The sequence below is a fragment of the uncultured Winogradskyella sp. genome (genome assembly GCF_947495255.1).
Classification (GTDB): domain Bacteria; phylum Bacteroidota; class Bacteroidia; order Flavobacteriales; family Flavobacteriaceae; genus Winogradskyella.
Genome location: NZ_CANLYI010000003.1, coordinates 115,344 through 173,014 on the forward strand (window position 1 = coordinate 115,344; position 57,671 = coordinate 173,014).

The window sequence follows — 57,671 nt, forward strand, 5'->3', positions numbered from 1 at the left end:
AATGCTAGATATAAAGCATATGACTGAAGAAGGTTATATCGCTTTAACTGGTAAACCTAATAAAGAGATTGCTTTCAATTTTGCAAAACATAGAGAAGATTCAGGTAAAAAAATGTGGCTACGTTACGTATTGATTCCGGGTATTACTAATAAACCAGAATTACTGCATGCGCTTGGTAAACATTTTAAAGACTATAAAACTATAGAGCAAATAGAGTTGCAACCTTATCATAAATTAGGTATCCACAAATGGGAAGCTTTAGGTTGGGATTATGAATTGAAAGATGCAAGAGAAAATACAGAAGAGGAGTTAATAGAAGCATCAAATATTCTCAGTAACTATTTCAAAAAAGTTAAAGTTAACTAACACGTTCAAAAAAATAAATTACTTGTAATATAGGTCTTTAAGAGATGTGATATCTTTTTAGGAGTGTAATTTGTTGTTTGTTATTTAAGAGTTAACATATAAAATAAAGAGCTTGTACATACTATTTTAAAAGTGTAAAACACTTCAGAATAAGTATAGTTAAAACACAATTTCACGCAGAAAATACAATCGCATGAAAACTTATAAAGAAGAACATAAAAAGGCGTCAGAATTTGAAACTCGATCAGAATATTTAGATCATGAGTTACAAATAATGAAACCTAGAAGGTATAAACTGAATTTACCAGGAAGAGACTTTAGATTTGAATGGGAAGATTTAGTGCCTGCATTTGCCGGAACTCTTGGGATTGTAGCCATGTATTCTTCAGTAATGATGGCTTGGGCAGAAGGCTTAACCGAAGCATGGGACCATGTTACATTAGGAAAAGAATTTGCAATAGAAGTATCACGAGTTGAGATGTTAATTCCTGCTCTGTTATTTGTGATTTTGGCTTCAGGATTTTTTAATCCAAGAGCAAATTTAGCAGGAAATCATGGTCCTATGATTCCGCTTATAGCAAGTATTGCTTTAGCTGGTGCACATCCATTAGCCTTAGCAATCTTAATTGGTGTATTTGGACTTCTTCTAAGTTTTTTTAAAGGAGGATCTCGCTTGGTAAACTTAACAAGTAAAGGAGTTGCAGGTGGATTATTAATATTTCTGGGGTTTTCCGGAGCATTAGTTCAGATTAAAACCATTCAAACATGGAGTTTGGGACTAGAGTCCACATCTGTTGAAGCAGGATCAATGGGATATCTTGGGTTAATTATTTTGGCTGTTACTGTGATATTATATAGTTATCTTGCTAGAGTAGAGAAGCGTTGGTTGGCAATTCCCGCTTGTGCAATTACAGCATTAGTAGTTGCATTAATTGGAGGTGCTAGTTTTGATCTTCAGTTTACAACGCAAATGGGATTACCAAATCTTAATCCGGTTTATTGGTGGGGAAATACAGAGGAAGGTTGGATGCTTGGTCTGCCAAATACACAACACTTTTTAGCCTCTTTACCTTTTGCAATTTTAGCAGTTGCTATGTGGTCTCCTGATTTTTTAGGACACCGTATTTTTCAAGAAATGAATTATCCTAAGAAATCTGAAAAAGTGCTAATGGACGTTGATGATACGATGACTATGTGTTCTATAAGGCAAATGGTTGGTACTGCAGTTGGTGGTGGTAATATTACATCATCTTGGGGAACGTATATGATACCTGCTGCTATTGCTAAAAGACCAATTCCGGCAGGAGCAATTTTATTAGGGCTAATGGTTATTATTGTAGCTATTTTAGGAGCTCCAATGGACGTCGCTGTTTGGCCTCCTGTAAGAGCAATTGCACTTTTAGTTGGTGTATTTTTACCTATGATAGAGGCAGGAATTCAGATGGTTAAAAAAAGTGCTTGTTCGCAAGCTGCAGGTATCTGTATTTTCACAGCTATGGTGACTAATCCTGTATTAGCTTGGGCATTAGCTATGTTTTTAGACAATAATGGATTAATAGGAGACAAAGAAAGACCAAAAAATCTATCGTTGGTAGATCGATGGGTTATTCCATTAGGAATTCTAATCATTTGTATTTTAGCGATGCTTGCTGTAGGAATGTTAGAATCGAGTTACGGGATTCTGCCTTATTTGTAGTTTCAAAATACCAAGTATTTTTAAAATTTAATCGAAGTTTAAGAAAAGTAAAAAGCACTTTCAATTTTTTGAAAGTGCTTTTTACATAGTAAGAAAATTATTTGTTTTCCATCAGAAAGTAGAACTAAGAATCTACTTTTCTAACCATAGTCTAGCATTAACAAAAGCTTCTAGCCAAGGTGACACCTCATCGTTTCTATCTTGTGGATAATTAGCCCAATTCCATTGAAAAATAGAACGCTCAATGTGTGGCATTGTAACTAAATGTCTACCCGTTTTATCACTTAGCATAGCTGTATTAAAATATGAACCATTTGGATTTGCAGGATATTCAGCATAACCATATTTAGCAACAATATTGTATTTGTCTTCAGCATATGGAAGGCTAAATTTACCTTCTCCATGAGAAATCCAAACACCTAAAGTACTGCCAGCTAAACTAGATAGCATTACAGAATTGTTTTCTTGAATTTTAACAGAAGTGAAACCACTTTCATGTTTATGAGAATCATTATAGGTCATTTTTCCATGAACCTCGTGCTCTGGATTTACTAAATCTAATTCCATCATTAATTGACATCCATTACAGATTCCAACAGAAAGCGTGTCTTCACGATTAAAGAAATTGTTAATCACTTTGTTCGCTTTCTCGTTATATTTTATAGCGCCAGCCCAACCTTTAGCAGAACCTAAAACATCAGAATTACTGAAACCACCAACAGCACCTAAAAACTGAATATCTTCAAGTGTTTCTCTACCAGAAATTAAATCCGTCATATGAACATCCTTAACATCAAAACCAGCTAAATACATGGCATTTGCCATTTCTCTTTCTGAATTACTTCCTTTTTCTCTTAAAATTGCAGCTTTTGGTCTTGGTTTGTTAGAGTCGATTTGGTTCATTTTACCTGTAAAATGCGATGGCAATTTAAAGTCTAAGGCTTGATTTTTATAGTTATCAAATCTATCTTTAGCTAAGCTGTTTGCAGTTTGTTTTTGGTCGAGTAAGTAAGAGGTTTTAAACCATATATCTCTTAATCTCGAAATAGTCATGGTAAATACTTCGTTACCATTTATAATTCCTAAAACATCATTTTCAGTAACGTCACCAATTTTATGAAATTCAATATTTGCTTTAGATAATTCTACTTCAATTGAATCATCTGCAGATTGAAACACGAGTCCTGCGTTTTCTGCAAACAAGACTTTAAACGAATCTTTTTCACCAAGACTTGTTAAATCTAACTCAGCACCTAAGTTGTTGTCAGCAAAACAAAGTTCTAATAAAGTTGTAATTAATCCACCAGAAGCCACATCATGACCTGCAGCAATTTGATCTTTCTTTATTAAATCTTGAATGGTGTTAAATACAGTTTTTACGTAAGCTGCACTTTTAATATTAGGTGTTGTATTACCTATTTTATTATTGATTTGTGCAAAAGAACTTCCACCTAACTCGTAAGAATCTTGAGAAAGATTAATATAATAAATAGAACCTTTTCCTTTTTGTAAAACAGGCTCAACAACTTTAGTTATATCATTACAATTAGCCGCTGCAGAAATAATCACTGTACCAGGAGAAATAACATCACCATCAGGATATTTTTGCTTCATTGAAAGCGAATCTTTTCCTGTTGGTACATTAATACCTAAGTCTATTGAAAATTCTGAAATCGCTTTAACAGCTTCATACAAACGTGCATCTTCACCCTCGTTTTTACAAGGCCACATCCAATTTGCAGAAAGCGAAACACTTTTTAAACCTTCTTTTAAAGGTGCCCAAATAATATTGGTTAAAGCTTCTGCAATAGAATTACGACTTCCCGATTCAGGATTAATTAAACCAGAAATAGGAGAGTGCCCAATTGAAGTTGCAATACCTTCCTTTCCTTTAAAATCTAATGCCATTACACCAACATTGTTTAGTGGTATTTGTAAAGGGCCAACACATTGTTGTTTAGCAACTTTTCCACCAACGCAACGGTCAACTTTATTTGTTAACCAATCTTTTGAAGCCACAGCTTCAAGTTGTAAGACTTGATCTAAATAATCGTAGAAATTTTTAGTGTTATATGAAATACCACTATATTCTTTTTCTACAGTAACATCATTCATTATGGTTTTAGGAGAACTTCCAAACATATCTTCTAATGCCAAATCCATTGGTTTTTCACCAGTCGTTTTAGATTCAAAAGTAAATCTGTGTTTTCCTGTCACTTCACCAACATCATAAATAGGAGAACGTTCTCTATCTGCAATCTTATGTAAAATGTCTAAATGTTTATCTGCAATAACTAATCCCATTCGTTCTTGAGATTCGTTACCAATTTTTTCTTTAGCAGATAATGTAGGGTCTCCAACAGGCAATTTATCTAAATCGATATGTCCACCTGTATCTTCAACTAATTCTGATAAACAATTTAAATGTCCACCTGCACCATGATCGTGAATAGAAACAATAAAATTCTCTTCACTTTCTACCATACCACGTACGGCATTTGCTGCACGTTTTTGCATTTCTGGATTAGAACGTTGTACAGCATTTAATTCTATCCCAGAAGCTAAGGCACCTGTGTCAGCTGAAGAAACTGCCGCTCCACCCATTCCGATTCTGTAATTATCTCCACCAAGAATAACAATTTTATCACCTTCTTTTGGGATGTCTTTTAAGGCTTGATCTGCTTTACCATATCCAATTCCACCAGCTTGCATAATTACTTTGTCGTAACCGATTTTACCATTAGTATCGCTATGCTCAAAGGTTAATACCGAACCACATATTAAAGGTTGACCAAATTTGTTTCCAAAATCAGAAGCACCATTACTAGCTTTAATTAAAATGTCCATTGGAGTTTGGTACAACCATTTACGTTCTGGAAATGCTTTTTCCCAAGGACGTTCATCATTTAATCTTGAATAAGAGGTCATGTAAACTGCTGTTCCAGCTAAAGGCAATGAGCCCTTTCCTCCAGCAAGTCTATCTCTAATTTCTCCACCAGAACCAGTTGCTGCGCCATTAAATGGTTCAACGGTTGTTGGGAAATTGTGAGTTTCTGCTTTTAATGATATTACAGATTCGTAATCTTTTGTTGTATAATAATCAGGAATATCAGCACGTTGAGGTGCAAATTGCTCAACAACAGGTCCCTTTATAAAAGCAACGTTATCCTTGTATGCTGAAACAATATCGTTTGGATTTTGTTTTGATGTTTCTTTAATAAGTTTGAATAAAGAGGTTTCTTTTTCTTCTCCATCAATAACAAATGTACCATTGAATATTTTATGACGACAGTGCTCTGAGTTGACCTGAGAAAAACCGAAAACTTCAGAATCCGTTAGAGGTCTGCCAATTTTTTTAGCAACACCTTCTAAATATGCAACTTCTTCTTCACTAAGCGATAAACCTTCTTGCTCGTTATAGGCTGAAATATCTTCAATGTTTAAAATCGCTTCAGGTTGAATATTGATATCAAAAATTTCTTGATTCAAACTTTGATATTTTTCAGAAATCATTGGGTCAAAATCCTTGAAATCATTTGTGACTGAAGTGAATTCTTCAATTCTAATAATATCAGAAATTCCCATGTTCTGAGTAATTTCAACAGCATTTGTACTCCATGGTGTTATCATTGCTGCTCTTGGTCCAACAAAAAAAGCATCTAGAGATGCTTGTTCTATTTTAGGTTGGTTGGCAAATAACCATGTCAATTTTGAGATGGTTGCAGTTGATAATTCTTTTGTGGCTTGAACAGCGAATACTTTACTGTTTTGGTTTCCGAAGAAATGAATCATTTATTTGAGATATTTGACGTGAAAATTAAAACGCAAAGTTAATCCATTTTGTGATAATCTATATATGATTTGAATTTCAAATAATGAAGTATTCAACAAGTTTTAAACAAAAAAAAGCAGCTCTAAAAGCTGCTTTTATAAATTGTAAGATAAGTTTACTGTTTCACTAATTTCTTAGTAATTGTAGAATTACCTTGAGTAATTTTTATAATATAAATTCCTGTTTTTAAAGCTTGAAGATTTAAGGTACTCGTTTTGTTGATAGCCTTTTTTATCACTTGCTTTCCGAGAATATCAAAGATTTCTATGTCTGTATCAATATTAGATTTTAAATCTACAGTGAGATTGTTATTAACAGGGTTTGGATGTAGTTTTACAGAATTGATGTTATATTCTCCTGTACTTAAGCCAGAATAACAAGTGTACGTAAGGTCATCAAACATAACTCTATTACTTGTGCCACTGTTACCATTAATAACTATTGTAACATTGTTTTCTACGTTGATATTAGGAATTGTAATAGTTTGTTCAGTGTCTCCGTAGGCGATAGTGCCAACGGTTGTACCGTTAACGTTAAGATTAAATGTGCCGCTACCACCACTAAAAACACGTTGTGTAGTTACAGTTAAAGAACCAATTCCTCCAGAAGTTGTTGGTAATGTTAATGAGCCATTTCTAACCGTAATTGCTCTTGTGTTTAATGTTTGGTCTGTTCTTGCATCGGTAGCATTCCATGTACCTCCATCATCGCCCGTCCAAGTTACATCAGAATAAGAACCAGAAGAAGTTCCTAAATTATCAAAAGTTTCAGCAAGACATTCTGAACCTCCACCAACAGTTCCATTATTGGTTGTTGTTTCACAAGATTGATTGCTAAATCCTGAATTGTTTCCAGCAGCATCTTTAGCTTTAACTGTAAAACAGTAATTAGTATCTGGTAATAACCCAGTAACTATTGCAGTGTTAGAAACCACATTGAATGAGTAAGTACCATTCATGTAAACATCATAAGAATCCACTGCAATATTATCAGTAGAAGCCGTCCAATTTAAATCAATTGTATTATCAGTAGGATTAGAAGCTACTAAATTAATTGGATCTGTTGGTGCTTCTGTATCTGTTGTAGGGTTCCAAATCATGTTTGCATATTCTGGATGGTCTACAAACGGGTTTGCGTTACCTTGGTAATTGTAAGCAGCGTTATTTCTATCTATTTCCTGTTGGTCAACAGGATCAACATTATAGTGCCAATCTAATAGCATAGTAATAGCCCAATCTTCTAAAGCTTGGTTTTTTGTACCATTAAACATGTCAAATCCTCCATAGTTATCCATAGTATCTTCATAACGTACAGCAAAATAAAGTACAGCTCTAGCAATATCACCTTTAAATTCATCTATTGGTTCAAATACAGTACCTGAATAACCAGAAACACTACTTGATCCTTTTTTTGAACCATTTAGAGATGTCCAACTGGCAGAACTTACAGTTCCGAAAGGAAAGCTTCCTCGTTGTCCATTTGCATAACCATCACTTGGTATAACGTGGTGAATGTCATTTTTCATTGGTGAAGCACTACCAAAAGCAGATTGAGGAACTAAATGCTCACGATTATAACAATCGCCTTCAGCACCATAATTACCACAATTATTAGAACCATGATTAAAAATGTATGGATCAGTTCCGCTAGGGTTTTCTGTATAGTACAATAATATAGTACCATCGTTTTCATATTCTGTATCTGTAAACGTTGTTACATAGCCTGAGTATAAACTACCGTAACCTTGATCAGAATGACCATTGGTGATTATGTTTTTTAATTGTGTTTTTAATGTATATTCGGTTAAACCAGCTGCACTATCATAATAATTAGATGGAATTTGTGCAAACCCTATAGTTGTAATGAATAAGAAAAATAAGTAAAGGTGTTTCATATGTAATAATTGTTAGCTATTAATTTATGCTATTTTTTTTCTAAAAGTGCCATATAAAATCCGTCGAATCCAGATTTATGAGCTAATACTTTTTTGTCTTTAACAAAAGTAAAATCTTTTCCGGCTTCAGATTTTAAGAATATGTCAACTTGTTTCTGATTCTCAGATGGTAAAACAGAACAGGTTGCATATACCATTTTCCCTCCAGTCTTCACCATTTTAGAATATTGTTCTAAAACTTCAAGTTGAGTTTTCTTAATGTTCTCAATAAACTCTGGTTGTAATTTCCATTTAGCATCAGGATTTCTTCGTAACACACCTAAACCAGAACATGGTGCATCTATTAATAAGCGATCTACTTTATCATGCAATTTCTTAATTGGTTTAGTAGAATCTATAACTTTCATTTCAATATTGTGAACGCCATTTCTACGTGCTCTAACCTTTAGTTTTCTTAATTTACTTTCGTAAATATCCATAGCAATTAACTGACCTTTGTTCTCCATTAAAGAAGCTAAATGCAAAGTTTTACCACCTGCACCTGCACAAACATCAACAACTTTCATGCCTGGCTTTACATCTAAATAGTCTGCAACGAGTTGTGAGGAAGCATCTTGCACTTCAAACCAACCATTTTTAAAAGCCTCTGTTCTAAAAACATTAGCACGTTCTTTTAGTTTTAAAGCCGAAGGATGATTAGGTAAAAATTCAGTTTCTATATCCTCAGACTGTAGCTTAAGTTGTAAATCTTCTTTAGTCGTTTTTAAGGTGTTAACTCTAAGAATAACATCAGCTTGCTCATTCTGCATCGCTATTTCTTTTGTCCACTCAGCTTCACCTAATTCTTTTACTCCTAATTCATCTATCCAATCTGGTATAGATTCTTTAAACTTTCTAATTTTAGACAATTCATCAAAACGCCCTTTTATTTTTCTAGTTGGTGTGTCTGTAAAGTATTTCCAATCTGGTAATTTTATACCTTTAAGCGTTGCCCAAACTGCAAACATTCTCCATAAATCATCTCTATGGAAAGGAGCTTTTACATTAGCAATTTCTGCATAAAGTCTTTGGTAACGTACAATAGTGTAAACTGTTTCTGCAACAAAACTTCTATCTCTACTTCCCCAACGTTTATCGCGTTTTAGTAATTGTTGAATTACTTTATCTGCGTATTCACCTTCATTAAAAATAAGGTGTAATCCGTCAATTACTGCAAAGCATAAATTTCTATGTAATCTCATAACTTGTTTTCAATTTTTTGTCCTCAATTTTTAGTCTTATTTGCCTGAAAAAAGAACGCACAAAGGTAAGTTAAAAGTTTAAAAAGTATGTGACTTTATTGAAAAGTGTTATTTTTAAAAATAATTAAGATGAGCGCAAGTTTTTAGGATAAATAGCATCTAAATATAATTAAGAACAAACCAATCTTTTGACAGACACTCAATTTATAGAAGAATTAAAACTGAAAAGCATCAAGGCTTATAGTAAGCTTTTGGACGATTTTCAGCAAAAGGTGTTTAGTACATGTATTTCTTTTGTACCAAATAAAGAGGATGCAGAAGATATTGCTCAAGAAGTGTTTGTGGAAGTTTTTAACTCTATTAGTAAATTTAAAGGTGATTCTAAATTGTCTACTTGGATATATAGAATTACAACTAATAAATGTTTAGAATTTATTAGAAAAAAGAATACAAAAAAACGTTTTGCTTTTTTGCAGTCTATAACAGGAAATGCAATTCCTATGGATAAAACAAATTATTTCACTGAAATGAATCATCCAGGGATTTTACTGGAAAACAAAGAACTAAGCGCAACATTGTTTAAAGCGATTAATAGTTTACCAGAAAGTCAATGTGTTGTTTTTACACTTCATAAAATTGATGGAAAGAGTTATCAAGAAGTCGCGGAAATTACTAAACGGAGCTTATCTTCGGTTGAGTCTATTATGTTTAGAGCGAAAAAGAATTTACAAAGTGTTTTAGAAAATTACTATAAAAATGAACATTAGCACAAGTTTTTTAAAACTTATGCATCTAAAGTTATATATATGAAAACTAATGTTGAAATGAATAAGAAAATTAATGACGTATTTGATTCTGTTGAGTCAATTCAAGAAGTCAAGGTTTCGCCTTTTTTTAAAGAAAATGTGATGCATCAAATTCGTACTGCATCAGAAGATATACAAGACGCTACTTGGTCTTGGTTTACTCCAAAATTACAATTAGCAACTTTGGTTTGTGTTGTCGTTTTAAATGTTTTAGCTTTTAATAATTTAAAAGAGTCTACATATGATGAAAATGTAAATAGTTTCGCTGAATCCTACGGATTATCAACAAGTACAGAATCCTCTTTATTTAATTAATCATGAAGAAAAATACATTCTTATATATATTAGTTGTGTTTCTAATTATAGTTAATGGTTTTTTTCTTTTTAACTATATGGGAAACCACAATGATAATGACTCTAGAGAACCTGAAAGAAACAAAGGTTTTATTGTAAAAGAGCTTGGGTTTAATGCCTCTCAATTAGAAGAGTTTAATAAAAAAAGTGAAGGGCATCATCATAGAATGATGGGTTTGGCTGACGAGATTAAAGAATTGAAGGATAAACTGTTTAGTTCCTTATCTGATGATACTATAAAGCAAGAAACAATGGATTCTATTTCTTCTTTAATTTGTGAGAAAGAAAGAGCAAAAGATAAAGAGATTTTTAATCATTTTAAGATGATTCAAAATATTGCAACGGATAAACAGAAGGAAAAGTTTAAAACGATATTAATGGATGCTTTAAGACAAGGCGACCAAGGTAATAGACCTCCTCCAAATGGAGAAGATGGTCGCAGACCACCACCACGAGGTGGAAGCGAAGGACATAGACCTCCTCCACGAAAAGATTAAGGAAATATAGAAAAGACTCTCAAATTATTGAGGGTCTTTTTTTTGTGTTTTTTTTAACAAGGTTCTACACAAGTTTAAAGAAAGAACAACATCTAAAGCTATATAACATTAAACTTAATAAGATGAAAAGTAACACATTAAAAGTAGTATTAGTATTTGGCATTGCATTGTTTATGTCATCAAGTGCGTTTGCACAATCTAAAGACAGACAAGAAAGAAAAGAACCACCAACATACGCTCAACTATTAAAGGAGATGGATAAGAACGAAGATGGTAAACTTTCAGAAGATGAAATTAAAGGACCTTTAAAAGACGATTTTGCAAAGATTGATACAGATGAAGATGGATTTATTTCTGAAGAGGAATTTAAAAATGCACCAAAGCCAGAACGTAAAGAGCGCAAAAGAGATTAATAGAGATTGTTTAGATTGATTGGTTGTAAAGGCTTCATAAGAAATTATGAAGCTTTTAAAACATTAAGTTATTAAAAACGTAAAATTAAAAATCTAAGAAAAATGAATAATGTAAAAAAGAGTATAAATATTGTTTTTATAGTCACAATTTTTAGTGCGGCATTGTTGATGTTTAACGCTTGTAGTGACGATGATAGTAATGAAAGTTCTTGTATAACAACTACATGGTATCAAGATTTAGATGGTGATGGTTTAGGTGATCCAGATATTAGCGAAGAAGCATGTGATCAACCAGACGGGTATGTTACAGATAATACAGATACTGATGATTCAGACGATTCAGACTTTGAAGCTACAGATTGGACAGAAGCCACGCATAGTAAAGATGCTGATCCAGATTTTGATGAAGTATTTGAAGATAATACCGTAAAACGAATAGATTTTGTAATCAGTGAAACGCGTTGGCAAAGTATGCTAGATGATATGACAAGTCTTTATGGAACTTTTGGAAGTGGAAATGGCTCATTCTCAGGAGATGAAGAAGATCCAATTTTTGTACCAGCTGAAGTTTTTTATAATGGAATAGAATGGTATCGTGTAGGTGTTCGATTTAAGGGGAATTCTAGTTTAGCGAGTTCTTGGGCTAATGGAATTCTAAAACTGTCGTTTAAGTTAGATTTTGATGAGTTTGAAGATGATTATCCACAAATTGATAATCAACGTTTTTATGGATTTAAAAAGTTAAGTCTTAAAAACAATTATAACGATAAATCTATGATGAGAGAAAAAGTAGCAGGTGATGTTTTTAGAAATGCTGGTTTAGTAGGTTCACATACGGCATTTTATGTACTCTATGTGGATCATGGAGATGGTCCAGAATATTTTGGAGTTTATACATTGGTAGAAGAAGTTGATGATACGGTTTTAGATACCCAATTTTCTGATGATGATGGTAATTTATATAAGCCAGATGGTGATGCAGCTACTTTTGCAGCAGGAACTTATGATGAAGATGAATATGTGAAGAAAACGAATGAAGACGATGTTGATTTTTCAGATGTTCAAAGTTTATTGTCCATTGTTAATGATGCTTCAAGAACGACAGATGCAGCAACTTGGAGAACAAATTTAGATGCTGTTTTTGATACGGATGTATTTTTAAAGTATTTGGCGGCTAATACCGTTATTCAAAATTGGGATACTTATGGTAAAATGTCGCACAACTACTTTTTGTACAATGATCCAGATACCAGTAAATTAACTTGGATTCCTTGGGATAATAATGAAGCACTAGAAGATGGTAACCAAGGAGGAGCATTAGCTCTTAATTTCTCAGATTTAGGCAGTAGCTCATCATGGCCACTCATTGGTTACCTATATGCGGATGATGTTTATAAAGCCAAATATGATAGCTATGTACAAGAAATTGTGGATGATGCTTTTAGTGTAAGCAATATACAAGCACAGTATGCAACGTATTCTACGTTGATTGAGCCTTATGCGACTTCAGAGGTTGATGGCTATTCATTTTTAAATAGTAGTTCAGATTTTCAAGCAGCAGTGAGCGAGTTAAACTCGCATGTAGTTTCACGTGCTTCGGCTGTAAGTGCATATTTAAATTAATAAATAATTGAGTTTTTTAGATTGATTGATAGTTTGGTTGTAAGAGCTTCGTGAGAAATTGCGGAGCTTTTATTTTAAGTTTTAGTTATTAAGGCTAATTAGAAAATTTTGATATGAGATTATTTAGAAAAATCAGAAAAAAATTACTGATTTCAGGCAAAGTAAAGAGTTACCTTATTTATGCTCTTGGCGAAATATTACTAATTGTTATTGGTGTTTTAATTGCATGGAAGATCAATAATTTAAATGAATTGAGAAAAAATAGAATTGTAGAATTAAAAATTTACAAGTCTTTAAATGAAGAATTAAATGCAAATATGATTCTTCTAGACGCATCTATTGCGAGCTACTCTAAAAATAGAAACGCTATTGAAAATACAATTGAAATTATTATGGAGAATCAACGACAAGAGTTGGTGTTAGCCGAAAAGAAAAGTATTATTAATGTAGATTTTAAGCAAACTCAATTGCATAATGGTGCTGTAAACTCCATTAATACAACGAATAAATTTGAGTTTATAGAAAGTGATTTGTTAAAAGATTTAATTGCAGCCTATCCTAATGAATTAGATAATTTTCAAAATCAAGAAACAAAAATTGAAAATATAATTATCAATAGGTTGCAACCTGTAATAGAAAAACATATTTCTTTAATTGATATTCTTACAAAACGAGAATTAAAAATTAATAGGCTAGAATCATTTTCTGTAGCGTCTAATTATTCTAAATTACTTAAAAGTAGAGAGTATCAAAACTGTTTAGTAGATCGATTATTACAAACCGAAATTCAATTAACAAATGCTATAAACTTAAGAGATAAAACTCAAACTATTGCCTATAATCTAACTAAGGAATTAGAAAATTAAGGAGCTTAACATAGTACTCTAAAAAAAAGAGAAAAGGAGCACAAGTTTTATTTATTATTAGCATCTAAAGATGAATAACTGATATAATTTCAAAATTAAAAGTATGAATAAAACAATTACTCACTTATTAATATTATTAATTTCAATGAATGCTTTTGCGCAAGATTTGTATGATATTAATACCATTCAGACCATAGAAATCCAGTTCGCAGAAAGCAATTGGGATGCGTTGCTAGATGCAGAAAAATCTGGCGATAATAATTATACGGAAGCCACTTCTGTTACTATAAATGGAACGGTTTATAACCAAGTTGGTGTAAAATATAAGGGTAATAGTTCTTATAATGCTAATCAAATAAAGAATCCATTTCATATAGAACTAGATACTTATGTAGATCAAGATCATCAAGGTTATACGGATATAAAGTTGGCTAATGTTATGTTTGATCCTTCTTTTGTAAGAGAAACAGTAGCTTATAATATTGTTAATCAATACATGGATGCACCAGAAGCGAATTACGCAAATGTGTATGTAAATGGTACTTTAATCGGTTTGTACACTAATACAGAGTCTATTTCAAAGAAATTTGTAAACAAGCATTTCGACTCTAACGATAATGCTTTTTTTAGTTGTAGCCCTCCAGATGGTGCAGGACCGCAAACAACTACATTACCTAATTTACAATATTTAGGTACTAGTTATACAAGTTATGACGATGCTTATGAAATTAAATCTGATGATGAAGATAATCCTTCTGTGGCTCTTGAAGATTGGGATGAGTTAATAGAACTAACTAATATTTTAAATAGCGATATTACCAATATTGAAACTGTTTTAGATGTTGATATGGCAATATGGATGTTGGCTTTCGATAATGTAATGGTCAACTTAGACAGTTATATAGGTCAATTTAAACAAAATTATTATTTGTATAAAGACGATAACGGACAGTTTAAATCTGTAGTTTGGGATTTAAATATGTCTTTTGGTACTTTTGGAATGACGGGAGAGAGTAGTGGTGGTCCAGGAGGAGGAGGAGGAACTTTGAACTCTACTACTGAGAAAGCAGAATTAGATCATTTGCTTCATGATACTAGTACTGATTTCCCTTTAATATCTAAATTATTAGCTGTGCCAAAATACAAGAGAATGTATTTAGCACATTTTAAAACTATACTTACGGAGAACATTAGTAATTCAAACTATTTAACATTAGCTAACGACTATCAAGCAATAATTTCTGCAGCAGTTACAGCAGATACTAACAAGTTTTATACTGATGCTCAATTTACTGGGAACATAAATACTGATTACACTGTAGACAATAACACAGCTTGTGGTTTAACTAATTTAATGAGCGCAAGAAGCTCTTATTTATTATCGCAATCAGATTTTACAACTACGCAACCAACAATTAATAATTTAGGGTCTTCAGTGGCAATTCCAATAATTGGAGATATTATTACAATTACTGCAAATGTAACAGATACTAATGATGTGTATTTGGGTTACAGAACAGATGAAACAGTTCCATTTACTAAAGTTTTAATGTATGATGATGGTTCGCACAACGATGGTGCATCAGGTGATAATATTTATGGAGTTGATGTTACAATAGACGATTCTTACATGCAATATTATATCTATGCTGAAAATAGTAATATTGGTGCATTTTCACCAGCAAGAGCAGAATATGAATTTTATTCAATAGATGCAACGTATGTAACATTAAATGTTGGAGATTTAGTTATAAATGAAATTCTAGCATCTAATGATTCAGGTGAAACTGATGAACAAGGAGAATATGAAGATTGGATTGAATTATACAATACTACCGATACAACACTAAGTTTAGATAATTTGTATTTATCTGATGATGCAGATGATCCATTAGTGTATCAATTTCCAACAGGCACAACATTAGATGCAGACAGCTATTTAATTGTTTGGTGTGATAAAGATCCAGAACAAGGTGATTTTCATGCTGATTTTAAATTTTCTTCAGGTGGAGAAACAGCAATTTTATCTTATGCTGACGGTACAATTTTACAAAATATTGATTTTGGAGAACAAACAACAGATATGTCTTATGCTAGGAATCCTAACGGAACAGGAGATTTTGTGATTCAGGCACCAACTTTTGGGATGAATAACGAAACATTATCTGTAGATGAGGTGCTTTTTAGTGATGGACTAAGGTTTTATCCAAACCCAACAACCAATTACCTAGAAATAGAAAATTCTAATTATGGTATTGAAACTGTTGAAGTTTATAATTTACAAGATCAGGAATTATTTAATAATGCTTACACAAATGAAAATGTAATAAAATTAGATTTTTCATCTTTTTCACAAGGACTTTATATGGTTGTTGTAAATAAAATTGCAATTCTAAAAATTGCTAAAAATTAGGTGATAATCATGTGATGATTATAAGTACTAATCCGTCACAATTATTTAAAAACACATCAAGTTAAAAAAGTCCAAGAATATCATCATTCTTGGGCTTTTTTTGTAGTTCTAAATTAATTTTATTTGAAATAGGAAAGTTAGTGTCTGCAGAGATTTTTATGTTTTTTTTAACATCATTACACACAAGTTAAAAATAGTGAGTGCATCTAAATCTATATAACTTAATAATTAAAACCCGAAAAAATGAAAACGATAAAAACGAACCTAAATTTCCTTTTTATGGCGCTAAGTTTTAGTGTTATAATATTGACTTTTAATGCGTGTAGTGATGATGATAACGACTCAGTGGTATCATTATCAGAAGATATTACTATAACTAATAACAGTATAACTGGTACAGCCGAAGGAGATACCGATAACTCAGGTTATGATGAGGATGATTTAGTAGAAAATGCAACTTTTGAAAATACGGTACAAATTGTGTTTTCTAATACTTCGGCTACAATAACAAATCCTGTTCCAGATGATGTGGTTATTACACAAGATGGTGCAGATGTTACCATTAATTCTTCTATTTCAAAAGTAGCTTACGAAATTTCGGGAACAACAACCGACGGAATGTTGAAAATTTATAGCGATAAAAAGTTTAAGCTAACACTTTCTGATTTAAGTATTACAAATGAAGACGGTCCGGCTATAAATATTCAATCGTCAAAAACAAGTTTCGTAATATTAGAAGGTACTACCAATTTAGCAGACGCTTATAGTTATAGTAATATTCCAGATGACGAAGATGCTAAAGCTACTTTTTTTAGTGAAGGACAGTTGGTATTTAGTGGTACAGGAGAACTAGTGGTTACCGGAAACTATAAACACGGAATTGCTAGTGATGATTATGTAAGAGTTGTTAGTGGAACAATTACGGTAAGTGATGCGGCTTCAGATGCCATACATACCAATGATTATATTATTGTAGATGGAGGTACACTTGTTTTATCCGCAAGCAGTGATGGTATGGATTGTGAAGAAGGATATATTATTATAAACGATGGGTCATTTAACATTAATACTATTGATGACGGAATCGTAGCCTCTTATGATATAGATGATGAGGAAGACCCAGATGACTCTATTTTACCTAATGTTACTATAAATGGTGGTGATTTTGTAATAAACACCTCTGAAGGTGAAGGTATAGAAGCAAAAGGAACAATGACTATTAATGAAGGAACAATAAGCATCAATTCATACGATGACGGTCTTAATGCAGGTGATAATATATATATTAATGGAGGAAATATTTATGTTTATGCCACACTTAATGATGCCATTGATAGCAACGGAGGAATTACCGTTACAGGTGGTACAACCATTGCTATAGCAGTTAGAACCGATGAGCCAGATGGTAGTTTTGATTGCGATGATAATACATTTAAAATTACAGGAGGAACCATTTTAGGATTGGGGTTAAATACTTCATTCCCAACTGAAAGCGAAAGCACGCAAAATTCTGTAATTTTTGATGGCGTAAGTGCAAATCAGTTATTAAATATTCAATCGGAAGATGGTACCGAAGCCCTTACTTATGAAGTGCCAAATAGTGTAAATACTATTATCTATTCAAATGCAAAATTAGAAACGGATCAAACCTATAAAATCTATACAGGCGGAAGTGTTAGCAATGGTACAGAAGTGAACGGATTATACACTTCAGGAACTTATAGTGGAGGAACAGATTCTGGAGATTCGTTTACAATAAGTAGTGCAGTCACCCAAATAGGTGGAGAGATGGGACCAACTGGAGAACCAAATAATGGAGGTCCTGGAGGGAATTAAATATATAAATAGAATTATGAAAACTAATAAAACCAAGTTCACATTTACAATTATAGTCTTATTAATTAGCGTCACTGCTTTCGCTCAAGGACCTCCAGGTGGTGGTCAAGGAGGAAGAAGCGGAAGACAAGGTGGTGGAGATCAACAACGACATAAACCTGATGCTTCCGAAATTTTAAAATTATTAGATACTAATAATGACGATAAGATTGATAAAGAAGAGGCAGCAAAGGATGAAAGAGGAAAAATATCTAAAGATTTTGATATAATTGATTCAGACGAAGATGGTTTTATTGATTTAGAAGAGTTAGAGGCTTCTTTAGATAGTTCAAAGCCTCGAAAAGTATCAGCAGAGAAGCTTTTAAAGGAGGTAGATCAAGATGAAAACGGATTGTTAAATGAATTAGAAGTTGCTGCAAAAGATAAACGCGATTTAATGGAACATTTTTCTGAAATTGATGAGAATGGTGATGGTCAACTAGATTTAGAAGAGCTAAAATCCTTTTACTCTAAAGGCGATAAGAAAAAGAAAGACAGAAAAGACAAGGACTAAGATTAAAGAATTAATGAGCAATTTTCTTTAATTTTAAATATAACAATTAAATCAATTTATTTTATGAAGTATTCAAATTTATTGAAAACAGTATTTTTTTGTTTTTTTATATTAGCTATTTTGGGTTGTAAACAAACTACAGAATCAGAGAATGATAGTAGTAATAATCCACCTAAAGAAGGGAGACCAAGTGTTTCAGAATTATTAAATGAGATGGATGCTAATAAAGATGGTAAACTATCAAAGTCTGAAGTGCATGGACCTATATCAAATGATTTTTCTAAAATCGATACAAATAATGATGGTTTTATTTCAAAAGAGGAATTAGAAAGTGCGCCTAAACCAGACCGAAGAGAATCTGGAAATACGGATAATTCTAATAATATTCAAAAAGATTTAGAGGTTACCATTAATGTAGACCCTTCATTATTTATTAAGGAAAGTTTACTAAAAGATATTATTACGGAAGAACGCACACTAGCAGATGGAACAAAAGCATTATGTTATATCATTACAACAGCTTCTCAACCTACAGAGCATCAAATGGGACCTTGGTGTCCAACTCACATTAACGACGGAAAAGATAAAGGTGGTATTTGGTTTAAAGATGATAAAGTCTATGACGTTGACGGTCATTTTATTGCAAACCTAAAAGACTTTTATAACGATGAAGAATGGGCTTTGTTTAGAGAAGATGGTTCAATTAAAGTTACAGAAACACAAGATGAATGTGAGGCTGCAGCAAGACCAGATGTTGATGAGAAATATCATAATTATTGCGTAGAATGCTTACCCAAGTATTACAAAGAAAAAGTGTCTACTTACGTAATTCCTGTTAAACCATTGTATTTAGAAAATTCAAATTCATTAGGCGGAAATGGAATAGGTTTAGCCTTTAATGGTGTGAATTTTGAAGCACCTGCACCGACTCATGCTATTCTTGCAGCACATACTTTAGCGCCTTTAGATGATGCAGGCGGTCATGTAAATCCACATGCTGGTTATCACTACCATGCAGTAACTGGTTCAACAAAAGAGATTCAGCAAAAAGATATACATGCACCAATGATTGGTTATGCTATGGATGGCTTTGGGATTTATGCACATAAAGATGCAAACGGTAATTCATATGATGATTTAGATGATTGTGGTGGTCATTACGATAATGTTAGAGGTTATCATTATCACGCAGGAGACGCAGGTAGTAATCAAATTTTAGGATGTTTACATGGTGTTATTGGGTCAATGTCTGTTAAAGGTTAAAATGTATTGATACTTATGGGATTCCATTTTTAATTAAAATTTTTATTATGAAGTTAATATTTAGAGTTGCAGTCATACTCCTATTTGCTGTCTTATTTAGTTGTAATAGTAAGAAAAGCAATGGCAATCATAGTCATGATGGACTTGAGTCACACTCACACGAAGTAGAAAGTACATCAAAGTCTAACGATTATTTTGGTGCTTATGCTTTAGAAAGCGAAACTTACGGTACAAAAACAAAAGTAACGCTAACAAAAGATAAACGAATTATGGTTACTAATGCTTTGCCAAATCATAAAACAGGAGTGTTTCCAAATCAAGGGAATCCAAATTCAATTTCTGCACAAAATAAAACTTATAGCTTTCCTTTAGTTCCAAAATATACAGGAAATGCAACTTGGGCAAGAGAGCCAGGTATTGCTCTAAATGGTATAAAGTTTGAACCAGGTACTGCAGAAGTGGTGGTTTGTGATACAGGCGAAAATTATCGTGTTGAAGCTTTACAAGATGTTATCGATTTGGGCTTAGATTTTAATCATGCTCATGTGCAACCAACAGGAACTTATCATTATCATGGCACACCAACGTCTGTAATTAATGACTTTGACAATGGTACAGATTTAGTGCACGTAGGTTTCGCACATGATGGATTTCCAATGTATTATTCAAAAAGCGGAAAGTATAAACCAAGTTATAAAGCGATTGATGGTAATAGAGAAGGTGAAGATTGCACTTATGAAAATCCACACCAATCCATGGATATTTCAGTAGGAGGACATCATGATGGTACGTTTACGTCAGATTATGAATATGTAGCTGGTTTTGGAGATTTAGATGAGTGTAACGGAATTACAATAGATGGAAATTATATGTATTTAGTGACAACAGAATTTCCTTATATCAGCAGATGCTTAATGGGAGAATACGAAGAAGAGAGACCACAAGGCGGAGGAGAAGGACCAAATGGAAGAGGAGGTAGAGAACGTCCAAGTAATAATGAGTTAATGGAAATGATGGACACAAATAAAGATAAAAAAATCAGTAAAAGTGAAGCGAAAGGTCCATTAAAAGACGACTTTGAAAAAATAGATACCAGTAAAGATGGCTATATATCTATAGATGAACTAGGAAAGAGTGGAGGCAGAAATAGGTAGATAGTTTAAATCTTTAGAAAATAATTTACAATAGAGCGCAAGTTTAATATAAAAACAGCATCTAAACATTTATACAAATTTAAAAAACACTAACGAATGAAGAATTTACTTAAATTAATGCTACTTACAATTTCTATTTTCTCTTTGAGCATAGCATGCTCATCAGACGATAGTTCTTCAACTGATGTTGCAGATGATATTGATGACACTGATGATGTTGCCGTAACGGAGTTGCATCCTGCATTTGCTGCATTTAATTCAGATGCAGTTACTGTAACTTTATCAGATGACGGCACAGAGGTTTATATTGAAACCACAGGTTATCCAGATCATACTTCAATTTATTGGGAAACAGATCATGCGCTTTATATAGATGAGCCAACGGTTACCAAAACAACTCAAGACACCTATATTGGTGGAGGTCAAGGTGAAGCAGCAAGTTTTACAGTAGATGCCACGCCTAACTTAACGGGTTCAACAGAAGATACGCATCTAGATACTATTGGTATTGCAGTAAGTGGAGCTTCTATCTTTAATGATCAAGAAGGTGCAGGAGATTTAGATCAAGCCGCAGGAAGTTTAGATTATAATGGTGCGCATAAAGGACCTGGCGTATATCATTATCACTTAGAGCCTAGGTCAGTTTCTAATGATGACGATGAATTGGTAGGTATATTAGAAGATGGTGTCTTTATTTATGGAAGAAAGTGTAATTCTACCGGAACGCATCCAACAGATTTAGATGCATCAGGTGGTCACACATCTACAACACAATATACAGAAGGGGACGAAGAGTATCATTATCATATTATTAATGAAGAATATAATGCACCATTATATGGTTATGATGAAGCCATTGTTCTTTTTGCTGGTCCATTTCAAGGCTACTAAATTATAGTAAGTATGAAACCAATTCTTTTTTTAATATTTATTACGCTGTCCATAGTTAGCTGTGGAGAAACCTCCTCGAGTAAAGCGGTTAATGCTGTTGAGGTGGCGGAAGAACAACCTATCATTATTGAGAATGTTGAAGTATTAAAAGAAGAATTGGTTCTTAATGGGAATAAAGGGAAATGGTATTATAAAGAAAAACCTTTTAATGGGTATTCTTTAAAATATTACCCAAATGGAGTTTTAGAAGAAAAATGGGGTTTTATTAATGGTAAAAGAGAAGGTGTAGCTAAGCACTGGACTAAAAGCGGAACGCTCCAAGTAGAATCTAATTACAAAAATAATCGTTTAACAGGTTCCTATAAAAGTTATTGGGAAAATGGTGTTTTAGCAGGCGAAGCTTATTACGAAGAAGGCACTAAACAAGGTGAAGATAAAAAATGGTACCCAACAGGTCAATTGGCAAAATTTAGAAACCTTGTTGATGGAAAAGAAAACGGTTTACAAAAGGCTTGGTTGGCTAACGGTAAATTATATGTTAATTATGAAGCTAAAAATGGTCGAATTTTTGGTATGAGAAGAGCGAATTCATGTTATAGATTAGAAGATGAAGATATTATTAGAACGAAGAAAAAATAGAATCATATTGCTTTTTTTAGTTGTAATTACATTTAGTTGTAAAGAGCAAATTAAAAAGGAAGATATTGAAGTTGTTGAAACGAGTAGAGTGGATTATTTGCCATTTTATGAAGATGAATCTTTTACGCCTCATTGGCTAACTCCAGGAACTAAGGAAGAAATGAATTTTCATAAAATTCCAGATTTTAAATTAGTAAACCAATTAGGTGATACAATTACACAAAAGACGTTTGAAAATAAAATATATATAACGGATTTCTTTTTTACAACCTGTCCTGGTATTTGTCCTAAAATGACTAATAATATGGCTAAAGTTCAAGAAGAATTTACCAACGATAAAGACATTTTAATATTGTCGCATTCTGTAATGCCAAATACAGATTCGGTTTCTGTATTAAATGCTTATGCTAAGATTAATAATGTGATAGATAATAAATGGCATTTGGTTACAGGTGATAGAAATGAAATTTATACGCTTGGAAGAGATCATTATTTTGTGGAAAATGATTTAGGAGAAGAAAAAAGTATAGAAGATTTTCTGCATACCGAAAACTTTTTGCTTATAGATAAAAACAAACATATTAGAGGGATTTATAATGGTTTAAATAGAGCATCAATTGCTCAACTCATTGTAGATGTAAAAGCTCTAAAAACGGAAAACTAATGTGATGAATTAGTTTATATTTGATTGATTGATGATTTGAAAAGCTTTGTGAATATTCACAAAGTTTTTCTCTTTTAAATTAAACGGATATTGTAAACAAAAGTCTAATTAGTAATAATAACACAGAAAATATAAAAAGAATGAAAGTACTCGTAGAAACAATAATAATACTTTCGGTAATAATGCTATTTTCTTGCTCTAGTAAAGACGAATCTACATGCACAGAGTCTATATGGTATCAAGATTTTGATGGTGATTTAGCCGGAAATCCAGACGTAAGTATAGAAGCTTGCGAACAACCCGATGGTTATGTTTCTGATAATTCTGATATTGATGATTCCGGTTGCGAGTCAGATCAAGTTTTAGATAGTACTAGAGGTGCATGTAATGAGACCTTAGCATTCGCTAATTCTTATACCGAAACGATTACAGGCACTAATAGAGTAATTACCTCTAATAGTATTCCAGAGCATTTAGTTGGTCTATTTGGTGGAGGTATGGGCTCTTTAAACCCAAATGCCATTTCGGAGCAAAATGAAAGTTACACAATTACAATGAATCCTACAGAAGCTAATACTTTAACAGGATTATTGTCAACTACAGGAATAGGAGCAAATGCTGGTCCACAATATTCATTTGGAGTATTATTAAATGGAGTAGAGTTAGATCCAGTTGCTGCAGAACCTTTTCCGCATGAAGGTGTAATGAGTGCAAACGTAAATTGGGAATGGAATTTAGAAGCCTTAAACGTTAATTTAGGTTTAGATTGCAATAGTGCACATGTGCAACCAACAGGGAAATATCATTATCATGGTTCTCCAGTATTATTTTTAGAATCATTAAATGTACCAACAGATGCTATGACTTTAATTGGTTATGCAGCAGATGGATTTCCTATTTATTATAAATATGCTTATTCCGAAGCTTCAAATACCAGTTCTTCAGTTGTTGAGATGTCATCGAGTTACCAATTAAAATCAGGTATTAGAGGAGGAGATGGCGTTACAATACCTTGCGGTGTTTACGATGGAATTTATTCTAACGATTATGAATATATCTCAGGATTAGGAACTCTAGACGAAGCTAATGGAAGAACAGGTGTTACACCAGAATATCCTAACGGAACTTATTATTACATCATTACAGATGAGTTTCCTAGTATTCCTAGATTTTTTAGAGGAACACCTTCTAACGATTTTAAAATTGGAAACAACTAGATGAAGCTTTGTCATTTTTTGCTTATTCTTTTTATTTCAATCTCTACTTTAGGGTTTGCGCATGATGCTAACATAGCCTTTTTTAAAATTCAGCAAAAAGAAAATACTGTTGAGGTTCAGGCCGAATTTCCTTGGAGTATAAGAAATGCAGTTGTGGAAGCTTATCCAAGATTGGAGAGTTCTAACAATCAAGAGGATTTCGATGCTGCTTTTTTTGAATATGTTAAAAGTAACTTTCAATTAAGACAAAATAATTCAGTTTTAACATTAATCTCAATTGAGTACGACGCTCAACAAGGGCATTCTCATCAAAGTAATTTTGTTTTTGTATTTGAAGGAAATCAATTTGATTCTATTAAAAATACAATGATGTTTAATGCTTATGTTAACCAAGAAAATTACCATGATATTCTTTTAGATACAGAGCATGTAAAGTTTATCACATCAAAGGATTCGTCTTCATTTCAGATGGAATTACCCTCTCAAAATAGCTTAGGTAATACAACAACAATAGGTTTGTTAATTGCAGTAGTGATTGTTTTAGGTTTGTTTTTATTTATTAGGTTGAAAAAATAATAAATCGAAATAGTTTCTTTTATAATTTGAAAGCTTCGTGGTTATATCACGAAGCTTTTTTATTTTTAGAGAAAATTGGGTGTCATGAAAAAATCTGTGTTAATTCTTGTTTTAATAATTGTAAGTATTGGTTTAGGAAGTTGTGGAATTTTTAATCATAATTTAAATAAGTTTAAACCATTAAATAATAGAAATATTTCTAATGTTGAAATTGAAACACTTTGGGAAGATTCAGTATTAAGTGTCAGAGCATTACAATTAGAAAAAGATGGTTTATTCTATTTTTCAGGAAATAATTCGAGCATTGGTTTTTCCTATTTTAATGGCTATGATTGGCATAGAGAGGTTAAGGTTTTTAAATATGATTCGTTAGTAAATAAAGGATTAGAGTTTCGTTCTATTTCAATGACAAAGGATAATTTATTCTTTGTTGCAGTATCAGATCCTGCGTTAGTTTATAAGCATTCTAAGAGAAATATATATAATGTGAATGAATTAATTTTACCAAAACTAGTTTACCAAGAAGACCACAAAAAAACATTCTACGATTCTATGGACTTTTGGAATCACCAAGAAGGCATTGCAATTGGTGACCCAACTGACGATTGTATGAGTATTATTATCACAAGAGATGGAGGAAATACTTGGACAAAATTATCTTGTGACGATTTACCCAGAGCAAAGGAAGGCGAAGCAGCTTTTGCCGCTAGTGACACCAATATAGCTATAGTTGGTGACCATACTTGGGTAGCAACAGGAGGAAAGGCAAGTAGAATTCTATACTCACCAAATAAAGGAAAAACATGGGAAATTTATGATACACCAATTGTTCAAGGAAAAGAAACAACAGGCATATATTCTTTAGCCTTTTATGATGAGAACAACGGATTTGCAATTGGTGGTGACTATACAAAACCTAACGATACGTTGAATAATAAAATAAGAACAATTGATGGCGGAAAAACTTGGCAAGTGGTTGCTAATGGAAAAGGGCCAGGTTACAGAAGTTGTGTGCAGTATATTCCAAACTCAAAAGGAAAAGAATTAGTAGCCGTTGGTTTTAAAGGCATCGATTACAGTAATAATTCTGGCGATTCATGGAAACATCTTAGTGATGAAGGGTTCTATACTATTAGGTTTGTAAATGATTCTGTGGCTTATGCAGCAGGTAAGGGTAGAATTAGCAAATTAACTTTTAGAGAATAAAAAAAAGGAAGTTGTTATAGCTTCCTTTTTTGTTATTTACGATTACTCTTATTTTTGCTGTGACGCTTTTTATATTCTTCAAACATTTTGTGTTTAAATGAGCGCTCTGCTTGATAGAGTTTAATTATTTTTTTAGCAGGAAGAATTACAAGTAACTCTTTAAGAAGCTTAGATTCTAAAGCTACTTTTTGCTTTTCCATTTTTTCCATATCTAGCAATAATGCTTTGGCTTCAGTTTCCGTTAAGTCATCTACATTTTTTTCTTTACGTCTATTAGAAGATTCAGTTCTTAACTTGTCTTTTGCTTCCTCATTAGCATTGTAAATTGGCCAAAACTTCTCAGCTTCAGATTTAGATAAGTCTAATTGCTCTGTGATATGTGCAATTTTTAATGTTTTAATTTTTTCTCTATCTGGTCGTTGTGCAAATATACTAGTCGTAACAAATAATGTTAGGAGAACGGTGAATATTGTTTTGTTCATGGTTTTGTTATTTTTTTTGAAAATTTTAAATTATTAATCTAAAATAAAATCTTCGGTATCTATATTTTCTAAATAATCATTTATTGTAGCATCTGATATAGTCACATCTATAAAATCTAATTCTGAAATTTCATCAAATTTAAATAATGTTGCAATTTCTTCAGTACTATAATCTTCTTGGTATAAGTAATTTTCAATACTAACCGTATCAATAGTATTAAAAGTTAATGCTTTATTATTAAATACTAAACTAAATAAAAGCACAAAACTTGCTGCTATACCTGCAAAATAGTAAAATGTACTTCTTGGTTTAAATTGAATTACTGGTTTCTCCATTTTAGGTTCTAATGTTTCTAAAATATTATTTTCAATAGTGTCAAAATAGTTTTTTGGAACTGTAAATCCTGGTGATTCAATAGTACCAATAATTATTTCATTATCCATACGTTTTAGAAGCTGTGCTTCAAACGAATCAAAATAATGGTCTGGTGTTTTAAAACCAGGTTCTGTAATATTATTTATGTTTTCTTTTTTCATGATTAAGTTTTCAATTCAATGAAAATCTTTTGTTTAACTATATATAAGACTTCAAATTCACTAAATAGTTTAATCTGAAGTTAAAAATGCTTCAATTTTTTTTGCAGCTATATGGTAAGATGACTTTAAAGCACCTTCACTAGTTTCTAAAATTTCGGCCATATCTTTATATTTTAAATCTTCAAAATAGCGCATATTAAATACGAGTTGTTGTTTCTGAGGTAATTTCGCTATGGCTTTCTGTAATTTTAGTTGAATGTCATCTCCTTCAAAATAAACATCAGCTGTTAAATTATTAATGGCTTTTGTTTGGTATTCTTCGTTTGTAATCTGCAAACGCTTAGCGTTTTTATTAATAAGCGTAATAGACTCGTTGGTTGCAATACGATATAGCCAAGAGAATAATTGACTGTCACCTTTAAACTTATCTATACTACGATGAACTTTTATAAAGGTATTTTGTAATGCATCATCCGCATCGTCATGGCTTAATACAATTTTTCGAATATGCCAATACAAGCGCTCTTTATAGAGTTTTAATAATTCTCTAAAAGCCGCTTCTTTTGTTAAAGGATTTTTTAAACGTGCAATAAAATCTGATTCGTCAATCAAGTGATTTACTTTGGTAATTAGACTTGTTAATTTACTAAAAGTTTAATTTAAAATTAATGCAAAAAAAATGATTTGTTGTGTTTATTGAAAATCAGTGTGTTATGATTAATTTATTCGCTGAAATACAAATAAATACGATAAAATGCATTTATTTCTTTGTTGGTATGTTTATTTAATTTATGTTTGTCGCAGCTTAACCTATTAACCGTTGTCAGTTCCCCAAATCTGATAACATACGAAAAGGATGTATTTAATTATACATCCTTTTTTTGTTTTAAAATACGTCATGTAGGTGTTGTTGATAATCAGTTAGTTAAAACAACAATAAACGATGAAATGCAGATAAAAACGATAAAATACATTTTTTTCTTGTTTAGTATCTTTATTTATTTTATGTTTGTCTCAGCTTAACCTATTAACTGTTATCAGTTCCCCAAATCTGATAACAACAGAAAAGGATGTGTTTAATTACACATCCTTTTTTTGTATTTAAAACTAAAAATTAGTTTAAAGTAATTTAATAAGAATCTTAAAAAAATGAATATCGAGTTTTACTCAAAGCTTTGCATATCTACTAACTTTTTGTAGACTCCATTTTTAGCAATAAGTTCTGCATGTGTACCTTGTTCTGCAATTTCACCTTTCTGCATCACTACAATTTGATCTGCGCTTTGTATGGTAGAAAGCCTGTGAGCAATAACAATAGATGTTCTATTCTTCATCATGTTCTCTAAGGCATCTTGAACTAAACGTTCGCTTTCAGTATCTAAAGCTGAGGTAGCCTCGTCTAAAATCATTATTGGTGGATTTTTAAGAACAGCTCTTGCAATACTTAAACGTTGCTGCTGACCACCAGATAATTTTCCGCCAGAATCTCCAATGTTAGTGTCAATGCCGTTTGGTAAATCTTTTACAAACTCCCATGCATTAGCAATATTTAAAGCTTCTATAATTTCTTCATCTGTGGCATCTTCTTTTCCTAATAATAGATTGTTTTTTATACTATCATTAAATAGAATAGAGTCTTGGGTAACCAATCCCATTAATCCTCTTAACGAGTGTTTTGTAATGTCTTTAATATTTTCGCCATCTATGGTGATACTTCCTTCATTAACATCGTAAAATCGAGTTACGAGATTAGCAATAGTACTTTTTCCACTTCCAGATTGTCCTACTAACGCTACACTTTTTCCTTTAGGGACTTGTAGTGTGAAGTTTTTAAGAACTAAATCATTTTCATATTTAAATGAGATGTTATTTAATTTTATGTCTGAAGTGAAGTCGGTTTTTACTTTAGCATTTGGTTTATCTTCTAGTAGAGAAGGAGTTTCAATAATTTCTAAAACACGATCTGCTGCAGCATTACCAGCTTTAACTTTGTAACTTGCTTTGCTAATGGCTTTGGCAGGCGTTAAGATTTGGTATGCTAAGGCCATATATGTTATAAATGCACCTCCAGAAAGACTGTTTTCAATTAACACCATGCTTCCACCATACCATAATAGAGCAGCAATAGTTGCAATACCAAGAAACTCACTTGCAGGTGAAGCTAAGTTTTGACGGTTCATTAATACATTAGAGAAATTGTAAAATCGGTTTGTTGATGCTTGAAATTTGTCGTTAAAGCGTTTTTCTGAATTAAACCCCTTAATCACCTTTAACCCACTTAATGTTTCTTCTAGAGTAGAGAGAAAAACACCTTGCTCTGTCTGAACACGATTAGATTTTTTCTTTAAGCTTTTTCCGATTCTAGAAATAATTAATCCAGCTACAGGAATAAATAGAAATACAAAGATGGTTAGTTTCATAGAAATTGTAAACATAGTTACAATAGCAAAAACAATAGTTAAAGGTTCTTTAACAATCAATTCTAAGACAGCAAGTAAAGAGTTTTTTACCTCATTAACATCTCCAGAAATTCTTGCAATAATATCTCCCTTTTTCTTTTCAGAATAATAAGAGATTGGTAAGGTTAATACTTTATTGTAAATTGAATCTCTTAAATCTTTTAAAACTCCATTCCTTAAAAATGTAATAAAAAATAGAGCTAGATAATTAAAAATATTTTTAAGTAAAAACAAACTTATAATTAAGATAATCATATAAAGCAAGGTTTGTTGCGGTCCATCACTTTCATTGGTAGTCGTTACAAAATAATTTAAATAATCTTCACCAAATGATTTTAGTTCTTTAATACCTTTATAAACTGGTTTTATGGTTAACTTTTCAGTTTCACCAAACAATACATTAATCATTGGCATTAGTGACACCATTGCTAACGTACTGAACAAAGCATAAAGTACATTAAAAAAAATGTTGAGGTAACCATATCGTTTGTACGGAACGATAAACCTAGATAACTTCTTTATATAATCCATTAATTATAAATTCATATCCTTAAGGATAGCTTCAATTCTGTTATCCAACAATTGCTCCGTTGTTGCAAACTCTGACGAATTGTCAAGATCTGTATTAACGCTGATATAGAATTTTATTTTAGGCTCAGTTCCACTAGGTCTAAGTGCAATTTTACTTCCGTTTTCTGTATAATAAATTAATACATTAGATTTAGGAATATCAATAGTCGTTTCTTCGTTAGACTGAAGATTTTTAGAAATAGACAATTGGTAATCTTCAATTAACACTACTTTTTCACCATTAATTTCTGTTAAAGGATTTTCTCTAGCATTAATCATCATTTGCTTAATCTCTTGAGCACCTTCAATTCCTTTTTTAGTTATAGAAACTAAACGTTCTTTAAAGAAACCATGTTCAACATATAAATCAATTAACTCTTGATACATCGTTTTTCCCTTTTCCTTTGCTTGTGCCGCAATTTCAACAGCTAAGAGGGTAGATGTTACAGCATCTTTATCGCGAACAAAGTCACCAACCATAAATCCAAAACTTTCTTCTCCACCACCAATAAAATCCATGGTTGGGAAGTCTTTTATCATTTTAGCAATCCATTTAAAACCAGTTAATCCAATTTTGCATTCAACATCATATGCATTTGCTAAAACAGACATCATTGGTGTAGATACAATTGTAGAGCCTACAAATTGATTCCCATTAATTTTTCCTGATTTTTTCCATTGTTTTAATAGAAAGTTAGTCATTAAAATCATGGTTTGGTTTCCGTTAAGGATTACCAATTCATTTTCTAAGTTTCTAACTACAACACCTAAACGGTCACAATCTGGATCCGTACCAATAACAATATCTCCATCTACTTTTTGTGCTAATTCCATTGCCATTTTTAAAGCTTCTGGCTCTTCCGGATTTGGAGAAACAACTGTTGGGAAATCTCCGTTTGGTAAGCGTTGTTCTTCAACAATATTTACATTAGTGTAACCAGCACGCTTTAAGGTTTCTGGTATGGCTGTAATTGATGTTCCATGTAGTGATGTGAAAACAATGTTTAAAGCTTGTCTTGCTGCATCAGAAGTTTCAAAACTTCCATTTTTTACAGAAGCATTAATAAAAACATCATCAACATCTTTGCCTATATATTGAATTAAATCTGAATTTGCTTCAAACTTAATTTCTGAATAATCTAATCTATTTATTTCCGAAATAACACCTGCATCTTGAGGCGGAACTAATTGTCCTCCATCTTGCCAGTATACTTTATATCCATTGTATTCTGGAGGATTATGAGAAGCGGTAAGTACAATACCACAATGGCAGTTTAAATGTTTTAATGCGAAAGATAATTCTGGTGTAGGTCTTAAATCTTCAAACAAAAAGACTTTAATACCATTGGCAGAAAATACATCTGCTACTAATTTGCCAAAAGTTTTACTATTATGTCTACAATCGTAAGCTATAGCAACTTTTACCTCTTCATTAGGAAAAGATTCTTTTAAGTAATTACTTAAGCCTTGTGTGTTTTTACCTAAGGTATATTTGTTAATTCGGTTAGTGCCTAAACCCATTACACCTCGCATTCCACCAGTTCCAAATTCTAGATTCTTATAAAAGCTTTCTTCTAATTCTTTCGGATTAGAGGCAATCATATCTTTAATTTGTTTTTGAGATTCTTGGTCAAACGTTGGAGTTAACCACGCATTTACGCGTTCTAAAATTTCTGGTTTAATATGAATCATGGATATATTGATTTAGATATAGTTTGTTTAACAAAAATAAACAATTCGCAATTTTAAATCGAGTAAGAAGACTATAAATTCTAAACCTTAATTAAGATTGAGGTTTTCTTTGATAAAATAGCGTTGTTGCTGACGATTAGAGCGCAAAACAAGTTCGCCTAAAAAGCCTGCTATGAATAATTGAGACCCAATTATCATTGTAGATAATGCAATGTAAAATTGTGGACGATCCGTGATGAGTCTTCCATTTGGATTAAGAAATAACTTATCAATTCCTAAATAAAAAGAGAATCCAAAACCAATAATAAACATTATTACACCTAATGCACCAAATAAATGCATAGGTCGCTTCCCAAAGCGAGAGACAAACCAAATAGTTATTAAATCTAGGAAACCGTTAACAAAACGATTCATCCCAAATTTAGTATGGCCATATTTACGAGCCTGGTGTTGTACTACTTTTTCACCAATATTAGTAAAGCCAGCATTTTTTGCTAATACAGGAATATAACGATGCATTTCTCCATAAACGTCAATATGTTTTACAACTGTATTACTGTAAGCTTTTAAACCGCAATTAAAATCATTTAGTGTAACACCAGATGTGCGTCTTGCAGCCCAATTAAATAATTTTGAAGGTAAGTTTTTAGAGAAGTAAGAATCGTAGCGTTTCTTTTTCCAACCAGAGACAAGATCAAAACCATCGGTTTTTATCATCTTAAAGAGTTCTGGAATTTCTTCCGGATTATCTTGTAAATCGGCATCCATAGTAATTACTACGTCACCTACTGCTTTTGCAAAACCAGCATGTAAAGCTTGAGATTTACCGAAGTTTTTTAGAAACCGAATGCCTTTTACGCAAGGATTTATTTCACCTAATTCAGAAATGATTTGCCATGATTTATCAGTGCTACCATCATCTATAAATAAGATTTCATAAGAAAACTGATTGGATTGCATCACAGATACAATCCAATTATGTAATTCTTTTAAAGATTCTTCTTCGTTAAGTAGTGGTATTACTACTGATATATTCATTTAATTTTGGTCTAATTACTAAACTTCAAAAATAGAGAAAATAATTAAGCTAAATCAGGATCAGTTTTTTTCATAATTAAAGCAACAATTAATCCTATTATGGAATAAAATATAAAACCTTGTGCTAATGATTTAACCTGTGTCCCAATGGCAAAAGTATCTTGCTTTTCCATCTCTACAACAGCTTTTTCTATTTCACTAGCAGGAGCTCCAAAGTTTTCCATTAAGGTTGTTGTTTTTTCTAAAACAATTTCTTTTAACATTATTGCAGCATCTGGATCAATATAATTGAATAAAATAAAAGTAACCAAAGTACTAATAAGTACAGCTACAGCAATAGTTATAAAATAGGAAGAAAAAGCTTGTTTAAAGCTAATAAACCCATTTAATAAAGATTTTGATTTAGCAGCAGACACAACACCAAAACTTATGACTATTAATGGTAAGATTAGCATTACTAACCAAAAGTTAACTAAAAGTTCAATGTTTACAGCATAGCCTATTATAGTAAAGGCAACTAAAATTAGACTTAAATAAAGGCCATAATTAATGGCAACAGATTTTAATGATTTTTCCATAATATTGATTAGATTTATTAGTTAGTACCCAAAGTTACATAAATGTTACATACTTTTGTGAAATAAAATTTAGCAAAACATTGTACAGTTATAAAATTTGCTTAAATTTGCACCTCGAAAAAATCGAATTTATTTAAAGCATTTAGTGATGAAAGCAGGAATACATCCAGAAAATTATAGAATAGTAGCATTTAAAGATATGTCTAACGAAGACGTATTTTTAACTAAGTCTACAGCAGATACAAATGAAACTATCGAAGTTGAAGGTGTTGAATATCCATTAGTTAAATTGGAAATTTCTAGAACATCTCACCCTTATTACACTGGTAAATCTAAATTGGTAGATACAGCTGGTCGTATTGATAAGTTTAAAAACAAATACGCTAAGTTTAAAAAATAAACTAAGCTTACCGATAAACGTAAAAAGCCTTTCTGTTGACAGAAAGGCTTTTTTGTTTTATTCAATTAAATTACTTTTGACTTCTTAAATAAGCTGATTTAGAAACAAAATGTTTCTTGTTTTAAGCTATAAATTCAAATTATTATGAATTACATTCTTTTTGATGGTCCATACAGAAATAATTTATTGCCATTTACCTTTACAAGACCTGTGGCAGACATTAGAGTTGGTATCTTAACAATACGTCAAAAATGGGAATCATATCTAGAATATACTACCACAACAATTACTGAAGATTATCTATCGGATAAGTTTCCTATGGTTGAAATGGAAGACAACATTATGATTAATGCTTCATTTCTTCCAAATTTTGAAGTAATAGAGATTGTAAAAAACTTAAAACATAATCAAGCCTTATTTAAAGACGAAGATGTTATTGCGTTTTACGCTAAAGAAGGCGAGGAGCATAATGATTTTTCAACTTTTGAAGCTATAGAGTTACAAGGTGATATAATTAAGATTGAAAATACTTGGGATATTTTCTCTAAAAATGGAGAAGCTATTTCTGAAGATTTTAAACTCATAACAAAAGACAGACAATCAGAGCCAATACCAGATTCTGTTCAGACCATTAACAGAGAAAATATTTTTATTGAGAAAGGTGCAACCTTAAATTTTGCAACTTTAAACGCGAGCTCAGGTCCAATTTATATTGGTAGAGATGCAGAAGTGATGGAAGGTTCTATGGTTAGAGGTCCTTTAGCACTTTGTAATAATGCAGCTTTAAAAATGGGTACTAAAGTTTATGGTCCTACTACGGTTGGTCCTCATAGTAAAATAGGAGGAGAGGTTAATAATTCTGTGATTTTTGGATATTCTAATAAAGGTCATGATGGTTTTTTAGGAAATTCAGTAATAGGTGAATGGTGTAATTTAGGAGCTGATACAAATAATAGTAACTTAAAAAATAATTATGCAGAAGTAAGACTTTGGGATTATAATACTGAAGGTTTTGCAAAAACTGGCTTACAATTTTGTGGGCTAATGATGGGAGATCATAGTAAATGTGGAATTAATACCATGTTTAATACTGGCACAGTAATTGGAGTTAGTTCTAACATCTTTGGAAGCGGTTTTCCACGTAATTTTGTTCCTAGTTTTTCTTGGGGTGGAAATAGTGGATTTGTAACTTATAAAACAGATAAAGTATTTGAAGTCGCTAAAGTTGTAATGTCTAGAAGAGCTATTGAGTTCACAGAACAAGACAAAGCAATTTTAGAGCATGTATATGAAATAACAAAACAGTATAGAAGAGAATAATATGAATTTCAGACCCAAATTAACCCTACTTTTTTTAGTCATTGTAACATTTGGCTTTGCTCAAGAAGTTGAGATTAAAAAGCTTAAAATTAATAATAAGCTCGATCACTTTGCGGTTAGAGTTGTAAACGATAAAGTGTTTTTTTGTTCTAATTTAACAAGAAAAAATGGCCGTGTTATTCTAGATAAGTATGCTCAAAATCTATATGGTATTTATGAAGCTAAGCTTGCTGAAGATGGTGAAATAGAAGACCCAGTGCTTATAGAAAGAAAAGAGGTTGGTATGGCTAATATGACGGCAGCGACTTATTCTAAAGATGGAAAGTTTATGTATTTTACAGCTAACCAAACAGTGGCTGGAGATAATAAACTACAAGATAAGAATACGTTTAATCTTTTAATTCAACGTGCAGAATATGTAGAAGGAAAAGGTTGGACCAATTTTACAACATTAGCTTTCTGTGACCCTAATTTTAATTACTTACATCCTGCCTTAAGTCCAGATGATAAAACATTATACTTTGTTTCTACGATTAATGGAACTAAAGGGAAGTCCGATTTATATAAAGTATCTGTTACTGATCATGAAACCTATGGTGAAGTAACTAGATTAAGTGATGAAATTAACTCATCTCGAAAAGAAATATTTCCTTTTGTTAGTGCAGATAATAAACTTTATTTTTCTTCAGATAGACGTGGAGGAATAGGAGGATTAGATATTTATTGTTATGATTTAAATTCTTCAAATTTAATGAAGCCAGTATTGTTGCTAGATGAACCTATTAATAGCAAAGGTGATGATTTTTCATTCTTTTTAAATGAAGATTTAACCTCTGGTTATATCTCATCTAGACGATTAAAAGGTGAAGGAGGGGATGATTTATATTATTTTGAAAATTTTGAATCAAAGGATGGTGAATAATATTTATAAGTTTAAATTTTTTGTTTTATTTACAGATTTTAGTTCTAATAAGTTAGTAGCATTAATACCTAAACCATTTACATTTTTTCTAGTAAAGCGGACTACTTCATCATAGAATAGAGGCACTATAGGAGCAGAGTCCATTATAAGCGAATCCATTTTAGTATACAATTGTGCTCTCAGTTCTGGGTCAGTTTCTAAATAGGCAGCTTCGTACATTTGGTCGAATAGTTCATTCTTAAAATGTGTGTAGTTTGGACCATTTGGAGCAAAATTATGACTGTAATATAAAGATAGATAATTCTCAGCATCAGGATAATCAGCAATCCAACTCGCTCTAAAAAAATCGAGTTGACCATTGGCTTTAGCATCTTTTAAACTTGAAGGCGGTATAACATCTGCATTAACCAATAAACCTGTTTTTTGAAGTTCGCGCTGAATAAATTCGCAAAAACTTAAATAGTTGCTTGTAGTTGTTAATGTGATTTCGGGATTCTGATTTCCAGTTTCGGCTTTATATTCAGCAACCAATTGTTTAGCTAATTCAGGTTGATATGAAAAACCAATGGTAGCATCAAAACCTGGTAGCCCTTTAGGGATGAAACCTCCATTTGCAGGAATCCCAATACCATTTCTTAAATAAGTCATCATTTTAGTTCTGTCAAAGCCAATATTAATTGCCTTACGAAGTTTTAAAGATTGAATTGTTTTGACCTCACTTTCCATAAAAAATGCCAAGTATTCTGTATTGAGATATGGTCCTCTAATCATCTTTATATCATTAGAATAAGCAGCTCTTAATTTTCCTTCTGCTGTTAGAATTTCATCTTTATAAGAACCATCTAAACCCGAAACAAAATCAATATTGCCTTGCGCAAACTGAAGAAACTCACTTTGCTTATCTGGTAAAAAGGTAATGGCAATAGCTTCAAGATATGGTAATTGTTGTCCTTCTGCATCAGTTTCAAAATAATGGTTATTTCTTCTAAAAACTAATTTTAAGTTTTCTTCCCATCGTTTAAATTTAAATGGGCCAGTTCCTATAGGATTCGACCTAAAATCATTTCCATAATGTTCTACAATTTCCTTCGGTACAACAGAACAATATTTCATGGTTAACAATCCTAAAAATGCTGGAAACGGTTGTTTTAGTTTAATTTGAAAAGTAGAATCGTTCACAGTTGAAAAGTTATCAACCTTCTTTAAAACCCAACTTCCTGGAGAAGCAATGGATTTGTCTAGTAAGCGATTAAAACTATATTCAAAATCTGAAGCTGTTGTAGCTCTAATAGAATCCTTTCCAAACAATTGATGTTTATGGAAATACACATCTTTTCTGAGTATAAACGTGTATGTTTTTGCACTGTCTGTAATTGTCCAGTTTTTTGCAATACATGGTTTAACATTGAGTTGGTCATCCATTTGTACCAATCCATTAAATAACTGATGTGTTGCCCAGATGTCTGCTAAATCTTTTGAGAATGCTGGATCCAGTGAACCAATGTTTTTATGTTCGTTGTATTTAAAAACGAGATTGCTATTGTCATCTTTTGTTTTTGAGTTACAAGATACTATCATTAATATCAATGAATAATATAATAACCGCTTAGATAATAATGATATGTGTTTTAGCATATAATTTATATGTTGTAAGTTTGCCAACTTGGTAAAAGTACAAGAATGAATTCAACAAAAAAAGTCGCATTTTATACACTAGGTTGTAAACTTAATTTTTCTGAAACATCTACAATTGCAAGGGGTTTTACAGATGAAGGTTTTGATCGTGTGGACTTTAAAGAAAAAGCTGATATTTATGTTATTAATACCTGTTCTGTAACCGAAAATGCAGACAAACGATTTAAGACCATTGTAAAGCAAGCTCAAAAGAATAATCCTGAAGCATTTGTGGCAGCCATTGGTTGCTATGCGCAATTAAAACCAGAGGAATTAGCAGATGTTAATGGTGTGGATTTGGTTTTAGGTGCAACCGAGAAATTCAAAATTACAGATTATTTAAATGATTTATCTAAAAATGATTTTGGAGAAGTACACTCTTGCGAAATAGAGGAAGCTGATTTTTACGTTGGTAGTTATTCTATTGGAGATAGAACTAGAGCATTTTTAAAAGTGCAAGACGGTTGTGATTATAAATGCACGTATTGTACAATTCCTTTGGCGAGAGGTATTTCTCGTAGTGATACAATGACTAATGTTTTACAGAATGCAAAAGAAATTTCAGAACAAGGAATTAAAGAAATTGTTTTAACAGGCGTTAATATTGGTGATTACGGAAAAGGTGAATTTGGAAATAAAAAACACGAGCATACCTTTTTAGATTTAGTAACCCAACTCGATAAAGTAGAAGGTATTGAGCGATTGAGAATTTCATCTATTGAGCCTAATTTACTAAAGAATGAAACTATAGATTTAGTATCTAAATCGAGAGCATTTGTACCTCATTTTCATGTACCATTACAAAGTGGAAGCAACGACATCTTAAAAATGATGAAACGTCGTTACATGAAAGAATTATACGTTGACAGAGTCACTAAAATAAAAGAAGTAATGCCACATGCTTGTATTGGAGTAGATGTTATTGTTGGTTTCCCAGGAGAAACAGACGAGTTGTTCTTAGAGACTTACAATTTTTTGAGTGAATTAGATATTTCTTATTTACATGTGTTTACCTATTCTGAGCGCGACAATACTGAAGCTGCAGACATGGAAGGCGCTGTTTATAAAAACGTAAGAGCAAAACGTAGTAAGATGTTAAGAGGTTTGTCTGCTAAAAAGCGAAGAGCTTTTTACGAAAAACAATTAGACACTAAGCGTACAGTTTTGTTTGAAGGCGAAAACAAAGAAGGTTATATTCATGGTTTTACAGAAAACTATGTAAAAGTGAAAGCGCCTTGGAATCCCGAATTGGTTAATACCTTGCATACCGTAAACCTTACTGAAATTGATGAAGATGGTTTGGTTCGGTTTGACTTTGTAGACACTATGATTGCGTAGTATAAATTCATAAAAAAAATCCGAAACTTAATAAGCTTCGGATTTTTTTATTAATTCTTTTCAAACTATATACGAATACCAACCGGTAGCATACGCTTATATTTTCTGTTTCGTCTTACAAATTTCGCGATTTCAGGACTTGTAGGTACAACGCTGATATTACGCTCTTTAATGTTACTAAATACTAAATCAATAAAGTCTAGTTCAAACTCATCAGTTCTAATAGCATCAGGAATAATCATCTTTGTTAAGAATATCTTTCGTTCCTGTAAAGAATATTCTATTATCGCCATTTCATTTTCAACGTTTAATTCAAATTGTCTTAGAAAATCATTGTCAATCAATGTTGCAGTTTCTGTCATAATTTCTTAATTTTAAATTAGAGGTTGGCGTGTAGATACTATAAAATGTATAGTTTTGCTTTGCAAAGGTACAAAAAATCAACGAATTTATGAGTTTATTGGTGTTAAAACCTTAAATTGTAATTCGTTAAGACGTCCCATTTAAATAGTTTTATAACCTATGAATACCACATTGACTCATGTCTATTTAATGCCAGGCATGGCTGCAAATCCTTCTATTTTTGAGAATATAAAGTTACCAGAAGAAAATTATGAAATTCACTGGTTAGAATGGCAGATTCCTAATAAAAATGAGACATTGCGAGAGTATGCACAACGTATGTGTAAATTTATTGAACATAGCAATATTGTTTTACTCGGTGTATCATTTGGAGGCATTTTGGTACAAGAAATGAGTAAACTTTTAAAGGTGAAAAAATTGATTGTGGTTTCTAGCGTGAAATCACATCATGAACTGCCAAAACGGCTAAAGTTACTTAAAGTTACTAAAGCGTATAATATTCTACCTACACAATTAGTTAGTAATATAGATTTATTGACAAAATATGCTTTTGGAGAAACCATAAAGAAACGTGTAGACTTATATAAAAAGTATCTATCGGTTAATGATAAAACGTATCTCGATTGGGCAATAAAACAAGTTGTTTGTTGGGATCAAGAAGAGGCACATCCTGAGGCAATATATATTCATGGTGATAATGATGCTGTTTTTCCACATTCTTGCAGTGGAAATTGTATTGTTATTAAAGGCGGAACGCACATAATGATCATTAATAAGTATAAATGGTTTAACGAAAATTTACCAAAACTTATTGAATCGTGATTTTAATCTTGTCTATAGATTGATTACATTTATAAATTAGAAAAAAAAGAAAAGAATATGAAAATTATAAAGAATAGTTTAGCATTAGTAGGCGTAGTCTGTATTTCGGGCTTGTTTATCTTCTCAATGCAAAAGTCACCCGAAGAAAAAGCACCTTCAGATTATAATATAGGAAAAGAGGATCCAATTGTTAATAGTTATAATGTATATGCATTAGAAATGCCTGATGATTTAAACTTTGCAGGAGAACCAGTTCCTGTTGAAGATCCAGATATTTATGAGCGTATGGATCGCGAATTATTGGTAAATACATATTGGCAGTCTAATGGACTTTTAATGTTTAAACGTGCGCAAAAATATTTTCCGATTATAGAACCAATTTTAGCAAGGAATGGTGTGCCAGATGATTTTAAATATTTAGCAGTTATTGAAAGCGGATTAGTACAAACAGCAAAATCACCGGCAGGAGCAAGTGGGTTTTGGCAAATTATGAAAGCTACTGGACGTGAGAATGGTTTGGAAGTAAATGATAATGTAGATGAGCGTTATAATATAGAAAAAGCAACAGAAGTAGCTTGTAATTACTTAAAGAAAGCAAAAGAAAGCTTAGGGTCTTGGACCAAAGCTGCTGCAGCATATAATGCAGGTAATTATGGTGTGTCTAGACGATTAAAAGATCAAGACGTAACTGGTTATTACGATTTACTTTTAGGTGAAGAAACTGGTCGTTATGTATTTAGAATTGTTGCTTTAAAAGAAATACTATCAAACCCAAGTAAATATGGTTTTAACTTTAATAAGTCGCACTTATATAAGGAAGTACCTACTTATAAGGTAGAAGTCGATACAGCAGTTACGGATTTTGCGAAGTTTGCAAAACGTTTTGGTATTAACTATAAAATTTTAAAACTTCATAATCCTTGGTTAAGAGAGCCACATCTAAATAATAAATCTCGTAAGTCTTATTTAATAGAAATTCCTAAGGAAGGATTTTATAGCGTTAAGCCTTAAGTTGTGGGATTTGTTAGAAACCATATCTGGCAAATTCTAATTATTCTTAATTATGCGATTGCATTATCTGCCGTCGTAACTATTCTGCTTAAAAAAGTAAATCCTACAAAAGCGCTGAGTTATATAATTGGTTTGTTGGCTTTTCCATTTTTAGGCTTAATCGTTTATTACCTTTTTGGACAAGAGCATCGTAAGACAAAAATCTTTAGTAGAAAAAATGTTTTAAACCAATCTGTTGTAAAGAAAATTCAGGAGACTTTAGAGCTAGAGACAAAAGCCATTAGTGAAGTCGATGATTTACTAGACCAGAAATCAAAACTGATTCCGCTTTTATACAATAGCGAAAAATCTAAGCTCACTATTAATAATGACGTAAAGCTTATTAAAAATGGTGATGATAAATTTAAACTGCTTTTTAAAGATTTAAAAGAAGCAAAACATCACATTCATCTCGAATACTTTGTAATTAAAGATGATATCATTGGCACAGAATTACTTAATATCTTATGTGAAAAGGCAAAAGAAGGTCTAAAAATAAGAATAGTAATAGATGATGTAGGAAGTTCTATATCATCAAAAATGAAACGTCAATTAAAAGATTCTGGTATTGAGATGAATCCTTTTATGCCTGTTATGTTTACAAAGTTTACGGGTCAGATGAATTATAGAGACCATCGAAAAATAACCGTTATCGATGGTAAAATTGGTTATTTAGGTGGTATTAATGTTTCTGATGATTACGTTAATCATAATAACAAGAGGTATTGGCGAGATACACATCTTCGTATTGTAGGTGAAGCTGTAAAGCCGATGCAGATTTTATTTTTTACGACTTGGGATTTTGTAAGTAATTCAGAATTAGAAATTTCTAAAGACTATTTTCCTGAGCATAATTGTAAAGAAAATGTACCATTGCAAATAGCTGCTAGTGGACCAGATACAGATTGGTCTAATATTATGGAAGCTATTTTTGTTGCCATTACCAATGCAGAAGACCATGTATACGTTACAACACCTTATTTTATTCCGAATAGTGAAATTGTTACAGCACTACAAGTTATTGCTAGGAGTAATAAGGATGTTAAGATTATAATACCTAAAAAATCGGATTCGTGGATTGCAGAGTACGCAACTAATTCTTATTTAGAATTGCTATTAGAAGCAGGCGTGGAGGTTTATCGTTATACCAAAGGTTTTATACATGCAAAAACTATGGTTGTCGATGGTGTTTTTAGTACAGTTGGTACAACTAATATGGACTATAGAAGTTTCAATATTAATTTTGAAGTCAATGCACTAATATATAGTAAAGACATCAGTCATCAACTAACAGAATTTTTTAAAGCTGATTTAAAAGATTGTCATCAACTCGATTTACAAACGTGGCGAAACCGTTCTAAACGCACAAAACTTATTGAAGCTGTTGCGCGTCTAATGGCTCCTTTATTATAGTTGATTTTAATAATTTATTTTATAGATATTTATAATCGTAATCAAATTAATTATAACCTACTATAGGTATATAAAAAAGGCTTAAACATATATGTTTAAGCCTTTTTTATATTGATGAATTTAAAATTTATCTTCTACTTCTACGATTTTGTCTAGCAGAAGTTGGTTGACCATATTGTTGTTTTGGCATTACAGCTTTTTTCATTTGTTGCTTCATCATTTTTATTTGATCAGCAAGCATATCTCTTTTGTCTAATTTTTCAGCTTCAGCTAAAAGTTTTTGAGCTTCAGGTTTTCTACGTTTAGAAAAAGCAATTCCGGCTAAGTTTAATTTTGCCATAGCTAAATCGTGGTCCATAGATAAACCTAAACTAATGGCTTTCTTAAAATAACCTTCAGCTTCATTCATATTAGTTTGAGAAACCATAATACCATTGAGGTAATTTAAATAACCTTGTTGCTTCTTTACTAAAGCGCCTTCAGGGTTTTTAATCTTGTCTAACCATTTCTTAGCACCAACAAAATCTTGTTTTCTTAGTTTTAAAAAAGCTAATAGAATCATTTCATTTTTAAAGTAAAGGAAAATGAAAATCGTGGATAGTAAGATATACATTATACCATTACCAATATATCCTTCTGTGAATTGATAGATGCCAAAACCAATGATTAAAGCAGCAATAACTAATTTTATATTTTTATTAAACATGTTTCCGTGTGTTTTTGCAGATCGCAAAGGTAATAAAAACAAAGAGTTTACATTCAATGATTTTTTATTGACTTTATATTTTAATAGAAAATGTGATGAAAGTTGAGCAGATAAGGCTATTTTTGAACCTCATTCTTTATTTATAAGTAAGTTAATACGAGTAATTAGCTTGATTTTTAGCCGTTTTTAAAGAATTAGAAAAGTTAAAATAAATTCCGTGTAAATATTTTCTTTTGGCTCTTGCTAAAATGAAAACTTGTTGTATATTTGCACGCAGTTTTGAGATAGCTCTCAATCAATTAAAGAAAAATTAGTTTTTAAAAATATAAGTCATGCCAAAAAGAACATTTCAACCGTCAAAGAGAAAGAGAAGAAACAAACATGGTTTCAGAGAAAGAATGGCTTCTGTTAACGGAAGAAAAGTTTTAGCACGTAGAAGAGCTAAAGGAAGAAAAAAATTGTCTGTTTCAACTGAATCAAGACATAAAAAATAATGATTAACAATTGTTAATATATTAGGGCGTTACTTAGGTGTAACGCCTTTTTTTGTATCCAATTGATACTTATTTTTGTAGCGCTAATTAAAATAAAGATTTATTACAACACTAAACATATATTCTCATGCCAAAAAATGACAACATAAAATCTATTTTACTTATTGGTTCAGGTCCTATTGTTATTGGACAAGCCTGCGAATTTGATTACTCTGGTTCTCAAGCATTACGTTCTTTGAGAGAGGATGGAATTGAAACTATATTAATCAATTCTAATCCTGCAACGATTATGACGGATCCTACAATGGCAGATCACGTATACTTATTGCCATTAACTACAAAATCGTTAATTCAAATTTTAAAAGAACATCCTCAAATTGATGCCGTTTTGCCAACAATGGGAGGGCAAACAGCTTTAAATTTATGTATTGAAGCAGATGAAAAAGGAATTTGGAAAGATTTTGGAGTTGATATAATAGGTGTAGATATTGATGCTATTAATATTACTGAAGATAGAGAGCAATTTAGAGAACTAATGTTGAAAATTGGCATTGGCATGGCACCTCAAGCAACAGCAACCTCTTTTCTTAAAGGTAAGGAAATTGCGCAAGAGTTTGGTTTTCCTTTAGTTATTAGAGCATCTTATACTTTAGGTGGAGCAGGAGCGTCTTTTGTTTTTAAAGAAGATGAGTTTGATAAAAAGTTAACGCATGGTTTGGAAGTGTCTCCAATACATGAAGTGATGATTGATAAAGCCTTGATAGGTTGGAAAGAATATGAATTAGAGCTACTTAGGGATAAAAACGATAATGTTGTTATTATCTGTACTATTGAGAATATGGATCCAATGGGTATTCATACAGGTGATTCAATTACACTTGCTCCAGCAATGACGTTGTCTGATAAAACACAACAGAAAATGCGTGATATGGCAATTCATATGATGCGTAGTATTGGAGATTTTGCAGGAGGATGTAATGTACAGTTTGCTGTAAGTCCGGATGATGAAGAGGAAATTATTGCTATTGAAATTAATCCAAGAGTATCGCGTTCTTCTGCATTAGCAAGTAAAGCAACGGGTTATCCTATTGCTAAAATTGCGGCGAAATTAGCGATTGGTTATAATTTAGATGAATTAGATAATCAGATTACAAAATCAACTTCAGCATTATTTGAACCAACTTTAGACTACGTTGTGGTTAAAATTCCACGTTGGAACTTTGATAAATTTGAAGGTTCAGACAGAACTTTAGGTTTGCAGATGAAGGCTGTAGGTGAGGTAATGTCAATTGGTCGTTCGTTTCAAGAAGCATTACACAAAGCAACCCAGTCTTTAGAGATAAAGAGAAATGGATTAGGTGCTGACGGTAAAGGTTACACTGATTACGACACAATTATAGAGAAACTAACTTATGCAAGTTGGGATAGAGTATTTGTAATTTATGATGCTATTGCTATCGGAATTCCTTTAAATCGTATTCACGAAATCACAAAAATTGATATGTGGTTTTTAAAGCAATATGAAGAGTTATTTCAACTTCAAAAAGAGATTTCTACATTCAAGATTGATACAATTGAACGCGAATTATTACTAGAAGCAAAGCAAAAAGGCTATGGAGATAGACAAATAGCGCATATGCTAGATTGTTTAGAAAGTGAAGTTCGTAACAAACGAATGGAATTTAACATTAACCGTGTTTTTAAATTAGTAGATACTTGTGCAGCAGAATTTAAAGCTCAAACACCATATTATTATTCAACTTTTGAAAGTGAAGTAGAAACAGTTGATGGTGAAGTATACGTACAAAACGAGAGTATTGTAAGTGATAAAAAGAAAATAATCGTTTTAGGTTCTGGTCCAAACCGAATTGGTCAAGGTATTGAGTTCGATTACTGTTGTGTACATGGCGTTTTAGCAGCCGCAGAATGTGGTTACGAAACTATTATGATTAACTGTAATCCAGAAACGGTTTCTACCGATTTTGATATCGCAGACAAACTTTATTTTGAGCCTGTTTTCTGGGAGCATATTTATGATATCATTCAGCATGAAAAACCAGAAGGTGTTATTGTTCAGTTAGGTGGACAAACAGCATTGAAGCTTGCCGAGAAGTTAGAAAAATGGGGAGTTAAGATTATGGGAACAAGCTTTAAATCACTAGATTTAGCTGAAGATAGAGGGAGTTTTTCAAACATTTTAAAGGAGCATAATATTCCTTATCCTGAGTTTGATGTTGCAGAATCTGCAGATGAAGCATTAGCGATTGCGGATGTTTTAGATTTTCCGATTTTAGTAAGACCTTCTTACGTACTTGGTGGCCAAGGGATGAAAATTGTAATTAATAAGCAGGAGTTAGAATCTCATGTTATTGATTTATTAAAATCGATTCCAGGTAACAAATTATTATTAGATCATTATTTAGATGGTGCTATTGAAGCAGAAGCAGATGCAATTTGTGACGCAGATGGTAATGTTTATATTATTGGTATTATGGAGCATATAGAACCATGTGGTATCCACTCAGGTGATAGTAATGCAACGTTGCCACCATTTAACTTAGGTGAATTGGTAATGCAGCAAATAAAAGATCATACACATACTATTGCAAGAGCATTAAATACGGTTGGATTAATTAATATTCAATTCGCTATAAAAGATGAATTAGTATATATTATAGAAGCTAACCCAAGAGCATCTCGTACAGTGCCATTTATTGCAAAAGCTTATAAAGAACCTTATGTAAACTATGCAACTAAAGTAATGTTAGGTAAGAAAAAGGTAACAGATTTTGATTTTAACCCTCAATTAGAAGGTTATGCAATTAAGCAACCTGTATTCTCTTTTAATAAGTTTCCTAATGTGAATAAGCAATTAGGACCTGAAATGAAGAGTACAGGAGAAAGTATTTTATTCATAGATAGCTTAAAGGATGATCAATTTTATGATTTATACGCTAGAAGAAAAATGTATTTGAGTAAATAAATGGCATAGTTTTCGATGAATTGTAAATGTTATTACTTAATATTTACTAACTTAGCTATAAGAATACCCAAATTGTATGAAAAAAACATTACTCGGACTTACTTCTATTTTCGCTTTTGGAACCATGTTTGCGCACGCATCAATGGATGCTGTAAGTGGAATAGAGTTAAAAGATAACATAGAAACAATTTCTTGTTTTACCAACGATACAGATTTGTTTCAAGATGGTAGCTTTAAAATTACGCCTAATCCTTCTAAGGATAAACTAAATATCAGATTACCAAAAGCGTCTCAGAATATGATTCTTGAAGTATATGATGTTTTAGGAAAGCGTATTTATAAAAGTACTATTACCCAATTAAAAGCATCTGTAGATGTGTCGAGTTGGAAAACAGGTGTATACTTAGTTAAGGTTTCTAGTGATAATGAAACACAGACAAAGCGCTTTGTAAAGCAATAAAAGAAAACAAACATAAAGATTAAGCTGTTTCAGAAATGAAGCAGCTTTTTTTATTTAAAGTCAATTTTCACACGATAATCCTTAAGTTGATCTAAGTGTTCTTCAACGTTTTTATAAAGTTGATGTAAATCTTTACTTCTCTTAATATCACTATCGCGTCTAATAATAGATTTAATAAAACGTTTTGCGGCTAATTTATTTGTTAATATTAAACCAGGTACAGTTACTTTTTTTCCGTCTTCATCTACAGCAACCATAATAAAGTAAGAAGAATTACAATGCTTTGTTTCACCTGTTCTAATGTTTTCAGACTCTACTCTAATACCTACAACCATTGAAGATCGACCAACGTAGTTAACAGAGGCTTTCATAGTTACTAGTTCGCCAACTTCAATAGGATTTAAAAAGTTAACTTTATTTACAGATGCTGTAACACAATAACTTCTAGAATGTTTAGAGGCACAAGCAAAAGCGATATTATCCATTAAGCTTAGAATATAACCTCCATGTATTTTTCCGCCAAAATTGGCATGAGCTGGTTTCATTAATTCTGAAATCTGGACTCTAGAATCTTCAGTAGTTCTAAACATAAATAAAAGGTTTTAGGTTAGGCAAGTTAGTTATTGTTGCATAATAACACATTAAATATTTAATCTAAATCGTCTTGATTAGCACGTTTTATAATACTTTCTGGAAGTGATTTCTTCGCTTTAGCTCCCATTTTCTTAATTTTTTCTACTCTGCTAATTAAGTTTCCTTTTCCTTCTACAAGCTTATTCATTGCAGAAGAGTAGTCGCTTTTAGCAGCATCAATCTTTTTACCAACACCTGTTAAATCGATAACTAAACCTTCAAATTTATCATAAAGTGCTCCAGCTTGTTTTGCAATTTCTAAGGCGTTTTGTTGTTGCTTTTCATTGTTCCACATAGAATCAATAGTACGTAATGTCGCTAAAAGAGTAGAAGGAGTAACGATAACTATATTTTGCTCAAATGCTTTATTATAAAGTGAATTGTCTTCGTTTATTGCAACTGCAAAAGCAGGTTCAATAGGGATGAACATAAGTACAAAATCAGGTGATTCTATATCATATAAATCTTGATAATTTTTTGCGGATAATTGATCTACATGTCTTTTTATAGAATTCACGTGGGCTTTTAAAAATATGGCTCTTTCTTCATCGTCTGCATTAACCATACGTTCATAATCGGTTAAGGAAACCTTAGAGTCAATAATCATTTTTTTAGAACCTGGAAGATGTAAAACCACATCTGGCATTACACGAGAACCATCTTCGCGCTGAAAATTCTGTTGTACAAAATATTCTCTATCTTTTTCTAATCCAGATTTTTCCAAAACGCGCTCTAACACCAATTCTCCCCAATTTCCTTGCATTTTGCTATCACCTTTTAAGGCTTTGGTTAAATTGGTTGCTTCCTTAGTCATTTGTTGGTTCAAATCTTTTAAACCCAACAATTGTTCTTTTAAAGCCGAGTGCATACTGATACTTTCTTTTTGTGTATCGTCTACTTTTTTCTCAAAAAGGTGTATCTTTTCTTGTAACGGATTTAATATTTGTTTAATGTTTTCTTTATTCTGAAGCGTAAATTTCTCAGATTTTTCTTCTAGAATTTTTGAAGCCATTAATTCAAAATCTTTACGAAGTTGAATTTGTTGCTGCGCTAATTCCTCATCGCGTTTAAGGTTTTGTTGTTGTAAATTTTCAAACTCTGTATTGCGTCGCGATAGTTCGGTACTTAAAAAATCTTTCTCTTTTCTAATGTTTTCGCGTTCTGATTCTGTTTTAGCTATATTCTCTTTTAATTCTAATAATTGCTGATTAAAATACTGGTCTTGTTTTTGGTTTTCGGTTTCTGAGAACTGCTTAAATTCATTAAACTGTTGTTGCAAGTTCGCATTACGTTCTTCAAGCGTACTTTTGTCACTTTTACTTTTTAGCTGTGCAAATTTGAGTCCAATAATAGCGCCAATACCAGCTGAAATAATAATGGCTATAAATAGAATGAGTGTGTCGTTCATGATTAAAAAAGAAATTTAATCAAAGGTAATTGTTTTGTCATTCAGAGCGAAGCGAAGAATCTATATTTCTCAACAAATGCTTTAGTGATAATATTAATTTGAATGCAATTATTTAGAAACTCTAAAACTCCCTGTTTTATCATCAAACGAGATTAAATCCTTAGGAAAAAGGGTTTCAAAAACACCGGTTTCTATTAATCTACAAGGTTGGTCGCAAACTACTTTGTCTTTTTGCATTACAATCATTGTATCGCATAATTGAATAGCTAAATCAATTTCATGTGAGGAAAATAGAATTGTTTTACCTGTCTCTTTTGTTAATTTTTGAAGTAGTTTTAAAATGTATGCCTTGTGGTACATGTCTAGATGTGTCGTTGGTTCATCTAAAACAATTATAGTTGTGTCTTGTGCTAAAGCACGCGCAATCATAACTTTTTGTAATTGACCGTCACTAAGTTCGTAGCACTTTTTGTCTTTTAGCTCAGAAATATTAACTAATTGTAAGGCATTATTTATAACAGACAAATCGTTTTCAGATAAATTACCAACCCAATTGGTATATGGATGTCTACCTAAAGCAATCAGTTCAAAAACTGATAGATTTTTAGACAATAAAGGTTCGGTTAAAACAATGCTTAGTTGTTTAGCTAGCTCTAAAGTAGAGGTAGACTCTATGTCTTCATTATTTATCTCAACAGTACCAGATAAAGGCGGCTGTACCTTAATGAGGGTTCTTAATAGTGTTGATTTACCAATTCCATTTGCACCTACTAAGCCTATGAGTTCTCCTTTTTGTAATTGGAAATTAATATGAGAAGCAATAGTTGTTTCAACTTTTTTGGTTTTGTATCCAATAGAAAGTTGATGTGTTTTAAGGATGGTATTACTTTTATTATTAATCACTTATTCATTTAATTACTGGTAATATTATTGTCATGACAAATACTAATATAATGAATTGCTAATACAATCTGAATATTTGTATTTGTTAAATCAAAATCTAATGTATCATCATTCAAATAATTTAGCATTGATAAATGACTGAAATTCCCAGATTTACGGACTTTGTCGTAGTATTCTTTTATTTTAGAGTTATTCTGGGTGTTTTTAGCCAAAAACTGAATGTATTTTCCACTTTCATTAGGTACTAAATATTCATAAGCAACAGAACTACGTCTGCTTGGTTTATGAGTTTTAGGCTGCCAAATTTCATTAAACGTTTCTTCTGTAACAGAATTAAAAAGGTTGTCTATCTTCTTGGGTTCAACAGAGGCAAAACCATTAGCCTCTAGTTTTTGCATTTCACTTCTAAATTTAAAGTGAAAATTATCATCATTTAGCTGCATAATGTCCTCAACAAAAAAGGATCGGATAGTTTCAAGGTCTTTAAGTTCATCTGAAACAAAGACAGATTGTAGTTCGTTAGTTGTTTTATAAGACGAGCATCCCATTAACATAGAGAATGCTAATGCGGTAATTAAGGGTTTAACAGTGCCAATCTTACAAAAACTTAGGGGAGTTTTTGAATTCATGTTTTACATAATTAAAATATTATTTTCCGCTGTTTTACAAGTAACCAAATTACTACTGGTGCACCGACTAACGCATTGATAGCGCTAATAGGAAAGGGTATACTCACTAGTAGTAACTTGAGTAATACTATTACAAATTAGCATTACTATGGTGCCAAATAAAAATACAGCAGGCAATAATATTTTATGATTTGAGGTTTTAAATATTTGCCTACTTAAATGCAGAATCGCTAATCCGATAAATGCTTTAGGGTCAGCAAAGGTGGTAACGTTTCTAGCAATTAAGCTGGTGGCTAATATAATAACGAATCTGCTTGTATTCAAAGATAATCCATGACTTTTTGCGTAATTATCTCTTAATAATAAGGCATTCAGTACTTTAGTTGAGGCGATGCTAAGTGTGACTCCCAAAGCATAAATCCCGAAGAAAATGAGCAATACTACCAAATCTTCAAAAGACATAGTGTTGTAATTGTTCTGCTAAACTAAAGTAGGAGAGTACGCTCACAACGGCTATAGTAATGCTTCCAAATAGACAAGGACAGTATCAGATTTCGTTCTTTTATAACTAATAGAAAGTTAGGTGGCCTTTAGAGTTCTATTTTTACATACCATCATATAATGAAGTTGTTTGTGAATTATTATCACGACAAATTGAAATAAAATGGACTGCTAGTACCATGAGAATATCAGAATTATTTAAATCAAAATCGAGTGTGTCACTATTGATGTAATTTAGCATTGCTGAATGGCTAAAGTCGCCAGAACTCATGGTTTCATTATAATAATTTTTAATTTGAGAATTAAATTTTGTGTTTCTTTCTAAAAAACGAAAGTATTTACTTCCTTTTTTTGGTACAAGGTACTCATAGATTCCTAAGCTATTTCTTATTCGTGTTTCACTTTTAAAATCCCAAACTTGATTAAAAGTTGCTTTTGAAATAGAATTAAGAAGTTCATTTACTTGTTCTCGTTTTATTGAAGCGTATCCAGAAGCATCTAATTCTAATATCCTTTCTTTAAAATCATAACAAAAGTTTTCTTCGTTGAGTTCTAAAATATCATTAAGGAAAAAATTTCTTAAGATTTGCAGTTCTTCTAGCTCTTGTTCATTAAAAACAAACTTCAGTTTTGGAGTTGTTTTTATGGGTTTGCAACCCAAAATAAAGAAAGTACAAATAATAAATAATTTGGTGGTTGTGTTGAAATTCATATTTTAAATTATTTTTAAAACATCATTTTTCGCTGTTTAACTAATAACCAAATGACTACAGGAGCTCCAATTAAAGCTGTGATAGCATTAATTGGCAGAGTGTAATCACTATGTGGTACTTGTGCTATGCTATCACAAATTAACATTATTATAGCTCCAAATAAAAATACAGCAGGTAATAATACTTTATGATTTGATGTTCTAAATATTTGCCGAGTTAAATGCGGAATTGCCAAACCAATAAATGCAATTGGTCCTGCAAAAGCGGTAATGGTTCCTGCGATTAAACTTGTAGCAAAAATAATGATAAACCTGCTTTGTAATAAGTTTAACCCTAAGCTTTTTGCATAGTTATCACCTAGTAGAAAAGCATTAAGTCCTTTAATAGAAAAAATACTAAGTACAATTCCTAAACCGTAAATACCAATAAAAATGAGTAATTCTTCCCAAGATAAATTGCTTAAACTGCCAAATCCCCAAAATACGTATTGCTGTAATTGTTCTGCAGTGCTAAAGTAAGAGAGTACGCTCACTATTGCAGCAGTGATACTTCCAAACATTAAACCTATAATCAATATAGCCATAGTATCTCTCACTTTACTGGATACAGCTAAAACAGCAAGAAGCACCAAAAAACTACCTAAACTAGCAGCAATTACAATACTCCATTTAGAAATTAAAATTGACGCAAATAAACCACCAAATAAGCCAGAACCTAAAATAACAATGGCTACACCTAAACTTGCACCAGAACTAATACCCAAAACAAAGGGACCAGCTAATGGGTTTCTAAATAGGGTTTGCATTAATAAGCCTGAAATCCCTAAGCCAGAACCTACCAAAATTGCTGTAATGGCTTTTGGTAATCTAAAATCGGTAATAATTATTTGCCAAGTATTATTATCAGTTGTGCCAAAAAGACAACCAATAACTTCAGAAAACGGAATGCTTACAGAACCCAAGCTTATGTTAAGTACAAAACAAAATAGTAAGATTACTATTAAGATTATAAATGAGTATGTGTAGTTGGTTTTCATTTTTTATTAAATCATTCTGAAGAATGAGGAAGAGTCATTTACTTTAATATTTCGAAAAAACATGGTTGATAGTCCTTAAGCAATTCAGGATGTGCAATTTTAATTATATCTTTTAAAGCTAAGTCTGGTCTTGCAGTTCCTAATTCATAGTATAAAACACCACCAGTTGCGCCTGTTTTATTTGTAAATGAATAAATTGTTTTATTTTTAAAAGCATCAAAATTAGTGTAGAGAGTGTTGGCTTTTTCTAGCTGTTCAAAACTACTATAATAAGAGGGACTTAACCATATGTCAGCGTCTTTAGCTTTGTCTAAAACGACTTCAAAACTTAAGGCTAAACTTCCGTTTCCTGTTGTGTCTTGCCATAAATAATCTACATTAGCATCTTTTAAGAATTGCGCTTCTGGACTAGAGCCATTTGGTAAATACCAAACATCTTTGTGCATAGCTCCACTTAAAACTGTTGGTCTGCTTTTGGCTTGTTTGGCAATCTCCTTTGCTGCTAAATACTCTTTTTCAATAGTATTAAATATAGAATCGGCTTCTTTTTCTTTATTGAATAATGCACCAAAGAATTTTATCCATTCGGCTTTTGCTAATGCAGAAGCTTCTACCCAATCACCATTATAGATGACAGGAATTCCTGCCTTTTTTATAGTTTCGAACGTTTTATTTATACCGTCTACACCAAAACCAACTACCACATCTGGATTTAGTTCTAATAAAACTTCAGTATTAATACCTTCATTTTTTCCTAGTTCTCTGATTTTTTTAATATCTATTAATTTTCTAGTCTTTTCTGAGGATACATAATTAGTTCCTGGAAAACCAATAAGTGTTTCTTCAACACCTAAAAGCTCTAAAGCAGGAATATGAGTAGTAGAAGTCACCACAGTTTTGCTTATTGGTGTAATAATAACACCATCATAATCTGCCTTATTATAGGTGATTTTTGCAGCTTGTTCTTTTGAGAGTAATAAATAGGTGTATTTCTTTTCTGCCTTTGGCCAAGGTTTAGTAATCTCTATAGTTTTACTGTCGTTAGATTCTATAATTTTAAAACCTTCAGCATATTTTAAGGCGACTTGTTTTGTTTCACTTAAGTCTTGTAAGTCATTTTTAGTTTCATTTTTACAAGAACTAATAAGAATAAATAGTAATAAAATTCTGAAATATTTCATAGGTAACATTTGTAACTTATAAATTGTAAACTTCTCATTAATTTTGATAAAAATTCTATTATGAGAGGCGATTCAAATTTAACACTATATATCGTTGCAGGAATAATCATTGCACATTTTTTAATTGGATTCATTTATCTCATCTACAAAATGAATAAGAAAAAGTAATCAACTACACTTAATAGATTACTATAAAAGCTTACCTTTGTCGCGAAATTTGGTTCTATTCTTAATTGAATGGATTAAAAGGGAATCTGGTTAGATACCAGAACTGTTCCCGCAACTGTAAGTTTAGTCACATTATGTGATGATTACTATTACACTTCAAGTCACTGAAGAAACAAATTGCCATAGTCGACGAAAAAAAAATCGATTATACAATGACGCTTTGGGAAGACAAATAGTAATACACGAGTCAGGAGACCTGCCATTTTTAACAAATAAAGTAAAACTTTCGGGATAAAAGTGATTGCAGTATGACACGTATAGTATTCTTTTTTTTATTGCTATGTTTTTATAGCGTTGCCAAGGCACAAACGTCCACTGATTCTATTCAGCGCTTGGATGAAGTTGTGTTGAGTGATGTTAAGTTGAAACATTATAACGAAGGTTATAAACTTACCGTTTTAAGTGATTCTATTCTCAGAAAAAATGGAAACTCATTAACCGATGTTTTACGTTTTAATTCTAATATTTATTTCAAAGAGAATGGTTATGGTATGGTTTCTTCAGCGTCTTTTAGAGGAACCAATGCATCTCAAACTGCTGTAATTTGGAATGGTATTAATATTAATTCGCAACTGAACGGACAAGTAGATTTTAATACCATATCTGCAGCTAATTACAATTCTATAAGTATAAGAAGTGGAGGCGGAAGTGTGCAATATGGAAGTGGCGCCATTGGTGGAAGTGTGCATTTATCTAATGATTCAGATTTTACAAAGCATATAAATCATAGGCTGCAATTGGGTTATGGAAGTTATGAAACTGAGAATGCCAGTTATAATTTATCCTTTGGTAATAACAAATGGTCTGGTAGTGCAGGTATTTCTTATGTGAGAACCGAAAATGATTATCGAATTCTTGGTTCAGCTGAAAAAAATGAAAATGGTGCTTTTAATAATTTAGACCTTAATCTAAACTTAGGTTATGTTTTATCTCAAAAGGATGTTCTAAAAGTTTACCATCAGAATTTTAGAAGCGATAGAGCATTTTCTTCAACCTTATTAGCGCCTTCTAATAGTAAATATGAAACTGAAGATTACCGTAGCATGTTAGAATGGGCTCATGTTGGAGATAATTTTACGTCGAGTTTAAAAGCGGTACATTTATTAGAACAATTTAAATATTTTGAAAACAAAGATTTAAATAACTACTCTAAAGGACAAGCAAAAACATGGCTCATTAAGCATCATTATAAGCGTAATCTGTCTAAAAATATGGCTTTGAGTGTTATTACAGATTACAGTTATATTACGGCTGAAGGAAATAGTTATGTAGATCCAAAACGAAATGCTTTTTCTGCTACTGCCATATTAAATCATCAATTTTCATCAAAATTTAGATACAACATAAATGTTAGAAAAGATGTGATTTCAGATTTTAAAAGTCCTTTAGTTTTTGCAGGAGATTTAAGTTACAAAGTAGCAGAAACTTATACATTAAAGTTTAATGCTTCTAAAAACTTTAGAGTGCCAACATTTAATGATTTGTATTGGAATCCTGGTGGAAATTTAGACTTAGAACCAGAAGAGTCTTTTCAATTTGATTTAGGTCACCAACTTAAAATATTAAAATCGTTACAATTAAAACTGAACACCTTTTACATTGAAACTTCAGACCTTATTCAATGGCGACCAAATGCTGAAACCAACTATTGGAATCCTGTAAATATTGCTAATGCTAAGCATTATGGTTTAGAAGTAGAACTTGGTTATTCAAAACAAGTTAATGCGCATCTCTTTAATTTAGTAACAGCGTATTCTTACACAGAAACGGAAGATGTAGAAAAAAATCAGCCGTTATATTATGTGCCACTTCATAAAGGCAATACAGCTTTATCATATAATTTTAAATCATTTACGGCTTATTACCAACACTTATTTACTGGAGAAGTAGATATTATTGGTGGCTCATTAGATGGTTATGATGTTGGAAATCTGGGCTGTTCTTATGATTTGAATGCAGCCGGAAAATTAAATTACATCCTAGATTTAAAAGTAAATAACATTTATAACACTTATTACGAAAACGTGGCATTGCGACCAATGCCAAACAGAAATTTCAATATTAAACTAACACTTAAATTTTAAAACAAAATGATTTCAAAAAAAATTACTTTACTCTTTTTATCAGTAACGTTATTATTTTCATCGTGTAGTAGTGATGACGATAATACAGGAAATGAATCTCTAGGAGATTACGAAAACGGGATTATAGTTTCAAATCAAGGTAATTTTGGACAAGGGAATGCCTCAATTACATATACTTCTAATGATTTATCAATTATAGAAAATAATGTTTTTAGTACGGTAAATGATAGAGCTTTAGGAGATACAGCTCAAAGTATAACCTTTAACGACGATTTAGCTTACATTGTTTTAAATGCATCAAATGCAATTGAAATTGTAAACCGTTACACTTTTGAATCTGTAGCAACAATAAATACTGGTTTAGACAACCCAAGGTATATAGCTTTTGCAAATGGGAAAGGTTATGTTACAAATTGGGGTGATGGTGGCGTTGCAACTGATGATTATGTTGCCATTATTGATGCGACAACTAATACAATTAGTTCACAAACTATCACTGTAGAAGAAGGCCCAGAAAAAATATTGGCAGACGGCAATATTATTTACGTAGCGCATCAAGGTGGTTACAGTCAAAACAATATTATTTCAGTAATTAATGCTGTTACAGATGTTGTGTCTACTACAGTAACAGTAGGAGATGTGCCAAATTCTTTAAGATTAGATGCTGATGGCGATTTATGGGTTTTAGCAGGTGGAACACCATCTTGGACAGGTAGTGAAACTGGTGGGAAATTATCTAAAATAGATACTAGTGATTATGGCGTAACCTCTATTGACTTTGCAGGTACAGAACACCCAAGCTATTTAGCATTAGAAAACGGAACACTTTACTATTATTTATCTGGAAGCGTTTACAAAATGGATACAGATGATACAGTACTACCAACATCAGCAGAACTTACAGGTTTAAACTTTTATGGAATGGAAGTTAAAGACAATGTTTTATATGGAGTTGATGCTGTCGATTACACAAGTAATGGTATGATTTTATCATACAGCTTATCTTCAAATGAAGTAACAAACTTTGCAGATACAGGTATTATTCCAGGAGGA

General features: G+C 31.9%; 52 protein-coding genes and 1 riboswitch (2 of these 53 cut by a window edge). Of the genes, 31 read left to right on the forward strand and 21 right to left on the reverse strand.

Annotated elements, in window-relative coordinates; all coding sequences use genetic code 11:
* Positions 1 to 367, forward strand: partial view of a pyruvate formate-lyase-activating protein gene (pflA, locus tag Q0807_RS05280; protein ID WP_299107217.1) — the 3' end only. The gene continues 407 nt to the left of window position 1, outside the view; 367 of the gene's 774 nt are visible here — the last part of the coding sequence; its start codon lies beyond the left edge, outside the window; its stop codon occupies positions 365 to 367.
* Positions 368 to 560: 193 nt separating this feature from the next.
* A complete protein-coding gene (locus tag Q0807_RS05285) occupies positions 561 to 2,063 on the forward strand; it encodes a DUF3360 family protein (protein ID WP_299107222.1) in 1,503 nt (500 codons plus the stop codon).
* A gap of 132 nt (positions 2,064 to 2,195) precedes the next feature.
* Here the strand turns inward: Q0807_RS05285 and purL are convergent, their stop codons facing one another.
* The 3 genes from purL to Q0807_RS05300 all read right to left on the reverse strand — a co-directional run bounded on the left by purL (position 2,196) and on the right by Q0807_RS05300 (position 9,030).
* Positions 2,196 to 5,855: a phosphoribosylformylglycinamidine synthase gene (gene purL, locus Q0807_RS05290; RefSeq protein ID WP_299107225.1), complete on the reverse strand. Its 3,660-nt coding sequence runs from the start codon at positions 5,853 to 5,855 to the stop codon at positions 2,196 to 2,198.
* Positions 5,856 to 6,010: 155 nt separating this feature from the next.
* Positions 6,011 to 7,789 (reverse strand): endonuclease, encoded by a 1,779-nt coding sequence (locus Q0807_RS05295; protein WP_299107227.1) that lies wholly within the window; start codon positions 7,787 to 7,789, stop codon positions 6,011 to 6,013.
* Between the two features lie 29 nt (positions 7,790 to 7,818).
* Entirely contained in the window at positions 7,819 to 9,030 is a 1,212-nt protein-coding gene (locus tag Q0807_RS05300) for an RsmB/NOP family class I SAM-dependent RNA methyltransferase (protein ID WP_299107228.1), read from the reverse strand.
* Between the two features lie 188 nt (positions 9,031 to 9,218).
* Between Q0807_RS05300 and Q0807_RS05305 the strand changes: the two genes are divergently transcribed.
* From Q0807_RS05305 to Q0807_RS05385, 17 genes are all read left to right on the forward strand, one after another.
* Positions 9,219 to 9,797 (forward strand): RNA polymerase sigma factor, encoded by a 579-nt coding sequence (locus Q0807_RS05305; RefSeq protein WP_299107230.1) that lies wholly within the window; start codon positions 9,219 to 9,221, stop codon positions 9,795 to 9,797.
* Between the two features lie 39 nt (positions 9,798 to 9,836).
* A complete protein-coding gene (locus tag Q0807_RS05310) occupies positions 9,837 to 10,151 on the forward strand; it encodes a hypothetical protein (protein WP_299107232.1) in 315 nt (104 codons plus the stop codon).
* Between the two features lie 2 nt (positions 10,152 to 10,153).
* Positions 10,154 to 10,687 carry a hypothetical protein gene (locus Q0807_RS05315; protein ID WP_299107234.1) on the forward strand — a complete coding sequence of 178 codons (534 nt, stop codon included), beginning with the start codon at positions 10,154 to 10,156 and terminating at the stop codon, positions 10,685 to 10,687.
* A gap of 122 nt (positions 10,688 to 10,809) precedes the next feature.
* Positions 10,810 to 11,100: an EF-hand domain-containing protein gene (locus tag Q0807_RS05320; protein ID WP_299107236.1), complete on the forward strand. Its 291-nt coding sequence runs from the start codon at positions 10,810 to 10,812 to the stop codon at positions 11,098 to 11,100.
* A 102-nt stretch (positions 11,101 to 11,202) separates the two neighbouring features.
* Positions 11,203 to 12,723, forward strand: a complete 1,521-nt coding sequence (locus tag Q0807_RS05325; protein WP_299107238.1) for a CotH kinase family protein — start codon at positions 11,203 to 11,205, stop codon at positions 12,721 to 12,723.
* A gap of 113 nt (positions 12,724 to 12,836) precedes the next feature.
* A complete protein-coding gene (locus Q0807_RS05330) occupies positions 12,837 to 13,589 on the forward strand; it encodes a hypothetical protein (RefSeq protein ID WP_299107240.1) in 753 nt (250 codons plus the stop codon).
* A gap of 103 nt (positions 13,590 to 13,692) precedes the next feature.
* The gene (locus tag Q0807_RS05335; protein ID WP_299107242.1) at positions 13,693 to 16,002 is read left to right on the forward strand and encodes a CotH kinase family protein; all 2,310 of its coding nucleotides are present in this window, start codon (positions 13,693 to 13,695) and stop codon (positions 16,000 to 16,002) included.
* 243 nt (positions 16,003 to 16,245) lie between these two features.
* A complete protein-coding gene (locus tag Q0807_RS05340) occupies positions 16,246 to 17,838 on the forward strand; it encodes a carbohydrate-binding domain-containing protein (RefSeq protein WP_299107244.1) in 1,593 nt (530 codons plus the stop codon).
* 16 nt (positions 17,839 to 17,854) lie between these two features.
* Positions 17,855 to 18,391: an EF-hand domain-containing protein gene (locus Q0807_RS05345; protein ID WP_299107246.1), complete on the forward strand. Its 537-nt coding sequence runs from the start codon at positions 17,855 to 17,857 to the stop codon at positions 18,389 to 18,391.
* Positions 18,392 to 18,454: 63 nt separating this feature from the next.
* Complete coding sequence (locus Q0807_RS05350; RefSeq protein ID WP_299107249.1) at positions 18,455 to 19,654, forward strand: YHYH protein; 1,200 nt, start codon at positions 18,455 to 18,457, stop codon at positions 19,652 to 19,654.
* Positions 19,655 to 19,701: 47 nt separating this feature from the next.
* Positions 19,702 to 20,808: a YHYH protein gene (locus Q0807_RS05355; RefSeq protein WP_299107252.1), complete on the forward strand. Its 1,107-nt coding sequence runs from the start codon at positions 19,702 to 19,704 to the stop codon at positions 20,806 to 20,808.
* A gap of 96 nt (positions 20,809 to 20,904) precedes the next feature.
* A complete protein-coding gene (locus Q0807_RS05360) occupies positions 20,905 to 21,699 on the forward strand; it encodes a YHYH protein (RefSeq protein WP_299107255.1) in 795 nt (264 codons plus the stop codon).
* A 12-nt stretch (positions 21,700 to 21,711) separates the two neighbouring features.
* Complete coding sequence (locus Q0807_RS05365) at positions 21,712 to 22,338, forward strand: toxin-antitoxin system YwqK family antitoxin (RefSeq protein ID WP_299107258.1); 627 nt, start codon at positions 21,712 to 21,714, stop codon at positions 22,336 to 22,338.
* Entirely contained in the window at positions 22,307 to 23,002 is a 696-nt protein-coding gene (locus Q0807_RS05370; RefSeq protein ID WP_299107261.1) for an SCO family protein, read from the forward strand. The genes Q0807_RS05365 and Q0807_RS05370 overlap by 32 nt, the downstream gene beginning before the upstream one ends.
* A 140-nt stretch (positions 23,003 to 23,142) precedes the next feature.
* Complete coding sequence (locus Q0807_RS05375; RefSeq protein WP_299107264.1) at positions 23,143 to 24,219, forward strand: YHYH protein; 1,077 nt, start codon at positions 23,143 to 23,145, stop codon at positions 24,217 to 24,219.
* Positions 24,220 to 24,795: a hypothetical protein gene (locus Q0807_RS05380; RefSeq protein ID WP_299107267.1), complete on the forward strand. Its 576-nt coding sequence runs from the start codon at positions 24,220 to 24,222 to the stop codon at positions 24,793 to 24,795.
* 84 nt (positions 24,796 to 24,879) lie between these two features.
* Positions 24,880 to 26,001, forward strand: a complete 1,122-nt coding sequence (locus tag Q0807_RS05385; RefSeq protein WP_299107269.1) for an oxidoreductase — start codon at positions 24,880 to 24,882, stop codon at positions 25,999 to 26,001.
* A 32-nt stretch (positions 26,002 to 26,033) separates the two neighbouring features.
* Here Q0807_RS05385 and Q0807_RS05390 read toward each other — a convergent pair whose 3' ends face one another.
* The 7 genes from Q0807_RS05390 to Q0807_RS05420 all read right to left on the reverse strand — a co-directional run bounded on the left by Q0807_RS05390 (position 26,034) and on the right by Q0807_RS05420 (position 33,357).
* On the reverse strand, positions 26,034 to 26,483 hold the full coding sequence (locus Q0807_RS05390) for a hypothetical protein (protein ID WP_299107271.1): 450 nt from the start codon (positions 26,481 to 26,483) through the stop codon (positions 26,034 to 26,036).
* 33 nt (positions 26,484 to 26,516) lie between these two features.
* Positions 26,517 to 27,020, reverse strand: coding sequence for a hypothetical protein (locus Q0807_RS05395; RefSeq protein WP_299107274.1), 504 nt, complete (start codon positions 27,018 to 27,020; stop codon positions 26,517 to 26,519).
* 69 nt (positions 27,021 to 27,089) lie between these two features.
* A complete protein-coding gene (locus tag Q0807_RS05400; protein ID WP_299107277.1) occupies positions 27,090 to 27,632 on the reverse strand; it encodes an RNA polymerase sigma factor in 543 nt (180 codons plus the stop codon).
* A 551-nt stretch (positions 27,633 to 28,183) separates the two neighbouring features.
* The gene (locus Q0807_RS05405) at positions 28,184 to 30,010 is read right to left on the reverse strand and encodes an ABC transporter ATP-binding protein (protein ID WP_299107281.1); all 1,827 of its coding nucleotides are present in this window, start codon (positions 30,008 to 30,010) and stop codon (positions 28,184 to 28,186) included.
* Between the two features lie 3 nt (positions 30,011 to 30,013).
* Positions 30,014 to 31,741, reverse strand: coding sequence for a phospho-sugar mutase (locus Q0807_RS05410; RefSeq protein ID WP_299107283.1), 1,728 nt, complete (start codon positions 31,739 to 31,741; stop codon positions 30,014 to 30,016).
* An 87-nt stretch (positions 31,742 to 31,828) separates the two neighbouring features.
* Positions 31,829 to 32,779 carry a glycosyltransferase family 2 protein gene (locus tag Q0807_RS05415; RefSeq protein WP_299107285.1) on the reverse strand — a complete coding sequence of 317 codons (951 nt, stop codon included), beginning with the start codon at positions 32,777 to 32,779 and terminating at the stop codon, positions 31,829 to 31,831.
* Positions 32,780 to 32,823: 44 nt separating this feature from the next.
* Positions 32,824 to 33,357: a DUF4199 domain-containing protein gene (locus tag Q0807_RS05420; protein WP_299107287.1), complete on the reverse strand. Its 534-nt coding sequence runs from the start codon at positions 33,355 to 33,357 to the stop codon at positions 32,824 to 32,826.
* A 148-nt stretch (positions 33,358 to 33,505) separates the two neighbouring features.
* Between Q0807_RS05420 and Q0807_RS05425 the strand changes: the two genes are divergently transcribed.
* From Q0807_RS05425 to Q0807_RS05435, 3 genes are all read left to right on the forward strand, one after another.
* Complete coding sequence (locus Q0807_RS05425) at positions 33,506 to 33,757, forward strand: type B 50S ribosomal protein L31 (RefSeq protein WP_299107289.1); 252 nt, start codon at positions 33,506 to 33,508, stop codon at positions 33,755 to 33,757.
* Positions 33,758 to 33,901: 144 nt separating this feature from the next.
* Positions 33,902 to 35,077, forward strand: coding sequence for a GlmU family protein (locus Q0807_RS05430; protein WP_299107291.1), 1,176 nt, complete (start codon positions 33,902 to 33,904; stop codon positions 35,075 to 35,077).
* Position 35,078: 1 nt separating this feature from the next.
* On the forward strand, positions 35,079 to 35,999 hold the full coding sequence (locus Q0807_RS05435) for a hypothetical protein (RefSeq protein ID WP_299107293.1): 921 nt from the start codon (positions 35,079 to 35,081) through the stop codon (positions 35,997 to 35,999).
* A 3-nt stretch (positions 36,000 to 36,002) separates the two neighbouring features.
* On the opposite strand, the gene Q0807_RS05440 is transcribed toward Q0807_RS05435, so the two are convergent.
* Complete coding sequence (locus Q0807_RS05440; RefSeq protein ID WP_299107295.1) at positions 36,003 to 37,577, reverse strand: ABC transporter substrate-binding protein; 1,575 nt, start codon at positions 37,575 to 37,577, stop codon at positions 36,003 to 36,005.
* Between the two features lie 102 nt (positions 37,578 to 37,679).
* Here Q0807_RS05440 and mtaB point away from each other — a divergent pair, with 102 nt between their 5' ends.
* Positions 37,680 to 39,011: a tRNA (N(6)-L-threonylcarbamoyladenosine(37)-C(2))-methylthiotransferase MtaB gene (gene mtaB, locus Q0807_RS05445; protein WP_299107297.1), complete on the forward strand. Its 1,332-nt coding sequence runs from the start codon at positions 37,680 to 37,682 to the stop codon at positions 39,009 to 39,011.
* Positions 39,012 to 39,076: 65 nt separating this feature from the next.
* Here the strand turns inward: mtaB and Q0807_RS05450 are convergent, their stop codons facing one another.
* Complete coding sequence (locus Q0807_RS05450) at positions 39,077 to 39,373, reverse strand: N-acetyltransferase (protein WP_299107299.1); 297 nt, start codon at positions 39,371 to 39,373, stop codon at positions 39,077 to 39,079.
* A 160-nt stretch (positions 39,374 to 39,533) separates the two neighbouring features.
* Between Q0807_RS05450 and Q0807_RS05455 the strand changes: the two genes are divergently transcribed.
* Genes Q0807_RS05455 through cls form a run of 3 tightly spaced genes read left to right on the forward strand, consistent with a single transcriptional unit; the run spans position 39,534 to position 42,659 of the window.
* Positions 39,534 to 40,196 (forward strand): alpha/beta fold hydrolase, encoded by a 663-nt coding sequence (locus Q0807_RS05455; RefSeq protein WP_299107301.1) that lies wholly within the window; start codon positions 39,534 to 39,536, stop codon positions 40,194 to 40,196.
* A gap of 57 nt (positions 40,197 to 40,253) precedes the next feature.
* A complete protein-coding gene (locus Q0807_RS05460) occupies positions 40,254 to 41,207 on the forward strand; it encodes a lytic transglycosylase domain-containing protein (RefSeq protein ID WP_299107303.1) in 954 nt (317 codons plus the stop codon).
* A gap of 3 nt (positions 41,208 to 41,210) precedes the next feature.
* A complete protein-coding gene (gene cls, locus Q0807_RS05465) occupies positions 41,211 to 42,659 on the forward strand; it encodes a cardiolipin synthase (protein ID WP_299107304.1) in 1,449 nt (482 codons plus the stop codon).
* A gap of 127 nt (positions 42,660 to 42,786) precedes the next feature.
* Here the strand turns inward: cls and Q0807_RS05470 are convergent, their stop codons facing one another.
* A complete protein-coding gene (locus Q0807_RS05470; protein WP_299107306.1) occupies positions 42,787 to 43,365 on the reverse strand; it encodes a DUF2892 domain-containing protein in 579 nt (192 codons plus the stop codon).
* A gap of 332 nt (positions 43,366 to 43,697) precedes the next feature.
* On the opposite strand from Q0807_RS05470, the gene rpmH reads away from it, so the two are divergent.
* The 3 genes from rpmH to Q0807_RS05485 all read left to right on the forward strand — a co-directional run bounded on the left by rpmH (position 43,698) and on the right by Q0807_RS05485 (position 47,302).
* Positions 43,698 to 43,859, forward strand: coding sequence for a 50S ribosomal protein L34 (rpmH, locus tag Q0807_RS05475; RefSeq protein WP_115818167.1), 162 nt, complete (start codon positions 43,698 to 43,700; stop codon positions 43,857 to 43,859).
* A 127-nt stretch (positions 43,860 to 43,986) separates the two neighbouring features.
* Positions 43,987 to 46,842, forward strand: coding sequence for a carbamoyl-phosphate synthase large subunit (gene carB, locus Q0807_RS05480; protein ID WP_299107312.1), 2,856 nt, complete (start codon positions 43,987 to 43,989; stop codon positions 46,840 to 46,842).
* Positions 46,843 to 46,918: 76 nt separating this feature from the next.
* On the forward strand, positions 46,919 to 47,302 hold the full coding sequence (locus tag Q0807_RS05485; protein ID WP_299107314.1) for a T9SS type A sorting domain-containing protein: 384 nt from the start codon (positions 46,919 to 46,921) through the stop codon (positions 47,300 to 47,302).
* 50 nt (positions 47,303 to 47,352) lie between these two features.
* Here the strand turns inward: Q0807_RS05485 and Q0807_RS05490 are convergent, their stop codons facing one another.
* The 8 genes from Q0807_RS05490 to Q0807_RS05525 form a co-directional block, all read right to left on the reverse strand.
* Positions 47,353 to 47,892 (reverse strand): acyl-CoA thioesterase, encoded by a 540-nt coding sequence (locus Q0807_RS05490; protein WP_299107316.1) that lies wholly within the window; start codon positions 47,890 to 47,892, stop codon positions 47,353 to 47,355.
* 59 nt (positions 47,893 to 47,951) lie between these two features.
* Positions 47,952 to 49,343, reverse strand: a complete 1,392-nt coding sequence (gene rmuC, locus Q0807_RS05495) for a DNA recombination protein RmuC (RefSeq protein ID WP_299107318.1) — start codon at positions 49,341 to 49,343, stop codon at positions 47,952 to 47,954.
* A gap of 108 nt (positions 49,344 to 49,451) precedes the next feature.
* A complete protein-coding gene (locus Q0807_RS05500) occupies positions 49,452 to 50,246 on the reverse strand; it encodes an ABC transporter ATP-binding protein (protein ID WP_299107320.1) in 795 nt (264 codons plus the stop codon).
* Positions 50,247 to 50,254: 8 nt separating this feature from the next.
* Complete coding sequence (locus tag Q0807_RS05505) at positions 50,255 to 50,875, reverse strand: hypothetical protein (RefSeq protein WP_299107322.1); 621 nt, start codon at positions 50,873 to 50,875, stop codon at positions 50,255 to 50,257.
* An 84-nt stretch (positions 50,876 to 50,959) separates the two neighbouring features.
* Positions 50,960 to 51,337: an iron chelate uptake ABC transporter family permease subunit gene (locus tag Q0807_RS05510; RefSeq protein WP_299107324.1), complete on the reverse strand. Its 378-nt coding sequence runs from the start codon at positions 51,335 to 51,337 to the stop codon at positions 50,960 to 50,962.
* A 142-nt stretch (positions 51,338 to 51,479) separates the two neighbouring features.
* Positions 51,480 to 52,088 carry a hypothetical protein gene (locus Q0807_RS05515; protein ID WP_299107326.1) on the reverse strand — a complete coding sequence of 203 codons (609 nt, stop codon included), beginning with the start codon at positions 52,086 to 52,088 and terminating at the stop codon, positions 51,480 to 51,482.
* Between the two features lie 14 nt (positions 52,089 to 52,102).
* Positions 52,103 to 53,125 carry an iron ABC transporter permease gene (locus tag Q0807_RS05520; protein WP_299107328.1) on the reverse strand — a complete coding sequence of 341 codons (1,023 nt, stop codon included), beginning with the start codon at positions 53,123 to 53,125 and terminating at the stop codon, positions 52,103 to 52,105.
* Positions 53,126 to 53,163: 38 nt separating this feature from the next.
* Positions 53,164 to 54,306 carry an ABC transporter substrate-binding protein gene (locus Q0807_RS05525; protein WP_299107330.1) on the reverse strand — a complete coding sequence of 381 codons (1,143 nt, stop codon included), beginning with the start codon at positions 54,304 to 54,306 and terminating at the stop codon, positions 53,164 to 53,166.
* A gap of 201 nt (positions 54,307 to 54,507) precedes the next feature.
* Positions 54,508 to 54,753, forward strand: a riboswitch (cobalamin riboswitch).
* A gap of 29 nt (positions 54,754 to 54,782) precedes the next feature.
* On the opposite strand from Q0807_RS05525, the gene Q0807_RS05530 reads away from it, so the two are divergent.
* Entirely contained in the window at positions 54,783 to 56,618 is a 1,836-nt protein-coding gene (locus tag Q0807_RS05530) for a TonB-dependent siderophore receptor (RefSeq protein ID WP_299107332.1), read from the forward strand.
* Positions 56,619 to 56,624: 6 nt separating this feature from the next.
* A protein-coding gene (locus tag Q0807_RS05535) for a YncE family protein (RefSeq protein ID WP_299107334.1) crosses the window boundary here: on the forward strand, positions 56,625 to 57,671 show its 5' portion. The gene runs 15 nt beyond the window's last position; the window shows 1,047 of its 1,062 coding nt (coding positions 1–1,047); the start codon lies at positions 56,625 to 56,627; its stop codon lies off the right edge, out of view.

What these genes read in the sequence shown, in the direction of transcription:
- Q0807_RS05380 (WP_299107267.1), top strand. Translation starts at nt 24,220, where the DNA reads ATGAAGCTTTGTCATTTTTTGCTTATTCTTTTTATTTCAATCTCTACT.
- Q0807_RS05435 (WP_299107293.1), top strand. Translation starts at nt 35,079, where the DNA reads ATGAATTTCAGACCCAAATTAACCCTACTTTTTTTAGTCATTGTAACA.
- Q0807_RS05430 (WP_299107291.1), top strand. Translation starts at nt 33,902, where the DNA reads ATGAATTACATTCTTTTTGATGGTCCATACAGAAATAATTTATTGCCA.
- Q0807_RS05455 (WP_299107301.1), top strand. Translation starts at nt 39,534, where the DNA reads ATGAATACCACATTGACTCATGTCTATTTAATGCCAGGCATGGCTGCA.
- Q0807_RS05300 (WP_299107228.1), bottom strand. Translation starts at nt 9,030, where the DNA reads ATGAGATTACATAGAAATTTATGCTTTGCAGTAATTGACGGATTACAC.
- Q0807_RS05320 (WP_299107236.1), top strand. Translation starts at nt 10,810, where the DNA reads ATGAAAAGTAACACATTAAAAGTAGTATTAGTATTTGGCATTGCATTG.
- Q0807_RS05325 (WP_299107238.1), top strand. Translation starts at nt 11,203, where the DNA reads ATGAATAATGTAAAAAAGAGTATAAATATTGTTTTTATAGTCACAATT.
- purL (WP_299107225.1), bottom strand. Translation starts at nt 5,855, where the DNA reads ATGATTCATTTCTTCGGAAACCAAAACAGTAAAGTATTCGCTGTTCAA.
- Q0807_RS05330 (WP_299107240.1), top strand. Translation starts at nt 12,837, where the DNA reads ATGAGATTATTTAGAAAAATCAGAAAAAAATTACTGATTTCAGGCAAA.
- Q0807_RS05395 (WP_299107274.1), bottom strand. Translation starts at nt 27,020, where the DNA reads ATGAAAAAAGAAAACATAAATAATATTACAGAACCTGGTTTTAAAACA.
- Q0807_RS05345 (WP_299107246.1), top strand. Translation starts at nt 17,855, where the DNA reads ATGAAAACTAATAAAACCAAGTTCACATTTACAATTATAGTCTTATTA.
- carB (WP_299107312.1), top strand. Translation starts at nt 43,987, where the DNA reads ATGCCAAAAAATGACAACATAAAATCTATTTTACTTATTGGTTCAGGT.
- Q0807_RS05340 (WP_299107244.1), top strand. Translation starts at nt 16,246, where the DNA reads ATGAAAACGATAAAAACGAACCTAAATTTCCTTTTTATGGCGCTAAGT.
- Q0807_RS05515 (WP_299107326.1), bottom strand. Translation starts at nt 52,088, where the DNA reads ATGAATTTCAACACAACCACCAAATTATTTATTATTTGTACTTTCTTT.
- Q0807_RS05415 (WP_299107285.1), bottom strand. Translation starts at nt 32,779, where the DNA reads ATGAATATATCAGTAGTAATACCACTACTTAACGAAGAAGAATCTTTA.
- Q0807_RS05505 (WP_299107322.1), bottom strand. Translation starts at nt 50,875, where the DNA reads ATGAATTCAAAAACTCCCCTAAGTTTTTGTAAGATTGGCACTGTTAAA.
- Q0807_RS05470 (WP_299107306.1), bottom strand. Translation starts at nt 43,365, where the DNA reads ATGTTTAATAAAAATATAAAATTAGTTATTGCTGCTTTAATCATTGGT.
- rmuC (WP_299107318.1), bottom strand. Translation starts at nt 49,343, where the DNA reads ATGAACGACACACTCATTCTATTTATAGCCATTATTATTTCAGCTGGT.
- Q0807_RS05460 (WP_299107303.1), top strand. Translation starts at nt 40,254, where the DNA reads ATGAAAATTATAAAGAATAGTTTAGCATTAGTAGGCGTAGTCTGTATT.
- Q0807_RS05530 (WP_299107332.1), top strand. Translation starts at nt 54,783, where the DNA reads ATGACACGTATAGTATTCTTTTTTTTATTGCTATGTTTTTATAGCGTT.
- Q0807_RS05390 (WP_299107271.1), bottom strand. Translation starts at nt 26,483, where the DNA reads ATGAACAAAACAATATTCACCGTTCTCCTAACATTATTTGTTACGACT.
- mtaB (WP_299107297.1), top strand. Translation starts at nt 37,680, where the DNA reads ATGAATTCAACAAAAAAAGTCGCATTTTATACACTAGGTTGTAAACTT.
- Q0807_RS05385 (WP_299107269.1), top strand. Translation starts at nt 24,880, where the DNA reads ATGAAAAAATCTGTGTTAATTCTTGTTTTAATAATTGTAAGTATTGGT.
- Q0807_RS05405 (WP_299107281.1), bottom strand. Translation starts at nt 30,010, where the DNA reads ATGGATTATATAAAGAAGTTATCTAGGTTTATCGTTCCGTACAAACGA.
- Q0807_RS05295 (WP_299107227.1), bottom strand. Translation starts at nt 7,789, where the DNA reads ATGAAACACCTTTACTTATTTTTCTTATTCATTACAACTATAGGGTTT.
- Q0807_RS05355 (WP_299107252.1), top strand. Translation starts at nt 19,702, where the DNA reads ATGAAGTTAATATTTAGAGTTGCAGTCATACTCCTATTTGCTGTCTTA.
- Q0807_RS05490 (WP_299107316.1), bottom strand. Translation starts at nt 47,892, where the DNA reads ATGTTTAGAACTACTGAAGATTCTAGAGTCCAGATTTCAGAATTAATG.
- Q0807_RS05350 (WP_299107249.1), top strand. Translation starts at nt 18,455, where the DNA reads ATGAAGTATTCAAATTTATTGAAAACAGTATTTTTTTGTTTTTTTATA.
- Q0807_RS05370 (WP_299107261.1), top strand. Translation starts at nt 22,307, where the DNA reads ATGAAGATATTATTAGAACGAAGAAAAAATAGAATCATATTGCTTTTT.
- rpmH (WP_115818167.1), top strand. Translation starts at nt 43,698, where the DNA reads ATGCCAAAAAGAACATTTCAACCGTCAAAGAGAAAGAGAAGAAACAAA.
- Q0807_RS05440 (WP_299107295.1), bottom strand. Translation starts at nt 37,577, where the DNA reads ATGATAGTATCTTGTAACTCAAAAACAAAAGATGACAATAGCAATCTC.
- Q0807_RS05425 (WP_299107289.1), top strand. Translation starts at nt 33,506, where the DNA reads ATGAAAGCAGGAATACATCCAGAAAATTATAGAATAGTAGCATTTAAA.
- Q0807_RS05485 (WP_299107314.1), top strand. Translation starts at nt 46,919, where the DNA reads ATGAAAAAAACATTACTCGGACTTACTTCTATTTTCGCTTTTGGAACC.
- Q0807_RS05520 (WP_299107328.1), bottom strand. Translation starts at nt 53,125, where the DNA reads ATGAAAACCAACTACACATACTCATTTATAATCTTAATAGTAATCTTA.
- Q0807_RS05410 (WP_299107283.1), bottom strand. Translation starts at nt 31,741, where the DNA reads ATGATTCATATTAAACCAGAAATTTTAGAACGCGTAAATGCGTGGTTA.
- Q0807_RS05365 (WP_299107258.1), top strand. Translation starts at nt 21,712, where the DNA reads ATGAAACCAATTCTTTTTTTAATATTTATTACGCTGTCCATAGTTAGC.
- Q0807_RS05360 (WP_299107255.1), top strand. Translation starts at nt 20,905, where the DNA reads ATGAAGAATTTACTTAAATTAATGCTACTTACAATTTCTATTTTCTCT.
- Q0807_RS05315 (WP_299107234.1), top strand. Translation starts at nt 10,154, where the DNA reads ATGAAGAAAAATACATTCTTATATATATTAGTTGTGTTTCTAATTATA.
- Q0807_RS05310 (WP_299107232.1), top strand. Translation starts at nt 9,837, where the DNA reads ATGAAAACTAATGTTGAAATGAATAAGAAAATTAATGACGTATTTGAT.
- Q0807_RS05335 (WP_299107242.1), top strand. Translation starts at nt 13,693, where the DNA reads ATGAATAAAACAATTACTCACTTATTAATATTATTAATTTCAATGAAT.
- Q0807_RS05510 (WP_299107324.1), bottom strand. Translation starts at nt 51,337, where the DNA reads ATGTCTTTTGAAGATTTGGTAGTATTGCTCATTTTCTTCGGGATTTAT.
- Q0807_RS05285 (WP_299107222.1), top strand. Translation starts at nt 561, where the DNA reads ATGAAAACTTATAAAGAAGAACATAAAAAGGCGTCAGAATTTGAAACT.
- Q0807_RS05525 (WP_299107330.1), bottom strand. Translation starts at nt 54,306, where the DNA reads ATGAAATATTTCAGAATTTTATTACTATTTATTCTTATTAGTTCTTGT.
- Q0807_RS05375 (WP_299107264.1), top strand. Translation starts at nt 23,143, where the DNA reads ATGAAAGTACTCGTAGAAACAATAATAATACTTTCGGTAATAATGCTA.
- Q0807_RS05450 (WP_299107299.1), bottom strand. Translation starts at nt 39,373, where the DNA reads ATGACAGAAACTGCAACATTGATTGACAATGATTTTCTAAGACAATTT.
- Q0807_RS05420 (WP_299107287.1), bottom strand. Translation starts at nt 33,357, where the DNA reads ATGGAAAAATCATTAAAATCTGTTGCCATTAATTATGGCCTTTATTTA.